This window comes from Bacteroidota bacterium, from assembly GCA_017303975.1.
In the GTDB taxonomy this organism is placed as follows: domain Bacteria; phylum Bacteroidota; class Bacteroidia; order JAFLBG01; family JAFLBG01; genus JAFLBG01.
Genome location: JAFLBG010000007.1, coordinates 57,672 through 106,216, shown reverse-complemented (window position 1 = coordinate 106,216; position 48,545 = coordinate 57,672). Strand labels below are relative to the sequence as shown.

Sequence of the window (48,545 nt, the reverse complement as noted above, 5' to 3'; positions counted from 1 at the left end):
TAAAATTGTTTTTTTAATGGTTGAACTTTGAATTTACAGTTTTTTGTTGGATTTAGCAAGAATCTTTATGTAGTATTTTTAGTAGAAACTTAGGACTTGGGGTGTGCTTTTTTATGAATCTCTTTTAGTTTTTCTATCGAGTTGTGCGTATAAATTTGTGTAGCTGCAAGGCTTGCGTGTCCAAGGATTTCTTTAATAGCATTAATGTCTGCTCCATTTCGTCTTTGTTGGTTTTATCACCAACAAAGAAAAGGGAGGTAGATATATTTACCTTCAATAAAAAATTGACTTAATTGTTTTAAACATCTGAGTGGAAGAGAGCAGCTGGCTGTTGTTGATAACATCAACACTGGCAAGAAATAAAAATTTCCTACAACTTTTCAATAATTACTCTTTCACAATTTTCTTTGACAGGAAGCCTTTATCAGTATTTAACAGAATAGAATAAATACCGGGAGTATACTTTTGCAGATTAACTTCACACTTTGAGTTTTCGATGACTTCCATTTGCTGCCCTATACTATTATATAAAACAATAGAATTGATTTTACTTTCATCGGGAGTTAAAATTTTTATTGTTTCTGTTGAAGGATTTGGGTATAGGGTTATATTTTCAAGTAGTTCATTATCTTCTATTCCCGAAGGGGTATATGGTAAACAAATATCAAACATCCCGTAATAATTCCCGCTATAATCATTAAAAACTCTTATGTAATAAATTTGTCCACTGTTAAGTCCAACTAAACTATACCCGGTTGATGATAAAGTAGAGTAGTTTATACATGAAGTAATGGCAGTTCCTGTACAACTAGAATATACCTGAGCATCTACCTGGAAATTATTTAATCCAGTAATATGTATTTTTTGTGCATTAGTATAGGTTACAAATGAAAACCACACATCATAAACTGTAGCAGTTCCTGTGCAATTAGGGTAGCTTTGGGTGCTGCCTGTATTGTCAAATGGTCCATTAAGGCAGGCGTTATTTATCGGTATTGGAATTGCACCCGAGCAATTGTCGTTTGTTGGTTGTGCAAATGCGCTTAAACAAAAGATTTGTAAAATATTTACAAGGATAAAGTTGTAATTTTTTTTCATTTTTTGTGCTTTTGTTTTTTTAGTATAAATTTTATCTAACTACCCCCAACATTTCTTAGGGCGCAAATATAGTGGGGGGGGCGGAAAATCAAGTTTTTGGGAAACTATTATTTACTAGTTGAATGCAGGGCTTGCCCAACAAGTGTTCTAAATACTTGCAAGGATTGAAATAGATGGGGAAAAGCATTAAATTTTCGCTTTACTTTCCTCCGTTAGGGTGAAATTTAATCTATACTATCGGTTACAGTTCCCACTCGGATTTAGAAGTCCAAGTGAACTGGGGTGGCTGCCTGTTGGTGATAACACCAACAGTGGCAGAACTTGCATAAAATTGTTTTTTTAATGGTTGAACTTTGAATTTACAGTTTTTTGTTGGATTTAGCAAGAATCTTTATGTAGTATTTTTAGTAGAAACTTAGGACTTGGGGTGTGCTTTTTTATGAATCTCTTTTAATTTTTCGATGGAGTTGTGCGTATAAATTTGTGTAGCTGCAAGGCTTGCGTGTCCTAAAATTTCTTTTATGGCATTAATATCTGCGCCATTGTTGAGCATGTGGGTGGCAAAAGTATGCCTTAGCACATGTGGGCTCTTTTTATCGACTGTTGTAACTAAGCTTAAATATTTTTTAACTAAATCGTACACGGCTTTTGCATATAAGGGCGTCCCCTTTTCTGTACAAAAAATTTGGGCATTGGTATTTTCAGGGAACGTTTTACGGAAAATTTGCATGTATGAAGTAATAGACTCAACGAGTTTTTCGCTTATAGGCACAATTCTTTCTTTATTTCTTTTTCCAAGTACTTTAATGGTTTGATTAGAGATGTCGATATCATTTTCTTTTATATTTAACAACTCCGACAAACGAATTCCCGTAGTATAGAAAAGCTCGATAATTAATCGATTTCGATATCCCACATAGTCATCGCCAAAAGGAACTTCGCTAAAGAGCATATCCATTTTGCTTTCCTCTACAAACGTTGGTAAGCGTTTAGGGTTTTTAGGCGAAACGATTTTGCGTGTTGGATTATTGGCAATTAATTGCATTTTAAGCAAATATTTGCAATAGGATTTAAGTGTAGATATTTTTCTATTAACGGTTCGAGTAGAGGTTTTAGCTTCTATTAAGGAAACCATCCACGAGCGAATGTGCAAATGAGAAACTTCGTCAAATTTCAAATTTTCGTATTGCTTAGATAGGTATACAAAAAATTGAGACAGGTCGTTTTTATAGGATGTAATAGTGTGTGCCGAGTACCTTTTCTCGTATTTTAAATAATCTATGAACTCTGTCAGATGCATTGTTGTATTAATAAGTACTGGATGGAAAATTAGCCTTTTTCTTCATCGTCATTAAGTTAAGCAAAAACAAAGGCTTCAGCATACCTATAGTTATCTTGAAAACACAACTCCACATGCAAGAGAAAATAAGACAATATTGAATTCTTTTTGAAAACGTTGCGGCCTTACTAATATTGCCTTTCTTAGTGAGTACTATACAAAAAAGGGAAGAAATTTTGCAAGTAGCAAAATCTCTTCCCTTTTTTATTGAGAATATTATTTTTTAAATCTCTTCTTGTTGTAAGAATTGACGGTATTTAGCTTTAATAACTACCTCTCTTCTTTTAACAGATGGTTTTGTGAATTTTTGACGTAATCTCAACTCTTTTACAACACCCGTTTTTTCGAATTTCTTTTTCAATTTTTTAAGAGCTTTATCTACCGGCTCGCCTTCTTTAACTTGTACAAGTATCATCGTTATATTAAATTTTAGGGTGCAAATATATGTTTTTTTTGTAAAACATTAAAATTTATTATTTAAAATAACAGATTTTTCTGCTTTTATGATTATTTTTTGTCTGTATTCTCGCTCTCTTTATCAAGAGCAACCACGCTACCGTTGCGCAACACCTTAGAAACTGCACTATATGGCCCTGCGATTACTTCATCTCCCTCTTTTAGTCCGGCCGTAATTTGTATATACTCGTTATCTTGAATGCCTGTTTTTACGGGAATTAATTTTGACTTCCCATTGTTCATTACAAAAACACACTCGAACGGAGTATCGCTCTTTTCCTGTTTCTTTTCTTTTGTGCTTGTTACTTCTAGCTCTTCTTGTTCTTTATCTGCCTCCTTTTCTTTTTCCTCTTTTTTGGCTTCCTTCTTTTTGCTTGAATAGCTAGTGGAATCGGTACGTGTAGTTACAGCTTGAATTGGAACAGATAAAACATTTCTTTCGATTTGGGTTTGAATATCCACTCCGGCAGACATTCCTGGACGAAAAGGAGATTCGTTAGGAAATTTAGGATTAATTAAATCTGCGTATGACTCGCTAAGAACACGAATTTTTACCACAAAATTAGTTACTTGATCGGCTGTGAGGCCCAAGGTGTTTGCAGAGTTTGCAATTTCTGTAACTATTCCTTTAAACTTTCTATCTACATACGCATCTACCTCAATACTTACCGTATCGTTAAGCGACACGCGTACAATATCATTTTCGTTTACATCTACGCTTACTTCCATTTCGTTTAAGTTTGCAAGACGCAGCAGCTCGGTTCCTGCCATCTGAGAGGTCCCAACAACCCGCTCGCCCAGCTCAACGCTAAGCTTAGAAACAGTGCCATTTACAGGAGAATAAATATTTGTTTTAGCTAAGTTGTCGCTTGCTTCTTTAAGGGCTGCTTCGGAGCTTTTTACAGAAAATTCTGCAGCATTTACAGTTTCTTCGGCTGCCACAATATCTGCTTTAGCTGCTTCGTAAGCCGATTTAGATGCGTCAAAATCTGCTTGAGAAATAGCACCTTGCTCGACTAATTTTTTATTTCGCACAAAAGTATTTTCAATGTTTACAAATTGTGATTTTACTTGTGCCAATCGGGCTTTGCTGTTTGCGGTATTCGCCTTTGATCCGTCTAATGCAGCTTTCATTCTATCTAAATTAGATACGTATATATCAGGTTTTATCCTAATAAGCAAATCTCCTTTTTTAACAAAATCGCCCTCTTTAACAAGCAACTCGACAATTTCTCCGGAAACATCAGAGCTTATTTTAACTTCTATTTCGGGCTGAATTTTCCCATTTGCAGTAACGGTTTCAATTATTGTTCGTTTGACAGCTTTTTCTGTTGTAACCTTTATGGCATCAGAACCTGAACAGCCTTTTAATCCTACAATAGAGGATATGATAGCAATTCCGACAAACAATATGACAACTAATTTTTTCAAGGTGTTTTATTTTTATCTCCCTATCTAAATCTCATACAAAGAAAATATATATGGAGTTTTTAACATTAAACTAGAGCACTAATGGTTTTCCCATATAAAAATCAAGCACTTTAAGTTTTAACACATAATCGTACTTGGCTTGTAATAAATCTGATTGCGCTTTGGTTAGCCTTGTTTTGGCATCGTTGTAATCATATGAACTGATGCTACCTAAATTAAATTTTTGCTCGGCATACCCAAACGACTCTTGAAAAGCTTGTACCGCTTGCTTGCTGGCATCGTGCTTCTTTAGTGCAGCTGCGGCATTGGTGTATGCTTGTTGAATTTCTTTTTGCAATTGATTTTCGGCTAACTCCAATGAATATTTTGCATTTAAATTCGTAAGCTTTGCTTTATCAATAGAGGTTTTAACTTGGAAGTTATTAAATATTGGCACTGTAAGTCGTAGGCCAATTGCTTCGTTTAGGTTATCCTTAATTTGTTTGTTGTATGGAACTTCTTGAAAGTTGAATGAATAAGATGGTTCGTACACAACATCTCCTAAGCCGGTTACAGCACCCGTAGGCACATAGCCTAAAAACTCAGGGTTTCCAGTGGGCAACTTTGTTGCATCAGAGAATATAGTACTTACAGAGGCAGACAGGCTTAGTCTTGGACTTAAGCCACCACGAGCTATTCCCACCATTTTCTCGGAGCTTTTTAACCGATACTGCGCACTTTTTATACTTGGTTGACTAGCCAATGCCGTTTGGTAAATTAACTCTTGCTTTGCAAATAGCTCAGCTTGATTAGGATCGTTGATAGTTGGCTTATTTATTTTGAGTGCTGCAACAGAATCGAAATTCATGAGTTGTGCCAAATTGAGATATGCTAAATCGAGGTTATTTTTTGCAGTGGTTACATTTAGCTCTTCGTTTGCCAACTGGGCTTTTGTATCAAGCAAACTACTTTTGGCAATTGCACCCACCTCCAACATTTTATCCAATCGGAGCACCTGCTTTTCGGTAAGTTGGTATTGGTTTTGAGAATTGTCTAACAATTCGAGTCCAAACAATACTTGCAGATATGCATTTACAACGCTTAAAGAAATATCATTTTTTAAATCATCTAAATCGTATTGACTTGCCTGCAGGTCAAATTTGGTTTGTTTAATGGAGTTTAAATTTTGTAATCCATTAAAAATGTTCCAGTTGCCGGAGAGTGCAAAATTTTGAGAAACCACACGATTTGTAGTAAAGCTATTTGTTACGGGATCGATGTTTCGTCCGTAGTTATAATTCTGACCTGCGCTGCCATTAATACTTGGCAACAATTGCGCTTGCGACTGCAAATGACTTGCTTGTGCAATTTTTGTGTTGACTTCCTGTTGCTTTATTTGAAGATTATTTTTCAACGCATAATCAATGCATTGTTGCAATGTCATGGTTTGTTGTGCAAACGCAGAAGTTGTGAGAAGCGCAAGGATAAAAAATCCCTGTAGATATTTTTTTATCATGTGAAGCACTAAAAATAAGCATTTTTTGCTATCACACTACTTAAGAAATGTTAAATCGTCAAACCTGTTGAATTGTTGTGAATGCGAGAGCCTACAAAAAAGTTTTATTTAAAAAAGAATCCCAACCTTGTGCTGTTAAAGGATGCTGCGTTCCACTACGTGTAATTAAATTGGAGCCGGAATCTTTGGTCGTAATATGCCCAATTACTGTTATGTCCGGGTTGCCTTTTATTTTTTCGAAATCATTTATATCAATTGTAAAAAGTAGTTCGTAGTCTTCGCCTCCACTTAGTGCACAAACTGTAGGGTCAAGATTTAGTTCACGAGCTTTATCAAAAGTAAGGGGGTCGATTGGAATTTTTTCTTCGTATAAATTGCATCCAACGTTTGATTGGTCGCAGATGTGCAGTATTTCTGAAGCTAACCCGTCCGAAACATCAATCATAGCAGTTGGTTTAACGTTAAGCGTTTGCAACAATGCACGAATATCTTTTCTAGCTTCGGGTTTTAATTGTCTCTCCAAAACATAATCGTTTCCTTCTAGCTCAGGCTGAATGGTAGGATTGTCTTGGAATAACTTTTTTTCTCTCTCCAACAATTGCAATCCTATATATGCTCCCCCTAAATCGCCTGTTACACAAAGCAAATCCTTCTCTTTGGCTCCGTTTCTATATACTAAATCTTCTGTGTTTGCTTCGCCAATAGCAGTAACGCTAATGCACAATCCACTTAGGCTAGATGTTGTGTCACCCCCAACAAGATCTACTCCATAATTTTTACATGCCAATAAAATTCCAGCATAAAATTCTTCTATTGCCTCTAACGAAAAGCGATTTGAGAGTGCTATCGAAACAGTAATTTGTTTGGGCACTGCATTCATTGCATATACATCCGACAAATTTACCACTACGCTTTTGTAGCCTAAATGTTTCAAGGGCACGTACATTAAATTAAAATGCACCCCTTCAATCAACATATCTGTTGATACAACAGTCTGTTTTCCTTTGTTATCAATAACCGCAGCATCATCTCCAATTCCCTTAATAGTAGATTCGTTTTTTACTTCTACAAACGAAGACAAATATTTTATTAAACCAAACTCTCCTACTTTACTTAATTCTGTTCTACTCTCTTTATTCTCTAACATAGACAATGTTTGGCAATTAATTTAAAATTAGTTTGATTGGCTGAGTTACAACTGTACCATCTTCTTTAACATTACAAATATAAACTCCTTTAGATAGTTTTTCATTAGAATTAGTGGTACCCTTCCAAGTAAGCTGATAAACGCCATCTTGCAGCAATCCAATAGCAGAATTAAATACTTCCTTACCTGCAATATCAGTTATAACAACTTCGTAGTTTTTATTTTCTTCTCCGGAAAACACAATAGTTGTGCTTTCGTTAAATGGATTTGGGAAACTGCGTAAGCTTGTATTTGCAGCAAAAGATGCATTCTCAATTAACAGAGGACTACCGTGCTGATCTCCGTTAGGCAATACACTAAAGCTGTACCCTAAGGAGCGAGCGTAATTTAGCGACTGATTCTCTACATCAATAGATATGCTATATATGGCAGGTGTTAAATATTTATTGATTATACATTCGTATTCATTTGGATTTCCTGTTGGAAAAAAAACTACGGGGATATCTTTATTTTTTAACGCTGCTATTTCATGCTGATTTGCAGTATAGTACTCTTCTGGCAATTCGCCCGACAACTTAAGGTTTGCAGATATTGAGTTTGCGCTAATTGAATTTGTTTTTAAAACCAACCGGATTAATTCGCCCGAGAAATACTCTACTTCAAAACCGGTATTTCCTTTGGTAGCAAGTTCTATAGCATTATCATTTTCAAAATGTACAAATGCCATAAAATCGCCATTGTGCTGTAATGAATACTTACCAATTGGCAAAGAAGATGTTTTTATTTCGGCAAAATAAAGACCATTTTCTTTCTTTTGATTTAACACCACAATATCAGACAATCCGGTATAAGCTTGGCCTTTGCTTGATACAACAATTGAATTCTGAACATCTTCGCTTTGAGAATAAATAACCAATTTTATAGATGTATTTTCCTTCTCTACATGAAAATAATTTTTAGACTTACCTGCGGATGCAAAGTCGTACATCAACCTATAATTTGATTTTATTGGCGTAGCGTTTTGAGAGTCGCCAGCAATTGCATTATCCGGAATGGCTGTAGAATCGGCATTTTCCGGAGCTGTTTTATAGAAAGACGGAGTATTGCACTGCAAATAATAATACCACCTAGTAAAATAATTTATTTTATCATTAGGCATATAAAAACCTTGGTAGGAGCCTGAATTATCGTCATATCCTTGATAAAAATTTGTTCCGTAATTAAAACACGTATACCCATCATCAGCACTACTAACATTGTTTGTTATGTAGGAGTCGATTGTATTCCATTGTCGTGGCACAACCATAAAGTGATTAAAGCGTGTACCTAAAGATAGCCGTGAATTAGGCATTTCGATTCCTCCCGGACGAAAAGATGATTGCAGAGGCACTACCCCATCGTTCAAAATAGGATATATTGCCCAAATGTGGGGCAGTAACGAGTTTGTACCATATCCATATTTAAAGGGAATATAATTAGTACCGGCATGGGCAGCGGTAAGTAAGGCTATGTCTCCAATGCCCGACTCTACAGTACCAGCGCACCATCCTCTTAATGAAACAAATTTACATTTAGTATATTTTTGTGCGGTATTCACATTTATATCAATCGCTTTTCGAAGCGCCAGCATGTAAGAATTTGTAAGATTATTTAATGCTCCGCCATTGGCAATAGCATTAGGATCTCCAGGGAAAAGTTGTAATAGCGGACCAAAGCTCAAACCTAAACTAGCTGTATTTGTTCCCCAAAAAGGAGAACTGATTGGAAATACACGCTTTATTAACTGTGGATAATTCGGATTGGCTTGGGCCATTTTGAAAAGCGTTAAATCGGTATCTAATCCGCCTTTGCTGTGGCACACCATAATTATTCTAGAATGGAAATAGGTAGATAAATCAGTGAAATTATGGTCCTGCGCAAGTTTTAAAATTGCTTGTTGCAAAATATTAGAGTTGTAAGAAGAAGGAGAATATGGATCAAGTTGAATAAAAGCGGTTCTGTATCCATCGTTATAGGCTTCTTTATAAAAGTTGCCAATCATAGTATTTGCTGATGAGGCAAAACCATGAACAAACACCATTAGCCAAGGCTTAGGATTAGCAGGCACTTTCCCATATAATATAGTGCCAACGTTTGCAATACTATCCGATGGGGTTGTTTTGTCTTTGCAACCATAATGCAAATAACTTGAGCCGGAATTAGGATTTGGTAAAAGAACAACCTTATAGTTGTTGGAAAAGGCGTTTAGAAAAGAGAAAAGTAATAGTGCCAATGAGCATATTACTTGACGAAAGTTGCGCATAGGCGCAACAGTAAAACAATTATTCATACTTTCATTCGGTTAGGTTGCCACAAATTTAATGTAATTTGATTGTAAAGTCAACTTTAAAAGCAAAATGGGTATTTACACGTTATAGCACACTGCAATTGACTCATTTTCAAGAAAATAAAAAAAAGAGGTTGAGTTAAAAAAGGAAATCTATTTTTGATGTGAGATAACTATCCAATTATTATGGAGTTTGATACATTTATTCGTTTAGATTTCGAGACTAAAATTATCTTTCTAAAAAAGATTGGGAAACTTACATCCACAAGTAAAACAAAAAATACCGAAACACACACGTATTACTTAACCAATTTTTTTTGCGAACTAACGATAGTTGATTCGTATCCGAAAGAAATTTATTGCTACAAACAAAAATAAAAACAATCTGTATTCGTTATCTATATTTGTAAATGGACGTGCGCAAGCTGCTTGTTTTTTTTCTTTTTATATCTACTATTACCTACTCTCAAACCAATTCAACAAAAAAGAGTAAGAATATATTTTTTTCTTCGGATACACTGCAACTAGATTCACTAAGTATTATTCCCGGCAGCTTTTATATAACGGGGAAGAATGGCAAACTAGATAGCGCTTTGTACAAAGTAAATTACGCAGAGGCAAAACTTATTCTACTAAAAAAAAAGAATATTCCTAGCGATACATTCAACGTATATTACAAAACATTTCCTATCAATTTTTCGAAACCATACTATCACAAAACGTTAGACAATTACGTAATCAAAAGAGCAGAAAGCAGAAATCCATTTAGCTTCGAAACAACTTCACCAGAAAATGGCAATGATATTTTTAAGAACGATGGGCTTTCTAAGAACGGCAGCATTGCAAGAGGGATATCGTTTGGAAATAATCAAGATGTGGTTGTCAATTCTTCTTTAAACTTACAGGTTTCAGGCAAACTTACCGAAAACATTGACATTGCTTTGGCAGCAACAGATAATAATATTCCAATTCAGCCAGATGGAAGTACACAGCAACTGCAAGACTTTGACAGAGTTTACATGCAATTATCCGACAAAACTTCTAAATTGATTGTGGGTGATTTTCCAATGAGCAGACCCAACAGTTATTTTTTAAATTTTAATAAAAAAGCGCAAGGGCTAAATTTTAGCAACAAAACAAACTTAGGCACTGAACAAAAAAAAATAAACAATACTATTACAGCTACCGGAGCGGTTTCCAGAGGTAAATTTTCGAGATTTAAATTGCAAGGAATAGAAAGCAATCAAGGCCCATACAGGCTACAAGGTGCAGAAAACGAGCCATTCATTATTGTGCTATCAGGCACAGAAAATGTTTATATAGATGGAGAGCTCTTAAAACGTGGGCAAGAAAACGATTACATTGTTGACTACAACACCGCAGAAATTACATTTACAGCAAAACGACAAATTACCAAAGACAAACGGATTGTTGTGGAGTTTCAATATGCGGATAAAAATTATGCACGCTCGTTATTCTATTTGGGTGATGAATTAGAGTTTAGTAAAACAAAAATTGGAATTCACTTTTTTTCTGAACAAGACAACAAGAATCAACCTTTGCAACAGGAGCTGAGCTCAAACGAAAAACTTTTGCTTTCACAAATTGGCGATACACTTAGCAAAGCAATAACCTCGGGCATAGACAGTGCAGCATTCAACAACAGCGAAGTATTCTATGAAAAAAAAGATTCTGTAATTGGCTCACAACTATTTAATGCGGTTTATGTTTATTCAACCAATTCCGAAAAAGCAAAATACCGTTTAACATTTTCCTTTGTTGGCGCAGGTAACGGGAATTACGAGCAAATACAATCTAGTGCAAATGGCAGGGTTTTTAGATGGATAATGCCAGATACAATTACTGGTTTGCGCAGAGGTTCTTTCGAGCCAATTATTCCGCTAATTACACCAAAACAAAAACAATTTTTGGTTTCTACCTTCGACCACAAATTAACAACAGGCGGCTCTATTGCTATAGAAGGCGCCCTCAGTAAAAATGACATCAATACATTTTCATCTATTAATTCGAATGATGATTGGGGGAAAGCGCTAAAAATTAGCTATAAAGGGACATTTCAAAAAGCATCAATTGACTCTGCAAATAGCTTTAAACATTGGCTATTTAAACCACTACTAAGTTATGAATACACTGAAAAAACATTTACTCCAATAGAAAGATACCGACCAGTTGAATTTGAAAGAGATTGGAATAGATTGTCTATAACAGCATCAAACTATGAACAACATTGGATCACCACAGGAATAGAAGCAACTAAAAAAAATGTATTAGCGAACTACACATTTAACTCTTTTTTCAATGGTCCGGATTACCGAGGCATAAAACAAGATTTTCTATTTAAAGAAAGTAATCACTTTGTACAAACGTCTGTTTCGGCAAACAAGCTAGATGTGTCTGCAAAAAATCCATCTGCATTTATCAGAACTATTGGCTATGCCACAGGGAAAAGCAAATACGCCAACATTGGAGTGCGCGGACTTTTTGAAAAAAGTGAAAGTTTTAAATCTACACTGAAAGACACGCTGCTTGCAAACAGCTTCTATTTCTACGAAGTAGAGCCTTACATACAATCGCCAGATACAAGCAAAAGAAGTTTTGAATTAGCCTACAAACAAAGGTGGGACTATTACGCACGCAATACAGCATTTACTAAATCTACATTTGCAGAAGTTTTTTCAGGAAAATTTGTCTTTATTAAATCCGTTAACCACAATCTATCCGGAATAAGCACCTTGCGGAAGCTTTCTATTCTTGACACCACAACAACAGCCATAAAACCCGACAACACGCTTACTACACGAATAGAACACAATGCAAGAATTAAAAAAGGCTTTTTTACAACAGCTACATTCTATGAAATTGGTTCGGGGTTAGAACTGCAAAGAGAATTTTCTTACCTGGAAGTTGCCCCGGGGCAAGGGAACTACAGTTGGATAGACTATAACAGCAATGGAATTAAAGAGCTGAATGAATTTGAGATAGCGGTATTTAACGATCAAGCAAAATATATAAAAGTATTTACACCTACTAACAAGTATGTACGCACTTATCAGCAACAATTTAGCCAATCTGTAAATATTATGCCTGCAGCAATTTGGAGTTCAAAAAAAGGAATGAAAAAATTTATTGCATTATTTTCTAATCAAACAATATATAGAATTGATAAAAAAACTGCTACAAAAAACACATTGTTGGCATACAATCCATTTGTTGATGCAGACAAAGACTCCTCATTACTTACAACAAACTCATTATTACGTAACACAACATTTTTCAATCAAACAAATCCTACATGGGGGATTGATATTACCTATCAAGACGTAAGAAATCAAACACTACTAACAAACGGAACAGAATGGAGATCAACATCCTCAACAGATACACGCATTCGATGGAATTTTACCAATAAATTTACATTAATCGTTGTAAACAAAACAGGAACAAAAACAACGAATTCGGAATTTTTCAGCAATAGAAACTACCATATAAATGTTGCAGAAACATCACCCCAATTAAGTTTTCAGCCTAATACAAATTTCAGAATAACTGCAAGTTATAAATACAGTGCTAAAAAAAATGCAAAAGATTTAGGAAATCAACAGGTATTATTGCAAGATATAGGGCTAGATGCACGTTATAATATACTTAGCAAAGCAAGCCTTTCCGGAAAGTTTAATTACATTTTTATTTCTTACAATGATTTAGAAAACACGCCTATTTCATTTGAAATGTTAGAAGGACTGCGCATTGGAGAAAACACCACATGGGGATTATCTTACCAACAAAACGTATCGAACAATGTTCAAGTAAACATTTTATACGATGGTCGTAAAACACAGGGGAATAAACCTATTCACACCGGAAACGTTCAAGTGAGAGCATTCTTTTAATTTTAAAAATAACTAGTAAAACAAAAAGTCTGAGGGAATAATTCCTACAGAAATTGTGTGTTGCAAGATGCCGGATGTATTGTATGTATATACTTTTCCGTTCTGTATGTAATCAATGGCATCAGCCACCCAAATAGTATTGTCATAAGGATTAATTTTCAACCCATAAAAACTCCCAATAGAATTAATAAAGGGAGTAGATGAAACAGAAGTAGAATTTATATCGAGCTTAAATACGTGTGTGTTCAAATAAAAGAGCGTGTCTTTAGACGCATTGATGGAAAGCCGAAAAGGACTATCTACTTGACTAGGAAAAACTAATGTAGTTACAGTTTGATGATTGGCTGAATTTATTTTATACAAGGCGGAAACTGTACTAGTGGTAGCTTCTCCGGAGCACATCACCCACAGATTAGAATTTTTGTCAAGCACCAAACTGTTGGCTCCTTTTGCAACAACAATGCTATCTTGCAACGCATCCGTTGTTGGATTAACAACATAAACTTTTCCTCTTGTATAATTTGTAACATACACTTCGTTATTAAAAAATAAAAGTTCTTCTGTCCAACCGGGGCAGCTGATGTAACCTGTTATTGTATTTGATAGTAAATTAACAATCGCAATTTTATTGGAATACAAGTCCGTTACATAGGCTTTAGAAGAAGAAACAACGCACATATAGCGTGGCGAAACAAATCCAGAAATAGTAGCAAGGGATTTAAAATCGCTAGCATTTACAACTTCTATCTTACCGGAATTGTTTACCACCACATATATTCTATCGTTGTGCTGGACCATGCTTTGGCAAACATCGCCAAGTGGAACACCATTCACAACTCTATATAAATCTTGCTGATACACACCAGTACTGTAATTATAATGTCCCACCTTAGAATTTCCAAACTGAAAATTCCCCTCGTTACAAATAAATACTCCATCGCCTTGCTTAATGGGAGTTGAGTCTAGTTGAATAGGCTCTATCTCTTTCCTACAAGACGTGAAAATGAGTAGAAATAAAAAAATTAGAACTGTCTTCAATTTAAATTAATTTTTTTTGTAACAATATCTTTGTCAGAAATAACAGTAATGCAATTAATACCGCTAACAAGCGTACTCAAAGGAATTTCAATAAACGAAGTATCATAGAATACAAACGAATAAATTTCTCTTGCCAATACATCGGTAAGTACAACCTGCACATAACTATTCTCATCTTTCAGATTAATTGCGATTTGAGAATTACGAATTTCAATAACTATAACCTCATTTGCATTACTATCAAACAAACCTGTTCCTTTCTGGTGTATAACTCCAACCGCATCTAAATCAAATCCTCCGGAAGGGAAGGGCGTTGGCCAAGGATCATTTACTTTATTTCCATAACTATCATAGGATGCATACATTGCATTGACACTGCCAACCACATCAACAATACGAACATGTGTGATCGAATTTTTATCGAGCAAGTTAGTGTCAGGCAGTTCTTCCAAATCAAAGGGTGTTCCATACATCGCACGATATTTTCCGGCTAGGTTATTAATTTTAGTAGGGTCCAGTGTTCCAAATGTACCAACCTGCGTTGTAGTATCAGTGAGCGAATGCGAAGGAAATCTAAAATAATTAGTACCATCAGAACTCACCTCTACAAACGCCAACTCTAAAAAAGAATCACTAAACGAGTTTTCAAATACTGCAAAATCAAATCCTTGTCCATTAAAAATTGGCTGCATAAATGTAACCGTAGCAGCGCCTCCATCTCCAAGACTAACCGTTGCATTTGCTCCCGCAACACCTACCGCAAAAGAGCTATCACCCGCAGCTGCATATCCAAGCGACACTGACGATATATCTTGAAATCCAGGCTGAATTGTGCAATTTGTTGCCCAGCCAACAAACAGGGAGCTATCCTTATGCATTGCTGTAGTTCCCGGTATTCCAACCGCGGGAGCATACTGCGCAGCGCAAGAAGCAACAACACTACAAAACACAACAGCTACAAATTTAAATTTACACATCGGCTTAGAATTTATACATTTTTTGTATTGTACTTTTACCCTCTGAAATTATTTCTACCAAATACACTCCTGCATCAAAAGCTGTTAAATCGATGGTTTCGGAGGAAACAGTAGAATCGCTAAAAATAATTTTACCAAAAACAGTTCGCACAAAAATTTGATCGATTTTCAACTTACCTTTCACTGTAAACAATCCATTGGTTGGATTAGGATACAAAGCAAAAACAGGTTGCTCTACTTTAGAATAAGATAAAGGACTATCAGTAGTGGTAAAATTATCTATACAAAAATATCCCGGAGTATTCATTCCAACAATATTATTATCGGATGATGAAAGTACAAAGGACAAACTATCACAATTCCCTAAGCTCTTTAAATCTACCCATGTCCAACTATCTACAATATAATCTTGACTATTAGTTGAAAAACGAAAATCCGCTAAATAGAACTCCACACTATCATTGGTTGACAAGCTTCCTTGGTAATATTTATAAACAACCAACTTAAACCAATCGGGGTCATTCCCGGAAACACCTCCAAATTTTTTTCCAAGAAAATCGCCTAATTTCATGCTATTGAAAGCATATGTAGAGTTAGTAATATAAAAACCATCCACAACTTTACCTATTGCATTACCTGTCAATTTTACTTTTGCATCGATAGTTCCGATGGCAAAAGTTTTAGAGATATACGCACTGTCCTCTTTGCAAGAATACAATTGCGTATAAAAATCAGACGGTGCTGTTGTAGTATCATATTTTGTTGAGAGTGCCCATCCGGTTGACCAGTAGCCCCCCCAAGCGGTATCCCAAAAATTAGGGAAATAGGCATTTCCGGATGCAAACCCTCCGCTTTGATTAGATCCATCCCAAAAAGTATCGGTTGCAAGACTAAGATTCTCGAATGTAGAAATTGTTTGCGCATTGAGTTGCAGTACATTAAACAGTCCTAAAGCAACAATCACCAGTAATTTTTTTTTCATTTTTATCTTCATTTTTATTTATTATTTAGATTAATAGTAAGTCCTACTTGATAGTTTCTGCCTGGCATTGGTCGCCAAGCAACAATTTGATATTGTTGATCAAAAACATTATTTGCCCGCAAAAAAAACGATGTGCTAATTTTTTTGGCTGTGAACAAATGTGATAAAACTATGTCGGTAGTTGAAAATCCATCTAACCAATCTGTATTATTAGCAGTTGTATAACTAATGCCGGAAAACTGATACAAAGCAGAACAAGAAGTATTCTTATAAATAATCTGCAAACTTTCTGTTGTTTTATGCACAGGAGTGTAAATAAGCTGCTTATCTAAGGATTCATCATTGGCAGTTTTAGCCTTTTGATTTGTTGATAACACATAGTTGTATAAGGCAGAAACCTTTAATTCAATTTTCTTTACATGTTGAGAACATTCCAATTTACCTTCAAAGCCTCGACTCCAGACGTTCATAATATTCTGTGGGGTCCACACATTTCCTTTAGGTAGCCAAATAATCCAGTTTATTGTATTTCTATTAAACAGCCCAAGCGTTGCGTTAACAGTGGTATTTACTCGGGTATAGCCAGAAAACAAACTGACACTTTGATTCATACTTTCCTCCGGCTTCAAATCCACATTACCGCCCGGAAACCAATACAAATCGTTAAATGTAGGCAGTCGGTAATTTTTAGAAATATTCAATTCAATTCCAATTTCTCTTGCAATGTGCCATACAAAACCTCCTGATATAGCAGGCTGTACTACAACACCATCCACAAACTCTTGCCGGGCTTGTATCGTTGAACTAATTTTTTCGTTTTTATTCTTATACGTTGCACCAAAAGCAATTGCCATTCTATTTTGTTCATGTTGCTTAAAATACCCATCCCCAACAGCTTTTAAATGAGTATAATTAATAAGTGAATTAAAAGAAATTGATTTTGTTGCTAAATAAGCATAGCCAACCTCATTAATAAAATTCAAAGAATTACTGTTTGAAAAAATGTGCGAAATAGAATCGGAATAAAAAATAGTTTCATCGAAAAACGCAGAGCGCACATATGATTTAACTCTATCTGACTTATACTCCCAGTCTACGCAAACTCTCAGAGCTTTGTCTTCTTGTTTGGCTTTACTAACCAACTGCAACATAGTAGGTGGTATATTATGCTCCGATTCTTGATACCACCACTTTACAGAAAATATATTTTTACTTCCAAATCGAAATGCGTTTTCATGCAACAATCCAAACTCCCGAAAAGCCGAGTTTGTTTGCACTTCTAGTGGTTTGTTTACGCGTGCTAAATTCTGAAAAGGAAAATTATTTTCAGATTTATTATAAAGCAACCGTGTTGTAGAGGATATATTTTTGTTAGAATAATGAACTCTTAATCCATTAAAGAAAGATTGAAAACTCCCAACAACACTTGAATAACCAAGAGAAATTCCCTTATTAAAACTTGTTTGATTATTCAATTGAACAATCCCACTAATTGCGCCACTACCCCAGCGGGCTGAATTTGCTACTGGCTGCACAGTTGCTTCGTCTACAAAATAAATTGGAACAAGAGACATATCAATCTGTCCCAACATTGGATTCTGCAAATTAAATCCATTCCACACAATCGCTGTTTGACTTGCACTACCACCTCGCAATGATATGCTAGACAAGCTTCCCGGCCCATACGATTTAATAAAAATCGGAGTTTGATTTTGCAAGACATCACTCAATCGCTGACTAGCAGAATATCCTCTCCATGCAGAATCAATCATTAGCTTTCCCGCCTTTTCTCCTAGCAGATGTCTCCTCTCCAACACCTCAATCTGCTTAAGCTGTTGAATAGAGTCCAGCTGTGTATGCTGCGCCATAACATACACACTCAAAAAAAATAAAATTATTCCGAAAAGTGTTTTCACCTTACATACTCCAAGTGCAAATGCTTATTCAGGATGATTTTAAGTTACTACAGAAGACAAATGTGTCTAATTAGGTACTCAAACATTCATCTTGCTCTTCTCCCGAAGCATCAATGCGCTATTTAATGCATTTGGCAGGTCTTCTGACTTACTCTATCTTAAGGCCTTCCCGTCCGTAGACAGTGGCAAAGATTCTTAAGAAATTCCGTACATACGGAGAGCTTACAGCTGCGGGTACAGTTCCTGAATTAAACAGGATTCCCATTTTAATCTTAATTGCTGCCTGCAATTAAAGAACCTAAATGCAGAGCAAATATAGTGAATAATTATTTTTTTATCCTATTCGCATTTAATTCATTTCTAATTTTCGCAATAATTCTAAATACCTTTACCTTGGCATTATTCTCTGTAGTGCCTATTATTTCAGCTATTTTAAAAAAACTTAGCTCCTCAAAAAAACGCAATTGAATCAATTTTTGATCTTCCTCCGATTGCTTATTTATACTAGCTAACAAGCATTTTATTTTCTCTTCTTTTTCAAAATCAACCACCTCATTTCCTAAAAAAGTTAAATCATTTGCATTGGCATCTATAAGATACTTCTTATCTGACTTTCGAAAATACATAACCACCTCATTAAATGCTATACGGTAAAGCCAGGCGGCAAAAGGAACTCCCTTAAACGCATAGGAGTTCAAATTTCTCATTGCTTTTTCAAATACGAGCGATGTAATATCTGCAGCGACATCCTTGTTCTTTATTTTCTTATATACGTAGGAAAATATGCTATAATGAAACTTGTTATACAATTCACTAAAGCAATGTATATTTTCTTGAGCACGCTTAACAAGCTCGTACTCTTTTAAAATTTGAGGATTGGATACTGTCATGATGGGGGATTTATACTAAGCAACGGCAAACGATACTGGATATTGTGTACTCCATACGAAACCGTATTTTAGTACTGATTATCTAACAAAATCACATTAGTTTTGAAAATCTAGCATCATCAAAAAATTAGTACAATGGGAAACGAACTTACTAAAATACAAACCGCAGTCAATTTCTTAAAAGAAAAAATTGCACACACCCCTTCTATCGCAATAATATTGGGCACCGGGCTCGGCAAACTAATTGATGAAATAAAAATAGCATTAACTATAGATTACAAAGACATTCCACACTTCCCTGTATCAACTGTTGAGTCGCATGCCGGAAAGCTTATCATTGGCACCATTGGCGAAAAAAGAGTGATTGCGATGCAGGGAAGGTTTCATTTTTACGAAGGATACTCCATGCAAGAAGTAGTTTTTCCGGTACGTGTCTTAAAATTACTGGGTGTACAAAAGCTACTGATATCAAATGCTTCCGGTTGTTTAAATCCCGAATGGAAAAAGGGTACGCTACTATTAATCAACGACCATATTAATTTACAAACCGACAATCCATTGCGAGGAAAAAATATAGATGAACTAGGGCCACGATTTCCCGACATGAGTTGTCCCTACAACACCGACCTAAACACGTTGTTTAGAAAAAAAGCGCAATTGCTAAACATTGACTTGCACGAAGGCGTATATGTTTCTGTTCCGGGGCCAAATTTAGAAACCAGAGCTGAATATAAATTTCTGCGTTTAATTGGAGCGGATGCAGTGGGAATGTCTACTGTACCGGAAGTAATAGCAGCCAATCACATGAACCTTCCTTGTGCAGCAATTTCGGTACTAACAGACGAGTGCAACCCATTAAGCCTAACTGCAACATCATTAGAAGAAATAATTAAAGTAGCAAATGAAACAGAGCCACAGCTTGCTAGATTATTTGTAGAAGTAATAAAGGAATTGGCGTAAAAAATTATTTAAAACTCCAATCGTATGTATCTAAATCCTGTATAGAGTGTTTTAACAAATCTATACTTGCTCGAATATCGCTCTTGTCAGCCATTTCAATAACCTGGTGTATATGTCGAGTTGGAATACTTACTGCTCCGCAAATAGCGCCTCCGGCTGTCATGCGCTGAATACCTGCTGTATCAGTTCCTCCGGCAGGCAACAATTCGTATTGCCATTTTATTTTGTGTTTATCGGCAGTCTTCTTCATGTATTTTACCATGCGGTAATCACATATGGTAGATGAATCCATTACCTTAATTGCTGTGCCTTTCCCCAAATATGTACAACGCTCTTGTGGCTTAGAATCAGGCACATCATAAGCAATGGTGGTATCTAATCCAAATCCAAAATCAGGCTGTATTTTCAGTGCAGACACCTGGGCGCCTCTAATACCAACCTCTTCCTGAACAGTAAATACAGCATAAAAATCATATGGTGATTTTTTCAACTCACGTAACGTTTCTATTAAAATAAAAACAGAAACCCGATTATCTATAGATTTACAGTTTACACAATCTCCCATTTCAATTAATTCTCTTTGGCGTGTAACCACATCACCCACACTCACAATTTTATCTACCTCCTTTTTCTTCATACCCAAATCAATAAAATAATCGCTAATAGGCACAACCCTGCTACGTTCTTCCGCAGACATTACATGTATTGGCTTAGAACCCATTACTCCAATTATATCTTTTTTGCCATGCACAATTACACGCTGAGCAGTAAGTGTTTTGGGGTCGAATCCGCCCAATGGAATAAAGCGTAAAAAACCATTATCATCAATATGATTTACAATAAAAGCTATCTCGTCCATGTGAGCGGCCACCATAACTTTTTTATCGTTTTTGCCTTTTCTTAAAGCCACTACATTGCCCATGTTATCTATCGAGACAGATACATCTAATTTCTTCAATTCGCGTAATACAACTTCTCTAATTGGTTGTTCGTGACCAGGAGCTCCGGGCACTTCGCAAATTTCTTTTAATAATTGAATATTGATTCCCATACTATTTTTTCTATATAAAATGAAATTAAGAAAAAGGATGTTATTAGACAAAGAATATATTTGCCCGAGCTAGTTATCCCAAATAGCTGAATTCACTATGGTTTCAAAGCATCTTTATATACAGCCAATACTCGGTCTCTAGCAAACTTATGATCTACAATAGGCTTAGGGTAAGAAAAATCTTCTAGCTCCGGAATCCACTTTCTAATGTATTTCAGATCGGGGTCGAATCTTTTTGTTTGTTCGTATGGATTAAATATTCTAAAATACGGAGCTGCATCGCAGCCGGAACTTGCAGCCCATTGCCAACCTCCATTATTTGAAGCCAATTCGAAATCAAGTAGTTTTTTGGCAAAATAAGCTTCTCCCCATTGCCAATTTATTAGTAGATGTTTAGTTAAAAAACTAGCAGTAATCATTCGCACTCTATTGTGCATAAATCCGGTTTCATTTAGCTCTCGCATACCGGCATCTACAATTGGATAGCCTGTTTTACCAGCACACCATTTATCAAATTCATTTTCATCGTTTCTCCATAAAATACGATTGTATGCAGGTTTAAATGCACCATTTTGCACATGCGGAAAATGAAATAAAATCATCATGTAAAAATCTCTCCAGATTAATTCGTTCAACCACGCTTCATTGTGCTGTAATGCAATGGCAGCCAAATGTCTTATACTTACTGTCCCAAAACGCAAGTGAACACTTAATTTTGTGGTGCCCGCAACAGAAGGAATATCTCGCATTTCTTTATATTGCTTTATTACAGCTATATCCACTTGGGGAGGAACAAAAACACTATCCGTTTTTTGAAATCCCATTTGTTGTAAGCTAGGAAAACTAGATGCTTCAATGGTTTTGGAAAAATTTGAAAAATAATTTTGAGTGGGATATGCCTTCAAATAAAAAGAAGAGAGTTTCGATTTCCATTTTTTAGAATATGGCGTGAATATAGTATAAGGCAAGCCATCTTCTTTTACTACTTCGCTTTTCTCAAATATACATTGGTCTTTATAGGTTTTGAAAGCGATATTCTTTGCCCTAAAAAATTCCCGAATATAGGTGTCCCGCTCTATAGCTGCAGGCTCATAATCATGATTGGCATAAACAGCATCAATAGTATATATTTCTGCCAATTTTTTAAACGCATTTAATGGGCTATCGTACAAAACGACAAGACTCGACCCAAGTTGGTGCAAATCAGTATTTAATTGTTCGAGTACTTGATAAATAAAATCTACCCTCCTATCGCATTTATCTTCTAACTTATTTAAAATAGTTGGATCAAAAATAAAAACAGGAACTACATTCTTATTTTCTTTTAGTGCATAATACAATGCCGCATTATCTTGTAAGCGCAAGTCTCGTCTAAACCAAAAAATAGTTGCTTTGTGTTGCATATTCTGATATACAAACAGAAGTGATTTTTGTTTAAAAAAAGGGACATGCAAATTGAATTTGCATGTCCCTAGAAAATTCTAAAATATACTAGCGTTATTATTCCTTCACAACCCTCTTAATGGCTTGTAATTTATCACTATAAACTTTCAAAATATAAACACCCTTGTCAATTGTACTCATGTCGATTATTGAATTTGGAGAGAGCGCCTGTCTGTTTTTAATTACAGCACCTCTTACATCAAGCAGCTCAATGTACATTTCACTGTTTAATACTCCAACAGTTTCTATTGTTAGCGCATCTTTTACAGGATTAGGAAAAATGGTTATAGGAAGCGTAGTAAAATCTTCCGCTACACCAACATTTGATTTATATCCATATACACAGATATTAAATGTACCCACACTATCAGTTCCGGTTGTAAATGTTCGTAAATAATACATCCCTCCTATCGTTAATCCTCCAAACCTTACAGAATCACCATCAGCTTGGCCGGAACAACCAGTAACCTCCGTTCCACTGCAAGAATCTTGGTATAATGACACCCCAAAGCCAGAAAAACCTCCAACAAAATTCGAACCTTTAATTGTCATTGCTGTATCTACAGCAACAAACTTAAACCATACATCATCATCTATAGAAATACCTGTACAACTAGCATCCGGCTGTGATTTGGTTGAATTGATTGTGTTTACTGTAGTTGCAGTACATGACAATTCATTTTGACTCGCTGTAATAGCAATAGCGCCCGAGCATTCATCATTGGCAGGAGGGGCAGGTATTGAATACACACAAATATCGAATGTAGTAGTAGCCGGAACCAAAACATCCCAATCATATACTCTAACATAATATACTCCGCCTACGGTCAATCCTGTTGACTTCAAAATTTCTGTGAGTCCGCCTCCATTATTATCTACACAAGCAAATGCAGTTGAAGAACCACACGATGAAAAAATTTCAACAACTGCATCTAATGATGCAGATGGCGTAACCTCTACTGCAACATTCGCACTTGTAGCTGTAAACTCGAACCAAACATCATCCTCAGCATTTGCACTATTTGTAACACATTCTGGATTACCGGATGCAGTAGCTGCATTCAAATCGGCCGTAATTGTTGCGCAAACAGAGCCCTGAACAAGAGAAATAGCGTTTACACATTCGTCATTTGCTGGAGGTAGAGTATAGTTAAAAATACAAATATCAAAATTGTCGTCACCCGAAGATCCTGTGCCTGCATGAAAAACACGCACATAGTAGGAATTTCCAATTACTAAATTTGTTAATACAAGTGTTTCGGAATTTCCGTTTTGATTATCTCCGCAATCTCTAGGGAACGATGCATCACAAGAATCTCTCACTTCAATTACAGGATCAAAACCTCCTTTACCATTTACGGTAATTGTATGAATGCTATCTAGTGCCGTAAAAATATACCAAACATCATCATCGTCATCTCCTGAGCATCCCGTATTTGGATATGATGCTGTAGCATTTGCAACCGTTCCTGGCGTATTAACACAAATAGTGTCGGGTACTAAAACTGTTGCATTTGCACAGTCATCATTTATAGGGGCAGTTGAAATAAGAGCGTATATACATATTTCAAACTCAGTGGTATGACTGTTGATTGCAGCATGGTCATATACCCTTAAATAATATGTCTGCCCTACAGTTAATGTATCTTCTAAAATTTCATCGGTTCCCGTATCTACGCACTGCAAGCTGTTACCTCCACAACCATCAAACAATTCTACAACAGCGTCAAAATCTCCCAATGCAAGCGATTTTACTTCTATTCTAATAATAGTATCTGCGCCAACCGTAAACTTATACCAAATATCATCATCTGCATTTGCACCGCTTTTGCAAGACGGCAATGATTGCGTTGCTCCTGCTACATCTCCCGTATCGGGATTGCAGGTTGTACCGACTACAATTGTTTTAGCATTTGTGCAATCATCGTTTGTTGGAGTAGAAAGAGATCCCCCAAAAGCAAAAGTTGCAAATAAAAAATTAGTGAGAATTGTGTAAAATAGTTTCATGATATAGTATGTTTTTCTAAATATAGTAATTTGAATATAAATCGAATAAAGAAAGATTGGTGTAATTTTTAAATTGCCCAAGGCAAATAAGAACGGTTAGTTTTTCATAGAAAAAACAACAATGTCAAATAGTAAATACAAAAAATAGGATACTAAAAAGCAAATTGAAAACCCAAGTGCTGTTGTCTTAAAGAAAACTAAATACAATATTATTACTGCCAAAGATGCAAACATCCTTACCACAGAAACAGCCATAAATACACGCACAAATGAGGATGCGGAATTGCTTGTCAACGATTTTAGTAGAAAAAAACCGGAAACAACTCCCAACAGAAGAAAAAAAACGGGTATTATGTATATGTGATTTGTATTTAATTGTGAAGTCAATTGTTTTGAAAAATAAAACAACAACTCTACAACACCTGTGAATAGAACAATTAAGAACAAATGTTTTTGATGTGTCATTCAAAAATAAGATTGGGAAAAATTATTTTTTGTTGTTCTTAAGAAAGTCCTTTAACACAACGTATAATGCCAAAGCAACAGAAGAAAGAGATAGTATAATCGTAAATAAGGGAAATTTTTTGAACTCTAATTTTTCGTCTATCCAAATACCTGCATACGTGCCTAAGCCCATAATAACAAGCATTTGTATACCCATAGAAGAGTATTTAGCATAATCAGAAAGCTGCTGCTTTTTCTTGTTTTTTTCCGTCTCGTTCACCTTGTTTTATATCCTTGATTACCGCACCCATACTGCACGATCCGGAGAAATTAGCTCCCGGCTCGATAGCCAATTTATTGGTAACAATATCGCCAGTTAGTTTTGTAGTAGCCTTTAAAGAAAGTAATTCATTTACAGTAATTTTTCCTTTAATTGTTCCCGAAATATCTGCGTTTTGGCATATAATCTCGCCTTCAATAGTTCCGGTTGCACCAATCACCAACTTGCCTTTTGTAGTAAGCGAACCAATTAATGTACCATCAATTCTTATATCTCCTGAAGATTTGATATCTCCCTCTATAGTAGTGCCTGATCCTAAAAGATTTACAGAAGATGAGTCGGATACATTATTTTTCGTCATGGTATCGTTATTTTTTGAATTGCCAAACATGATATTTCTGATTTACAAATTGTTACAAAGTTAAGGAATTGTAAATACAATTCAAAAAAATATTCGCTTTCACCAAAAGCGGCTAACCAATGTAAAACGCAACCCGAAAATTTAATTTACAATAAGTTTTGAGGGAATAGGGCCCGATTCGGTTTCGAGCAATAAAATATAAACGCCTTTAGCTAGTGCAACATCTTTTAAATTAACAGAAATAAGGTTCTCTCCTATTCTAAAATTATACACAGTAGTAAACACGCAATTTCTTCCTGTTACTTCATAAATTTTCAGTGTAATGGATTGTTCTTTTGTATTAAAAAAAGACACTTCAAAATTATCTCCTGAAACAGGATTCGGAAACACCTTCAAGCTTGAAGCCTCTGTATCATTCACAGAAGTTGCTATGCAAGTACCGGAACCTACCGACACTTGCAATACATTCATATTAGAAAAATAATTGTCAGCAGAATAATAAAGACCGTAATCACAAGTAGAAACATTTTTCACTTTTACCATTAAGGTGTATGTACCAACGGCCAATTGCAAATTAGATGTTGCATAGCTAAACAACATATTTTGTCCGCCTGTAAGTGTTACCAAACTATCTTTCTTTAAAAACTGTGCATTGCCATTGGCGGTAATCGCAACCAGCGCTACAACACCTGTCCAGCTCACAGAGCCTCCATTTCTTAAGCTGTAGGTAATGCTTGCCGAACAATTGTTTTTAAGTGGAGACGCTTTTATTCCTGCATATGTACTTAAATAAATAGATTGAATATCATTGAATCTTCTGGATGTGTAGCCCACCAAATCGCTAGGCGAATAGGTTTTTTGAAATACTTTTGAGGCAGTTCCATTTGCGGCTTCAATAAATAATCCGGCACCACTAGGCGTATCGTCTATAGCCATTCGCACATGAGAACCGGCATCATTCACAATATCTCCCTTTCGTAACGACCCAAAACCGGTTGTTGTAGATGCCGCACCTAAAGATGCTGCAATAGAGGGCAACCCCGATGTACTCTGCTTGTAGCTCAATTCCCAACATCGGCTTACGAAACCACTGCAATCCAATCCAATAATTAATCCGTCAGAAGAGCTTGCATCGGGGCTTCCGGAGCAAATACCGTTTATTCCGGTAAAATGATTGCCCGCTTTTCGGCCTAAAGCAATATAATTTTTCCAATTTAGCCAATGCGTGAAACCGCCCCACTTATAAGGAATAGAGGTAAGTGTAGTATTAGCCACCACCCAATTTGGTGTTCTGTAATACTCTCCGGAGCCATTGTACGTGCACGAATTTTTAACATTCGTAGATGATGGAATCCATTTCATATTTAAATAATTCAGTGCATTTGATTCTGTTTGGGTTCGCGTAACACACGAAGCTCCTTGCATTTTCGATGCGCCCACTTCTTCTACCTCAATAGTTGTAGGCACTAGGTTATTAAAATGTAAATAACTATACTCAAATTGCGGCAATTGTAACTCATTCAGCACATTCACCTTGCTTATATAAACCGCATCCTGCGCAGATAACGCATAATACACATTCGCATTAAAAACAGAAACCGGATTCTTTAAATACGTATTTTTTATAAGTGGAATGGACGAAAGTACTGTTGTATGATTAACTAAATCAACGACCAACAAATATTTTTTCACATCAAACTCCGAAACATCGCTGGTTGTTTCTATTTCAATAAAAGCTTTATGAGCTTTGATATCCAGATGTCTTAAAAAAGCAACGGCTAAATCGCCTTGTATATACTCATTTGCAACATCAATAAATTGGTCGTACGTAAATTCGGGCGACTGTATTTTCAAATAAAACCTCTTTGTATCAACTACCTCTAAACGCTCTTTTGTATTTTCCGGTAAAACCCAATTATTAGTATCTAAAACAGCTATTGTACCATTATCCGACAAAAAGGTTGAACCATTAGCGGACAAAACAACTACTTGATTATTCTCTACATAAATTGCATCTGCCAATAAACGTAGTGAACTTGGCAGTTCTACTCTTGAAAGTAAATTGCCCGACAAATCAAAACTCAATAAGTTATTTTCTCCAAAAACAAAAAAACGATTATTGTAAAAACAAAATGCTTCCCAAGTGTGGTAGTCAATTAAATCAATGGATTCGCGACTAAGAATAGTATCATTTGTTTGGTTAAAGTTAAAAACCAATATCTCGTTAGATGCTTCTGACAAAAAAGCAATTTTATGTGCCGAAATAAACTGATACGATGAAAAAGAATAATGCCCTGAAGCATCCAACAATAGCTTTAATCCGATGCTATCATTAAAAGGAATTTTATATTCGGGATTTTTTGAATGAGATTTTAATTGACTAAACGTGCATATAAATAGAATACACGTAAGTATAGTAAGTAGTTGTTGCTTCATGGTTTGGGTATGCAAATATACCCCTCAATAGCTCTTTAGGCAAGATGTATTTTAAGAAATCTACAAAATAATCTTAACAGCAAATTGTGCATAAACCAAAGGAGCCTTGGAATAAATTATTCCAAGGCTCCTTTGGTTTGAATTTTATTTCAGTTACTATGCTGTAACAATAGAAACGTATGATTTTTCGTTTTTCTTTACAGTAAACTTTACAACTCCGTCAGCTAATGCAAACAAGGTATGGTCTTTACCAATTCCAACATTTGCAGCAGGATAGTGTTTTGTTCCTCTTTGTCTAACAATGATGTTTCCTGCAATTGCCGGCTGACCACCATATATCTTAATACCTAAACGCTTACTGTGCGACTCACGACCGTTTTTTACCTTACCTTCACCTTTTTTATGTGCCATGATCTAAAAAATTTTAATGGTTGAAACTTAAATTATTCTGCTTTTTTGGTTGTTTTTCTTGTCTTTTTTGGTTTTTCCTCAACTTCAACATCAGCTACTTTTGCTTTAGGCTCTGCTTTTTTTGTAGCTTTTTTCACTTTTTTCTCAGCAGTTGGCTCTTCTACAAAAGTTTCGCCTTTCCCTAATATACCTTGAATAAGAACTTCTGTCAAATACTGACGGTGTCCGTTTAACTTAGCATATCCTTTTCTTCTTTTCTTTTTGAAAACAATTACTTTATCACCTTTAGGATGAGAAAGAATTTTGCCGGCTACTCTAGCACCTTCAACAGTAGGAGCACCAACAGATATTTTTCCGTCTTTTTCTAACAAAAAAACTTTATCAAACTCAACAGTAGTACCTTCAGCGCCTTCTAAACGATGTACGTAAACTCGTTTATTTTTTTCTACTTTAAATTGCTGTCCTGCAATATCTACAATAGCGTACATTTTTAACAATATTTGGTTAATAACTAATAAGGGGGCGAATTTATAAAATTTTATTCACACAGACAAATGTTATTGGGCATTAAAAAGAATTTGAATGTACTTAAACATACAAAATACTGATTATCTGTGTATTATATTAAATCAAAAGCTGCTATTCAACAATTAAAACATAGCCTATTAAGTAACACAAAAGTTTTTATTAATTTAGCTTACCAAATTTTCAAACATTTAAAAACAAAATAAAATGAAAGTAACTGTAGTTGGAGCAGGAAATGTAGGCGCAACTTGTGCTGATGTTATTGCTCATAAAGAATTAGCCAATGAGATTGTTTTAGTTGATATAAAAGAAAACTTTGCCGAAGGTAAAGCACTAGATATTTGGCAAACAGCGCCTATCAACATGTATGATTCACGTGTAAAAGGAAGCACAAACGATTATACAAAAACAGCAAACTCTGATGTTGTTGTAATTACATCAGGTCTTCCAAGAAAACCGGGGATGAGCCGTGATGACTTAATTTCTACTAACGCTAATATTGTAAAGACAGTTACTGAAAATGTTATTAAACATTCTCCTAAGGCAATTATCATAATTGTTTCAAACCCTTTGGATGTAATGACTTATTGTGCGTATTTGACAGCTAAAATTGATCCTAAAAGAGTATTTGGAATGGCTGGTATTTTAGACACCGCTCGTTACAAAGCATTTTTAGCTGAAGCGTTGAACTGCTCACCTAAAGATATTCAAGCTGTATTAATGGGTGGGCATGGCGACACCATGGTTCCACTTCCTAGATATACTACTGTAGGTGGAATTCCGGTTACCGAACTAATTGAAAAAGATAAATTAGATGCGATAATTGAACGTACAAAAAAAGGAGGAGGGGAAATTGTAAATCTACTAGGTACTTCTGCATGGTATGCTCCTGGAGCTGCTGCTGCGCAAATGGTAGAAGCAATTGTTCGCGACCAAAAAAGAATTTTTCCGGTATGCGCATGGCTGCAAGGCGAATATGGAATGAAAAACGTTTACCTTGGAGTACCTGTTAAACTTGGGAAAAACGGCATCGAAGAAATTATTGAATTAAAATTAAACGCGGATGAGTCTAAACTATTGGCTGATTCAGCTAAAGCAGTAAAAGAAGTAATGGATGTACTAGACAACATGAATGTTGCTGTAAAATAATTTTCTTTCTAAACATAAAGAGCGCTTCTTTAAAACAGAAGCGCTCTTTTTTTATACCAAAGACAATGATTTCAAAAATTCCTTTTAAGCTTATAAAAATTAAAAATGGTGGTTACCACCTACACCAATTTATAAAAATAAATGGCAAACAAGCTCGACTTATTATAGATACAGGAGCCTCTGCCACTATACTTGACAAAGGAAGCATACAAAAATTCACACAAAATAAATTAAATAAACACACCGATCAAGCTACAGGAATAAGTGGCAAAAAAATGGACTCATTTATTGTATCGGTTGATTCGGTTAGCTTTGGAAGCATCTCCTTAAAAAAGCAAAAATTGGGCGCACTCGACTTAAGCAATGTTAACGCTACATACAAACAGCTTAACATACCACATGTAGATGGTGTTTTGGGAAGTGATTTATTAAAAAAACTAAACGCAGTTGTAGATTATTCCAAAAAGGAGGTTGTGTTTAATTCATCTATAAAAAAAACCAGTACCTCGAAAAAATAATTTTACTAATTCCTAATTGCAGCAGAATAAGGATCTACAGACACCTCTATTTTTTTTCCTACAATCTCCTCCAATGTATTTAAGTCTATAAAAGTAATAAACCCGTTTCTACCTCCGCAAGTATTAGAATGATGGGGAGCGGGGCCCTTGCTATTCGCATTTCTATTGGCCACATACACCAAATTATTTGCGTCATCTACTACTATTCCATGCGGTTGAAACCCGAGATAAATTTTCTTTACAAACGCATTTGTTTTGTAATTAATAATTGTAACGGAACCACGCTTTCCCGCAACAGCTGTATCTTCTGTACAAGTAACAAATAAATAATCTGTTGAAGTACTAATAGCCATTTCTTGCGGATAAATACCGGTATTGATGCTCGTTAGCACTTGATTAGTTGCGGTTTTTAGCACACGTACCTCATTCGATTTTTGACACGTAATAAAACATTTTGTTCCATCGGGAGTAAAAATAATTTCATGCGGATCGTAACTAATTGCAGGATTTGTACTTGCCGCTGCAAATGGATTTAAACTAACCATTTCCGCAGATATAGGGTCATTTACGGGAATGCGATAAATAAAATTTCCGGTTTGCGCTGTTACAAAAAGTGTGTCGTTTGTTTTGTTTATAGCAGAACCATGCGGATAGCTGAACAAGCCCGTCCATGTGTTTAGCAACGAATTTGTTTGTAAATCAACATATGCAATTTTGCCATTGGCACTCCAGTCCACACAAAAAGCATATTTCGAATCACTAGAAATAGTTAGTGTATTCCAATAGCCACTACCAATTGAAATATCAGCTACATGCGAATCATCAGATGCTCTAAATTTTTGAATAACACTTGACGCCAAAAAAACAACATACCAATATTGTCCATCCGGGGAAACCCTTACCATGTGTGGTGATTCAACAGCCGCACTTATACCCACATCTACATACCGCATTGGCAAAGAGGTTTCGGCATCAAAAACAGTTACCACATCGCATCCTTGATTCACAACATATATCTTTTTTCGAGATGCATTATCTGCAAATTTTACATTTCCGTCAATATCCGGAGCGCCCTGCAAAATCCAATCTCTCAATAAAACAACTTCCTCTTTTGTGAGCGGATCAGCACCCACTGGCATGGTGGGCGTTAGTGTAAGCCCTAAATCAGAATAGGTATTAATGTAATAGCAAAAAGTACTATAATCTGGTCTGTAAGGAATTATAACTGCTCCATTTCTATTTCCATCAAATGCATCGTACCACGACTCTAACGACAACCCGGAAGCAGCTTCTTTGCTTGAAAAAGTATGACAACCCGGTGTGGCACATTTAGTAATCACAATCTCTCCTACTTCCGATGGATATCCATTGTAATCGGGTGTTGCACCCTCTCTCTTACAGGCACAAAGAATTGTTAGGAGAACTCCAAAAAACAAAATCTTAATATATACATGACTCTTCATTAATGGTAAGTTAATGTTTAAAATGGAATTTTGAAAAAAAGAAAACTATGCAATTAAGTTTAATTTTATTGGCGTGTTTGGTTGTTGTAATGTCTTTATTGGCAGTAGTTCCAAGTATAGATATTACTTTTGATGAGGGCAAAGACGAATAGTTTTAAACACTCTTGAGCTTAAAACTAATATCGTTATTCCCTTTCACACATTTGGTTTTTTAATTTATTTTTCAATCTTTGCAACTATCGATGTTTAAAAAACTAAAAATAGTTGCCCTTTTACTCATTCAAATAATTGCGCCACAATTATTTGCGGGAATTCTTTTTACCGGGGAAAAGACCTCGGAAGCGCCAGACACAAGCAATGTAGTTATCTCGGAAGAAATGACTTTATCCACCGAAGATTCGCTATTACTATTCCCTGCGTACGATATTTACTCGCAATGGGACACCACAACCATTCATCCTTATAAATTTTCTGCCGTAAACTTTAACGATACTGTAGAGGTTTTATTACAAGACGAGTTCAACTGTGGCTACGCACATCCATTTCCAGGACCTGTAACCTCTAGCTATGGAAGCCGCAGAGGAAGACCACATTATGGTATTGATATTAATTTAGAAACAGGAGATACCGTAGTTAGTGCCTTTGAAGGAATGGTACGTATTGCAAAATTAAATAAAACCTATGGCAACGTAGTTATCATACGCCACAAAAATGGATTGGAAACTATTTATGCGCATCTGTCAAAAATTTGTGTTGAAGCAGGGCAAATAGTAGAACCAGGACAGATTATTGGATTAGGAGGGAATACCGGCAGATCTTACGGTAGTCATCTACATTTTGAAGTAAGATACAAGGGCATGCCGATTAACCCAAGTACACTAATTTCGTTTGAAGATTATAAATTAGTGAGTGAAAAAGCCACCATCAGCAAAAGCAGTTTCCAGTTTTTTGCACAACAAAAATCACTTAAATACCATACTGTAAGAAAGGGCGACACCCTTTACAAAATCGCAAAAAGATATGGCACCACACCACAAAAAATTTGCAAATTAAACAGAATTAAAAGTTCAACTAAACTGAGAATAGGGAGTAAAATAAGGTACTCATAGTTTGTTCATAAAACAGACTTTTCTTTCTTATTATTTTAGTTTAACTTTACATTAACTTAACCACCCTTTATGAAAGCAAAATATATTTCCATTATTGGAATTATTTTTTCTGTTTTTCTAATTTCTTGTAAAAAAGATTTAGAAAAAGAAACCCCAAAAGATTTTCTTTTAGTAGAAGCCGAAAGCGCACCCACAATTAAGCGATTTGAAGAAGGTTTTGAAGGCAACTACAAAGTAGGCTATCCAGCCGACACTACCTACTTTTGGACAGGTGCATGGTATTTAGACAATGCCATGAGTGGCACTCAACAAGACGATAAGAAAAAAGGATTACGCTCGCTAAGGCTAATAAACAATGGCAGCGCACGAATGATGTTTAATGTTATTGACGGAATTTCTGTTGTAACTATATTGCATGCCGCACATGGCACTGACGGGCCAAGCACCTGGGAGCTGTGGTTTTCTACTAGCAATGGACTGTCCTGGCAAAAGGCAGGACCACCAGTAACTTCGCATCCGGGCTCTTTAAAAACAGCCACATTTACTTTAAACACTACCTATAGAACAAGGCTTGAATTGCGAAAAATTTCCGGTGGTCCCAATCGCTTAAATATTGATAACATTTCAGTTACCGGAACAATCCCTGCACCAACAAGAGACAACAATTTAGCATTGGGTAACCCAAGCAATGCCAATAATAACATTGCAAATTTCAATAATTATTTAATGGTAAAGCCACAATACACCTTATCATACAACAGAACTAAGGGTATTCCCAATTGGGTAAGTTGGCACTTAAGTTTAGGATGGAGGGGAACCGCTGTAAGAAAAGATGATTTTGTAGCCGACCCTACCATGCCATTTGGATGGTATGCAGTAAAACCTGCCGATTACAAACTTACCGGATTTGACAAAGGACACATGTGCCCATCGGACGATAGAGATGGTGGACCATCAGACAACTCTGCTACTTTTAACATGACCAACATGGTGCCACAAGCTCCGGATCACAATAGAAAAGTGTGGCGTTTGTTCGAAAATTTTTGCAGAACACTAGCAGGACAAGGCTATGAGCTATATATTGTTGCAGGCTCAGCAGGAGTTGGAGGGACAGGCTCTGTGTATCCTTTTCCTGTTACAAGTATTGCATCCGGTAAAATAACCGTGCCGGCATCTTGTTGGAAAGTTGCATTAATATTACCGGTTGGGAGCAATGATAAAAACCGAGTTAGTGCAAGCACAAAAGTTATCGCAATAAATGTGCCGAATAACCAAGATGCAGACAACCTAAAATGGTTTAACTACATTACAACTGTAGATAAAGTAGAACAATTAACAGGGCTTAATTTGTTCTCTGCACTACCCGATAATATTGAAAATATAATTGAATCAAAAAAGTATGTTGGAGAGGTACAGTAAATAACACCTAAGTTATTTACCACCCATTAAAATTAGGCCTCCTACCTAATTGGAAAGCACTTCCCGCTTTTGTAAGAAAAGCATTAAATTGAATATCAAACCGCTTCAAAGCGAGCAAATAGAATTCTTGAGGCGTGTCTTTTTATATCCTGTAAGTGCATACAGTAACAATTCTTTTACGACAAAAAACGAGGGAAGGTGCAAATTAATTTGCACCTTCCCTCGTTTTTTGTATTTCTTTACTTATGCTTTATTTTCCTAAGCCAACTGGGCTTCCAACTCTTGTCATTGCACATCTAAATCCTAAATAGGATGTAGCTTGTCTTTGATCTAAGAATCTGCGAGTACCAGGACTCATGTAATATGCTCTATCTCTCCAAGATCCACCTTTAAACACCTTGGCTTTATCGTTTATCATAGAATAAACGCTATACTCGTACATTAATTTATTCCCTAATGAATTAGCGTCTTCTCCTTGAGTAAAATAAACACTCGATTCAATATCACCATCTAAATAGCTGATATTATCGGATTTTTTATAGTTTCTTCTTTCGTCCAAGTTATCCACGTTATAAGCAATAGAAACATCACGCATTTTAACCATACCCGGGATGCTTACAATGTTGCTATCTTTATCGTACAAAACAGAGTCGGTATTTACTACAATACCATCCACATCTTTAACTTGTGTTTTAAACACATTACCTCTAAATGCTCTAAAATCATCTTTATCTTCAGAAGACATTGGTCTGTAAGTATCCATAACCCACTCACTTACGTTACCGGCCATGTTATACAAACCATAATCATTAGGCCAATACGAATACACAGGTGCTGTAACATCGGCATTATCATTCAAATAACCTGCGGCACCCATCATATCTCCAGCACCACGCTTAAAGTTAGCCATCATTTGTCCAATTGCCTTTTCGTCTGGGTTACGAACTCCGTGTCCGTTCCAAGGATAAATTCTTCTGTCTGTAATTCTCTCTCCGATAGTATTTCCAATTAATCCATAACAAGCGTATTCCCACTCAGCTTCTGTTGGCAGGCGGTAGCGTGGTAAAAATATACCATCTTCCATTTTAACATTTCTATCAGGTGAGTTAGGGTCAAATGAAGGAAGTTTTTGTTTTTGAGTTCCCGTCCACTTACCTGCCATATATTGGTCGGTATTGAAATAATCTGCGTCAGAAGGTGTAGGAACATGCTCCAACAAGCCTTCGCGAATCATAATAAATTCGTTTACTCTATCTGTTCTCCAAGCACAAAAATCGTTTGCTTGTAGCCAGTTTACGCCTACTACAGGATAATCTCTATAAGCAGGATGTCTAAAATAATACTCTACATAAGGCTCATTGAATGCCATTTTCTCTCTCCAAACCAACGTATCAGGCAAAGCTCTTTGGTAAATATCCGGGAAGTTTGCATTAAATACACGTCCTGTCCAATGTAAATATTCGCCATAATCAAGGTTTCTTACCTCAGTTTCGTCCATGTAAAATGAAGAAACAGTAACCCTTCTTGGAATATTGCTCCAATCATAATTAACATCTTGTTCCACTCTACCCATGGTAAATGTACCACCTTCAATAAGAACTAGTCCAGGACCGGTTTCTTGCTCATCGTAAGGCACAACTTCAAAACCTCCGTTTTTCGGATCGTTGTATGCCCAACCTGTAACCGGGGATCTTTCCTTTGAGCATGAAGACACCAAAACCACTGCAATAGCAGCGGTTGATAGGCGAATGAGGGATTTTTTGTTAATCATATCAAACTATATAAATTACACTATATAACAACACAAGCATTTGGTTTATTGCACAAATGCCTATGAATATTAGAAAGAAGGACAGCTAATGGTTCTAAACTTCTTTTTCTTTGGCTTACATTCAAACTGCAGAGCAAAAGAAATTTCGTGAGAACCAGCTGTAGCATTACTTAATTTAGATATAGTAACATCGTAACTATATCCAAACTTAAACAATCCTTGCTGGAAACCAATTAATGCAATAAATGCATCTCTGTTTCTGTACCACAAACCACCTACAATAGGCCCCTTAATTACGTAAACACCTAAGTTAAGCTGTTGAAAATCTTGTTGCTTTTGGTATAAAACGTTAGGCGATAAATAAGTATCTCCACCTCTACCATCTAGTGGAATCAAGGCTCCGGCATGTCCGGTAAGTTTCATTGGTAGTGGACTATTACCTGTTCCTAATAAAGATTCGTCAGGTTGTGTTAAGTGATGTGCTGCAAAACCGAAGAAATAACGTTTGCTATAACCCAATATACCCGCAGAAATATCTACATTGCTTTTTGCATTGGCAGGAGTTTCTGCTGTATTAAACACAAACCCTCTTCTTGCATCTATCATATCACCAAAAGTAAGTTTGCTCCAATCTACCTTTTTTTGCATGTAAGTAGCTTGAAATCCAGCCTTTATGGAGAAAGTTCTAGAAACGTTTAATTGGTAGGAATACATACCACTTACATTTGTGGTTGTAAGTGTTCCTTGTCCGGCTTGGTCATTAGTTACTAACAATCCAACACCTCCAGCCAACACATCTATATGCTGGTCGTAAGAAGCACTATATGTAATAAACTGACCCGTAAGAGCCGGCCATTGGTTACGGTAGTTTAAGCAAACTCGAGGACAACGAGCTGTACCTGCAAATGCAGGATTCAAATACAATGGGTTTGCATAAAACTGAGTAAATTGAGGGTCTTGTGCATATGCATTTTCTGAGAAAACACAGGCAATTGCAACCGCTGAAAAGAGTACTAATTTTTTCATCATAGGTTTATACATTTACAATTATACTAAAAAAAATTAAAAAAGTTTCAACATATGTTAAAAACTTTTAACACACCTTAAAATATTGCTAAAAATACTTCGTTATCATTAGGAAGTCAATACATTTTGTACTATTATCCATTAAAACGATTTTATTATATAGACGAACAACTACTTTAATGGTTGCCTTTAAACCAAAACTAATTTTGTATTTAAACAACTAAAGTGGCTATGATTTGTAAAAAAACCAATATTTTTGGGTCAATTGATAAATTGATGACTCATAGATTAGCATATCTTTTTTTAAGTGCATTCCTTTTTTTTACGCTATTTGGATTTTCGCAAGAAAATAGAACATACTCTATAAAATGGAAATCTCCGGTAGCCGAAAAACTTACCGATGACAATATAAATGAAAATTTAGCTTTTGAAGATGTCATTTATTTAGAAGATGGCTTACCCTATTATTTTATAAAAAAGCAACTTCCTTCATCTGTTTCGGGAATAAGCTGTTCATTAGAATCAATAAAACTAGAAAGTGTTTATGACGAAAAAGAAAAGAGCGTACTTAAAACTCGAGCTTTTTCAAATCTTTCGGAAGAATTTACCATAAAATGGAAAATTGCGTATGATAGAGGACAGCCATTTGCACTTATATATATTCTGCCAATTCGAAAAACTTCGGCAGGATACGAAAAAATTAGTTCCTTCTCCCTATCCATTAACGAAACAAGCGCTTTTAAAAAAACAAACTTTTACAAAACCTACGCATCCAACTCTGTTCTTGCCAATGGAATGTGGTATAAAATTGCTGTGGAAAAATCGGGGGTATTTAAGTTAAGTTACTCTTTTTTGAAAAATATTGGAGTTGATCTAAAAAACACCAACCCGAAAAATATAAAAATATACGGCAATGGAGGCGGCATGCTTCCTATGGCAAATAGCAAATTTAGATTTGACGACTTAACCGAAAATGCAATATACGTGCAGGGCGAAACTGACAAAAAATTTGATTCGTTGGATTATATTTTATTTTATGCAAAAGGACCGAACGAATGGAAGTTCGATACAAACACACAAAAATTTAATCACGAAAATAATTTATACTCAGATAGCGCTTACTATTTTATTACGATAGATAACAGTTCTTTAGGCAAACGAATACTTACACAACCCTCATCTACAAATACACCTACTCACTACAGCACTACATTTGATGATTACGCTTATCACGAAAGTGAGTTGTACAATCTTGTTAAGTCGGGAAGAGAATGGTATGGAGAGAAATTAGATGCTACAGGATCGAAAGACTTTAGTTTTACATTTCCCAATTTAGTTACAAGTGAATTGGTGTATATAAAAGCAGATATTGCCTCGAGATACGACATTCCTTTCTCTGCAAATGCCTTTTCTGTTATTACCCCTAGTAACTCGTTTAATCTTTCTCCCGGATCATGTGATTTTGGCTGCTACTTTTGTGATTATGCAACAACCGCACAAAACACTACAAGCTTTACAAGCAATGCAAACACCATTACTATTTCTGTTGTAAAAAATTTAGGCAGAGCAGTTGGATGGGTTAATTTTATTGAACTAAACGCCCGCAGACAACTTGCTATGGTTGGCAGTCAACAATTATTATTTAGAGATAAAACTTCTATTGGTACTGGAAACATTACTCAATTTACAATAACTAACACGACACCAACTACTTTAATTTGGGATGTAACGGATGCAACAAACTGTAAATTACAAAGCAGTAGCTACAACTCAAACACACATACCTTTTCAGTAGCGACAGACACCATTAAGGAATTTTTGGCAATGGATGAAAATGGATTGTTTGAAAATCCACGTTTTGTAGAGACTGTAGTCAATCAAAATTTACACGCGCTTTATCAACCTGATTTTATAATTGTGTCTCATCCGCTTTTTTTGACAGAAGCAAACCGACTAGCCGATTTTCATAGAACACACGATAATTTAAAAACAATAGTTGTTACTCCTCAAGAAATTTACAATGAATTTTCGTCCGGAGCGCAAGACATTACTGCCATACGAGACTTTGTAAAAATGTTTTACGACAAAGCAAATACAATTCAAGATTCAATGCCAAAGTATTTGTTGTTATTTGGCGATGGATCGTACGACCCTAAAAAACGCTTTGCGTCTAACACAAATTTTATTCCTGTTTTTGAATCGAGAAATTCGGTTTCCTATACCAATTCGTATGTATCGGACGATTTTTTCGGATTAATGGATGCTAACGAGGGCGATTTAGATAATGGAGGTCTTGTAGATATTGGCATTGGACGATTTCCGGTAAAATCTGTAGCGGAAGCAAAAAGTGTGGTAGATAAAATTTTCACATATACTAAAACCGGAGAATCAATTGGTGCAAAAAACAACAGTGTGGTAAGCAATGTAAACTCGAACTTTGGCAATTGGAGAAGTGAAATTTGTTTTATTGCAGATGACGAAGATGGAAACTTACATATGGATCAAGCCAATAAATATGCTGATTCTGTGGCAAAAAGACACCCCTACATTAACAACGAAAAAATATTTTTAGATGCGTATGCACAACAAGCCACTCCTGGTGGAGACAGGTATCCTGATGCTGTAGATGCGATAAACAAACGTGTAAATAAAGGGGGATTAATAATAAACTATACAGGCCACGGAGGAGAGGTAGGATTAGCACATGAGCGTATTATTGAAATTCCGCAAATAAATAGTTGGTCGAACGAGAAAAAAATGCCATTGTTTTTTACTGCAACATGTGAATTTAGCCGATTTGACGACCCTGCCAGAACATCTGCTGGAGAGCTTGTTTTGCTTAACCCTAAAGGCGGAGGAATTGGCCTAATGACAACTGTGAGGTTGGTTTATTCTTTCGGTAACGATATTTTAAGTAAGTTCTTTTACAAGTATGCGTTTGACACCTTATCAAATGGAGAAATGCCTAGAATTGGAGATGTGTTTCGCAAAACAAAGGTTTCTGAAGGAGGCTCTTTAAATGGAAGAAACTTTACTTTATTAGGAGATCCTGCATTAAAACTTGCCTATCCAATACACAGCGTTAAAACGACAACAGTTTCTACAGACACCCTAAAATCGCTAAGTACCGTAACCGTTACAGGATATGTAAGCGATAAAAATGGCAATAAACTAACCAACTACAACGGAATACTATTTCCAACCGTGTACGACAAAGCAATAACCATTACCAACTTAGCTAATGATGGCGGAACACCGATGCAGTTTAAACAACAAAAAAATATTATCTACAAAGGCAAGGCTAGTGTTACGAATGGCGACTTTTCGTTCTCATTTATTGTACCGAAAGATGTGGCAGGAAATACAGTTGGGCTGGGCAAAATAAGTTATTATGCAGAAAATGGATACGAAGATGCCGCAGGCTATTACCATATAGAAATTGGGGGTGTAAACCCGAACGCTGCTATTGACAACAATGGTCCAGGAGCTGAATTATTTATGAATGATGATAAATTTGTTTTCGGAGGCACAACGAATCAAAATCCAAATTTATTTGCAAAAGTAACAGATGATTATGGAATAAATACTTCCGGATTAAGCATAGGACATGATATTAGCGCGGTATTAGACAACAACAGCTCTAATGCAATAGTATTAAACGATTACTACGAAGGCGATTTAGATAATTATAAAAGCGGAACTATTTATTATCCATTTGAAAATTTGCAAGAAGGTAAACATACGCTTAAACTTAAAGTGTGGGATGTTTCCAACAACTCTACAGATGCTTACACAGAGTTTGTGGTGGCCAAATCTGGGAATCTTGCTTTAAAGCATTTGCTTAACTATCCAAATCCTTTTACCACCAACACCGCATTCTATTTTGAACACAATCAACCTAACATAAGCATGGATGTGCAAATTCAAGTATTTACTATTTCCGGTAAATTGGTAAAGAACATAAACAAGCGCATCCGCACCGAAGGATTTAGATCAGAACCTATTTATTGGGATGGTAAAGATGATTTTGGAGACAAAATTGCACGTGGGGTGTATGTTTATAGCCTAAAAATTAAAACCCCTACACAAACTTCAGAACTTTTCGAAAAACTGGTCATTCTGAACTAAATAGTGTTTTGTACAATAAAAGTCAGAGTATTTCGTTCTAGGACACTAGTTTGTTATTTTTAAATAAAACCCGTAGGTTTGTAACCCTTTAAAATACTACTGAAAACAATGGGAAAGCAAAAAATATTTTTCACGCTAAGTTTAGCAACTTTAGGTGCATCTTTTACTAACACACATGCTCAAATAACCACCAATCAACTTACAGGTGGTGTAAATACTATAACTACAGCTGTTCCATTTTTACTTATCTCTCCCGATTCAAGAGGTGGTGGGATGGCGGATATTGGCGCGGCATCTAGTCCGGACGCAAACAGTATTCATTGGAACGCATCTAAATTGGCTTTTTCGGAAAAGAAATTTGGTTTGGGAATGTCTTACACTCCTTGGCTCAGAAACTTAGTACCGGATATTAACTTAGCCTATTTATCAGGTTATTATAAAGTAAAAGAAGACCAAGCTATTGGAGCATCGTTACGTTATTTTTCGCTTGGAGATATTACATTTACCGATGTAGTAGGAAATACCATTGGGCAATTCAAACCAAATGAATTTGCATTTGACGTAGCATACGCAAGAAGATTTAGCCCCAATTGGTCGGGAGGTATGGCCATGCGCTATATCTACTCTAACTTAACAGGAGGGATAAACGTTCAAGGGTCTGCAACAAAAGCAGGAAAATCGGTAGCGGCAGATGTAAACGCATATTATACCAACAGCGACATTAAAGTTGGAGGTAAAAAAAGTACAGTAGCTGCAGGCTTAAACATTTCAAACATAGGAGCAAAAATATCTTATACTACAAAAACAGACAGAGATTTTATTCCAATCAATATGCGCTTGGGAGGTAGATTGACTATCAACTTAGACGATTACAACTCATTTTCTGTTTTGGCCGACTTGAATAAATTATTAGTTCCCACTCCACCCGTTTATGACGTTGATAGCGCAGGACAAATAATTAACAATCCAGATGGTTCAGCAAAAATTTTGAAAGGAGAAGATCCAAACAGAGGTATTGCAGAAGGCATATTTGGCTCGTTTAACGATGCACCGGGCGGATTTAAAGAAGAGATGAAAGAAGTGAACTATTCTATCGGTTTAGAATATTGGTACGATAATCAATTTGCCGTTAGAGCAGGTTATTTTAACGAAGACGAAACCAAAGGAAATAGAAAATACTTTACGTTTGGATTAGGAGTTAAGTACAACGTATTCGGACTTGATTTTGCGTATTTAGTTCCTACTAAACAACGTAACAATCCACTATCAAACACGCTTCGCTTTACATTGCTGTTTGATTTTGATGCTTTTAAAGGCGAGAAAGAAGAAGCTCCTGCAGAATAATTTTTTAATCAATACTTTTTTGTTTGAAACCTAGAGTTGGTTTTGGTTTTGATGTTCATCAACTAGAAGATGGAAGAGCCTTTTGGATTGGCGGAGTACAAATTCCTCATCACAAAGGAGCTACAGGTCATTCAGATGCCGATGTTTTAATTCACGCTATTTGCGATGCCTTATTAGGTGCTGCTAATTTAGGAGATATTGGCAAACACTTTCCGAATACATCTGCAGAGTTTAAAAATATTGACAGTAAACTTCTACTCAAAAAGGTAATTGAGTTGCTAAAAGAAAAGAAATACACCATTGGAAATATCGATGCTACGCTTTGTTTAGAAGCTCCCAAAATTTTACCTCACATAAACACCATGCAACAAACCCTATCTGTTGTTATGGAAATTCCCGTTGAAGACATTTCGATTAAAGCCACCACCAACGAAACAATGGGCTACGTAGGTCGCCAAGAAGGCGTTTGTGCGTATGCAGTTGCACTGATTTATTAGAAACAACACTCACTCACTACAACACACTTAATTTTTCCTTGAAAATTCGTCCAAATATTTGCGCAACCAATTAATTGCACGTATATTTGCAACCAATCAGTTTCATAAATAAAAAAATGAGAAAACTAAAACTACAAACACAAATAAGCATAGATGGCTTTATTTCAGGGTTAAACGGAGAGATGGATTGGATTACTTTTAATTGGTCGGAAGATTTGATTAGCTATGTAACCCAGCTTACGGAGCCTGTTGGCACCATTGTACTTGGAAAAAATTTAGCACAAGGATTTATTCCACACTGGACAGCAGCCTTAAACAGCGAGACTCCGGAACCGGGGGCTGAAAAATTTGTTAAAACTCCGAAAGTTGTTTTCTCATCTTCTCTAGCAAAATCGGAATGGGAAAATACGGTTTTAGCAAAAGGTAATCTTGTAGAAGAAATCAATGCACTTAAAAAACAACCTGGAGGCGATATAATAGCTTATGGAGGAGCAAAATTTGTTTCTTCTCTTATTAAAGAAAATTTAATTGATGAGCTGCATTTATTTGTAAATCCTGTTGTGCTTGGAAATGGGCTCTCCATTTTTAAAGAAGTTACCAAAAATCAAAAGTACAGAATTATACACTCGCAACAATTCGAATGCGGCATCATTGTATTAACCTATAAGCCGGAATAACATGCGCAGAGATGTTTTTCAGGCTATTGCTGATCCAACACGCAGAGCCATTATTACGCTTATTGCATTTCAAGCAATGACCCCAAGCGCACTGGCCGAGCACTTTGCGAGTAGCAGGCAAGCCGTATCTAAGCATATAAAAATATTAACCGAATGCGAACTATTGAAACAAAAACAAGATGGACGAGAAATATATTACCACCTAAACGCCAACAAAATAAAGGAAATAGATAAGTGGCTTAGTCAGTTCCGAAAAATATGGGAAAGCCGATTTAATCAACTAGACAATGTATTAGCAACAATTAAAAACAAAAAAAAATGAACAGTATTCTTGCATTCGATTTTTCTGTAGATAAGAAAAACAGCACCATCCATGTAAAAAGAGAGTTTGCCACTAGCTTAGATTTAGTATGGGCTGCATGGACAACGCCCGAAATTCTTGACCAATGGTGGGCTCCAAAACCCTATCAAACAAAAACGAAATCGATGGATTTTAGAGAGGGTGGATTCTGGTTGTATGCAATGATTTCACCGGAAGGAGAAAAACACTGGTGTCGGGCAGATTATACAAAAATTAATCTATTAAAAAACTATTCGGCAATAGATGCGTTTTGCAATGAAGCTGGAGATTTAAACAAAGATTTTCCGCGGTCGAATTGGACAAATGCGTTTAGCCAAAAAAATGACATTACAACTGTAACTATTCAAATTGCATACAACCAATTGGCTGACTTAGAAAAAATCATTGAACTAGGCTTTAAAGAAGGATTTACAATGGCAATGAATAACCTAGACAACTACATTGCAGAAATATTAAAGCCGAAGTCGAAATAGTGGAATAGCATTGTATTGGGGAGGGGTATAACTACTAAGAGTCTCTGAACAATTAAATATAGTTGATTCGCACATTCTCGAACAATAAACCTCTTTCATAATTCAAAAGAAAAAGACGTTAAACAGGCTATAAATATTAGCATCTAGAGGAGTCGATGTATTTGGGATGGATAAACACGCACACCCTTCGGATCCGCTCAGGGGGACTAGAATGTAAATTGCTATATCCAAACATCCTATGAATTACTAAATAAATCTACGATTGTAATGCGGTGCTAATTTTGTAAACTTGCGTTACTATGCAGTACAACAATTCATCTAAAAAAAACATACCTGAAGAAAAAATTTTAGATAAAATTGTTAAGTACTGTACCTATAGAGAGCGCTGCACTTATGAGGTAGAAGAAAAATTAAAATCGTGGACCTCCACTTCAACAGCCATAAAAAGCGCTATTGACTTTCTTATAAAAGAACGTTTTCTTAATGAAGAACGTTATGTAAAATTATTTGTAAAAAGCAAGTTGAATCAAAACTGGGGGGTGAGAAAAATAACATCTCATCTAAAACAAAAAAGAGTCGACTCTGCTCTAATAGAATCAGCATTTGCAGATTACACAACCGATTTTCATGCAGAGAAACTACAAACGCTTGCACAAAAAAAATGGAGCTCGCTTAAAGAAGTTGACATAAAAAAGAAAACAGAAAAAACAATTCGATATTTGATATCGAGAGGATTTGAGCTAGATAGCGTTTTTAAAGAAGTTAAAAAGCTTCCGCAAAAGCCTCTTTAAATGCAGCTGCCGTTGCATCCAAATCGCTGTATGTATGTGCCTCCGAAACAAACCCTACTTCGTATCCTGATGGTCCCAAGTAGATACCTCGTTGCAATAGAGCATGATAAAATGATTTAAAATGACTCATGCTATTCCCATCAATTTCTTCGGCTGTTTTAATAGAAGGCTTATCGGTGAAGGCAATCCAGTATATAGACCCTATAGAGAAAATTTTAAATTTAGACGCATACGCAGCGCACAACTCATTTACTTTTACAATAAAGTAATTTGTTTTTTCTTGTAACTCTTTATAAAAGTTGGGCTTTAAGCATTCTGTTAATTGAGCTATTCCTGCTGCCATTGCAACCGGATTCCCGGACAATGTGCCTGCTTGATAGACATCTCCATCCGGAGAAATTTTACTCATAATTCTTTCGCTCGCACCATACATCCCTACAGGCAAGCCCCCTCCAATAATTTTTCCGTAGGTAATTATATCTGGGTGTACATCGTAATAACCGGCAGCTCCTTCAAATCCAACCCTAAAGCCGGAAATAACTTCGTCAAAAATCAGCAGGGAGTTGTTCTGCGTGCATATCTCTCGCAAAAACTGCAAATACTCTTTACCTTGCAAGAGCAATCCATTGTTTGCTGGAATGGGTTCAATTATTACACACGCAATTTCATTTTTAAATTTTGAGAATGCTTCTTCGATTGCTTGTTTATTATTTAAGGAAACAACAATTGTTTCATCAACAAAACTTTGTGGAACACCCGCTGATGAAGTGTTGCCAAATGTTACTAATCCGGAACCTGCTTTAACCAATAAAGAATCTGAATGTCCGTGGTAACAACCTTCAAATTTTAAAATTTTTGTTCTGCCAGTATATCCTCTTGCCAAACGAATTGCGCTCATTACAGCCTCTGTACCCGAACTTACAAAGCGCAGCTTTTCTATAAATTTATTATTATTTAAAATTAATTCAGCTAATTTATTTTCCAATGCTGTTGGTGCACCAAATGAACTTCCTCTCTCTACGGCTGTTTTAACAGCATCTACAATTTTTGGATGCGCATGCCCTAAAATTAAAGGCCCCCAAGAGCAGCAGTAGTCAATATATTTATTGCCATCTGCATCCCAAATGTAAGCTCCGCTGCCACGCTCAATAAACAAAGGTGTTCCGCCTACAGAACGAAAAGCGCGCACAGGAGAATTCACCCCTCCCGGAAAATATTTTTTCGCATTTAAAAATAACTGCTCGGAACTATCTGTTTTTTTCTGTGTTATAGTAGCCATAAATTGAGATATATCATAAACATTATAAGTAACAAAGATATATATTTGATTGTTTTAATTTAGTACTGTATGAAATTTGAAAACACACTTGAATTTGCGCAACAACAAGATAAAGCAGATTCATTAAAACAATACCGAGAAAAATTCTACTTTCCACAATTTGGAGGACATAATGTTCTTTACTTTACAGGAAACTCATTAGGCTTGCAGCCAAAAACAACTCAAGATTATGTGTTGAATGAACTGGAAGATTGGGCTACATTTGGTGTAGAAGGTCATTTCCATTCCCGAAAACCATGGCTTTCCTATCACGAGCAATTTGCAGAACCCCTAGCAAAACTAGTTGGGGCAAAGCCTACAGAGGTGGTTGCAATGAACCAGCTTACTGTAAACTTACATTTATTGCTCATTTCCTTTTATCAACCAACAAAGCAACGTTATAAAATTTTATGCGAAGCAAAGGCTTTTCCTTCTGATCAGTACGCATTAGAGTCTCAAGTGCGCCTACACGGGTTTAACCCTGAAGATGCCATTATCGAAGTTGCACCTAGAGAAGGAGAATATACTATTCGAACAGAAGATATTTTATTTCAAATTGAGCAACATTCCGAAAGCCTTGCACTGATTACGATTGGCGGTGTCAATTACTTTACCGGGCAGGTGTTTGACATGGAAACTATAACCAAAGCCAGTCATGGAGTTGGCGCACATGTTGGATTTGACTTGGCGCATGCAGCGGGAAACATCGCATTAAAACTGCATGACTGGAATGTTGATTTTGCTTGTTGGTGCTCGTATAAATATTTAAACTCCGGGCCGGGCTCTGTTGCAGGTGCTTTTGTGCATGAAAAACATCATAAAAATAAAAATATACATAGACTTGCCGGCTGGTGGGGACACAACAAAGAAAATCGTTTTAAAATGGAGAAAGGGTTTGTGCCAATAGAAACAGCAGAAGCCTGGCAAATGAGCAATGCGCCTATACTTTCAATGGCTGCGCACAAAGCGGCTCTAGACATTTTTACAGAAGTAGGAATGAATGCACTGATTAGCAAGAGTCGTAGGTTGAGTGATTATTTATGGTTTGTTATTGAAGACATAAATTCTGATTTACAAAAGACTCATTCTAAATTTAGTTTAGAAATAATCACACCTAAATCACACCAAGAAAAAGGGTGTCAAGTATCTGTTGTTGCACATGGCAAAGGGAAAAAATTATATGAACAATTATTGAGCCATGGTGTAGTGCCCGATTGGCGCGAACCAAATGTAATACGATTAGCACCTGTTCCATTGTACAATAATTTTGAAGACGTTTTTTTATTTGGAAAAGTGTTGAAGCATTTATTAATAAATGAATAGAATAAAACCTACCTCTAACCCCTCCTTGGAGGGGAATAATGCAATAAAGTCCTTTCCAAGGAGAGGAATAATGAAATGACTTTCCCTTCTAAAGATGGGCAGTTGCAAACAACATAGATTACAAAATATATTCAAACAGAACAAAAATATGAGCAAAAAAATTACACTTGTAGGAGCCGGTTTAGTTGGTTCATTATTATCCATCTATTTAAAAAAACGAGGTTATACGGTTTCTGTTTTCGAGCGCAGATCTG

At 36.0% G+C, this 48,545-nt stretch carries 40 protein-coding genes, 1 pseudogene and 1 riboswitch (1 of these 42 only partly in view); of the genes and pseudogenes, 15 read left to right on the top strand and 26 right to left on the bottom strand.

Annotated features, from left to right (window positions below):
• Nucleotides 1-89 precede the first annotated feature (89 nt).
• From J0M08_04475 to J0M08_04440, 8 genes and pseudogenes are all read right to left on the bottom strand, one after another.
• Nucleotides 90-218, bottom strand: a pseudogene (locus J0M08_04475) (integrase).
• Between the two features lie 169 nt (nt 219-387).
• A complete protein-coding gene (locus J0M08_04470; GenBank protein MBN8702295.1) occupies nt 388-1,098 on the bottom strand; it encodes a T9SS type A sorting domain-containing protein in 711 nt (236 codons plus the stop codon).
• 415 nt (nt 1,099-1,513) lie between these two features.
• Nucleotides 1,514-2,398 (bottom strand): tyrosine-type recombinase/integrase, encoded by an 885-nt coding sequence (locus tag J0M08_04465; GenBank protein MBN8702294.1) that lies wholly within the window; start codon nt 2,396-2,398, stop codon nt 1,514-1,516.
• Between the two features lie 262 nt (nt 2,399-2,660).
• Complete coding sequence (locus tag J0M08_04460; GenBank protein ID MBN8702293.1) at nt 2,661-2,852, bottom strand: 30S ribosomal protein S21; 192 nt, start codon at nt 2,850-2,852, stop codon at nt 2,661-2,663.
• A 92-nt stretch (nt 2,853-2,944) separates the two neighbouring features.
• Complete coding sequence (locus J0M08_04455; protein MBN8702292.1) at nt 2,945-4,324, bottom strand: efflux RND transporter periplasmic adaptor subunit; 1,380 nt, start codon at nt 4,322-4,324, stop codon at nt 2,945-2,947.
• A gap of 70 nt (nt 4,325-4,394) precedes the next feature.
• A complete protein-coding gene (locus J0M08_04450) occupies nt 4,395-5,819 on the bottom strand; it encodes a TolC family protein (protein ID MBN8702291.1) in 1,425 nt (474 codons plus the stop codon).
• Between the two features lie 91 nt (nt 5,820-5,910).
• Nucleotides 5,911-6,966, bottom strand: a complete 1,056-nt coding sequence (gene thiL / locus J0M08_04445; protein ID MBN8702290.1) for a thiamine-phosphate kinase — start codon at nt 6,964-6,966, stop codon at nt 5,911-5,913.
• Between the two features lie 16 nt (nt 6,967-6,982).
• The gene (locus tag J0M08_04440) at nt 6,983-9,295 is read right to left on the bottom strand and encodes a T9SS type A sorting domain-containing protein (GenBank protein ID MBN8702289.1); all 2,313 of its coding nucleotides are present in this window, start codon (nt 9,293-9,295) and stop codon (nt 6,983-6,985) included.
• Between the two features lie 407 nt (nt 9,296-9,702).
• Here J0M08_04440 and J0M08_04435 point away from each other — a divergent pair, with 407 nt between their 5' ends.
• Entirely contained in the window at nt 9,703-13,203 is a 3,501-nt protein-coding gene (locus tag J0M08_04435; protein ID MBN8702288.1) for a hypothetical protein, read from the top strand.
• Nucleotides 13,204-13,215: 12 nt separating this feature from the next.
• On the opposite strand, the gene J0M08_04430 is transcribed toward J0M08_04435, so the two are convergent.
• From J0M08_04430 to J0M08_04410, 5 genes are all read right to left on the bottom strand, one after another.
• Nucleotides 13,216-14,241, bottom strand: coding sequence for a YncE family protein (locus J0M08_04430; GenBank protein MBN8702287.1), 1,026 nt, complete (start codon nt 14,239-14,241; stop codon nt 13,216-13,218).
• The gene (locus J0M08_04425) at nt 14,238-15,218 is read right to left on the bottom strand and encodes a T9SS C-terminal target domain-containing protein (GenBank protein ID MBN8702286.1); all 981 of its coding nucleotides are present in this window, start codon (nt 15,216-15,218) and stop codon (nt 14,238-14,240) included. Before J0M08_04425 ends, J0M08_04430 begins: the two co-directional genes overlap by 4 nt.
• A gap of 4 nt (nt 15,219-15,222) precedes the next feature.
• Nucleotides 15,223-16,200 (bottom strand): DUF4465 domain-containing protein, encoded by a 978-nt coding sequence (locus J0M08_04420; GenBank protein ID MBN8702285.1) that lies wholly within the window; start codon nt 16,198-16,200, stop codon nt 15,223-15,225.
• A gap of 14 nt (nt 16,201-16,214) precedes the next feature.
• On the bottom strand, nt 16,215-18,116 hold the full coding sequence (locus J0M08_04415) for a TonB-dependent receptor (GenBank protein ID MBN8702284.1): 1,902 nt from the start codon (nt 18,114-18,116) through the stop codon (nt 16,215-16,217).
• A 115-nt stretch (nt 18,117-18,231) separates the two neighbouring features.
• A riboswitch (cobalamin riboswitch) is annotated at nt 18,232-18,433 on the bottom strand.
• Between the two features lie 9 nt (nt 18,434-18,442).
• Nucleotides 18,443-19,006 (bottom strand): sigma-70 family RNA polymerase sigma factor, encoded by a 564-nt coding sequence (locus J0M08_04410; GenBank protein ID MBN8702283.1) that lies wholly within the window; start codon nt 19,004-19,006, stop codon nt 18,443-18,445.
• A gap of 135 nt (nt 19,007-19,141) precedes the next feature.
• On the opposite strand from J0M08_04410, the gene J0M08_04405 reads away from it, so the two are divergent.
• On the top strand, nt 19,142-19,966 hold the full coding sequence (locus J0M08_04405; GenBank protein ID MBN8702282.1) for a purine-nucleoside phosphorylase: 825 nt from the start codon (nt 19,142-19,144) through the stop codon (nt 19,964-19,966).
• A 4-nt stretch (nt 19,967-19,970) separates the two neighbouring features.
• Here J0M08_04405 and J0M08_04400 read toward each other — a convergent pair whose 3' ends face one another.
• The 9 genes from J0M08_04400 to rplU all read right to left on the bottom strand — a co-directional run bounded on the left by J0M08_04400 (nt 19,971) and on the right by rplU (nt 28,887).
• Complete coding sequence (locus J0M08_04400) at nt 19,971-21,017, bottom strand: M42 family metallopeptidase (GenBank protein ID MBN8702281.1); 1,047 nt, start codon at nt 21,015-21,017, stop codon at nt 19,971-19,973.
• Between the two features lie 95 nt (nt 21,018-21,112).
• Nucleotides 21,113-22,420 (bottom strand): deoxyribodipyrimidine photo-lyase, encoded by a 1,308-nt coding sequence (locus J0M08_04395; protein MBN8702280.1) that lies wholly within the window; start codon nt 22,418-22,420, stop codon nt 21,113-21,115.
• A gap of 97 nt (nt 22,421-22,517) precedes the next feature.
• The gene (locus tag J0M08_04390; GenBank protein ID MBN8702279.1) at nt 22,518-24,467 is read right to left on the bottom strand and encodes a T9SS type A sorting domain-containing protein; all 1,950 of its coding nucleotides are present in this window, start codon (nt 24,465-24,467) and stop codon (nt 22,518-22,520) included.
• 96 nt (nt 24,468-24,563) lie between these two features.
• Nucleotides 24,564-24,932, bottom strand: coding sequence for a hypothetical protein (locus tag J0M08_04385; GenBank protein ID MBN8702278.1), 369 nt, complete (start codon nt 24,930-24,932; stop codon nt 24,564-24,566).
• Between the two features lie 22 nt (nt 24,933-24,954).
• Complete coding sequence (locus J0M08_04380; GenBank protein MBN8702277.1) at nt 24,955-25,128, bottom strand: AtpZ/AtpI family protein; 174 nt, start codon at nt 25,126-25,128, stop codon at nt 24,955-24,957.
• Between the two features lie 19 nt (nt 25,129-25,147).
• Nucleotides 25,148-25,552 carry a polymer-forming cytoskeletal protein gene (locus tag J0M08_04375; GenBank protein ID MBN8702276.1) on the bottom strand — a complete coding sequence of 135 codons (405 nt, stop codon included), beginning with the start codon at nt 25,550-25,552 and terminating at the stop codon, nt 25,148-25,150.
• A gap of 141 nt (nt 25,553-25,693) precedes the next feature.
• Nucleotides 25,694-27,988: a T9SS type A sorting domain-containing protein gene (locus J0M08_04370; GenBank protein ID MBN8702275.1), complete on the bottom strand. Its 2,295-nt coding sequence runs from the start codon at nt 27,986-27,988 to the stop codon at nt 25,694-25,696.
• A 156-nt stretch (nt 27,989-28,144) separates the two neighbouring features.
• Nucleotides 28,145-28,399 (bottom strand): 50S ribosomal protein L27, encoded by a 255-nt coding sequence (gene rpmA / locus J0M08_04365; GenBank protein ID MBN8702274.1) that lies wholly within the window; start codon nt 28,397-28,399, stop codon nt 28,145-28,147.
• A gap of 32 nt (nt 28,400-28,431) precedes the next feature.
• On the bottom strand, nt 28,432-28,887 hold the full coding sequence (rplU, locus tag J0M08_04360) for a 50S ribosomal protein L21 (protein MBN8702273.1): 456 nt from the start codon (nt 28,885-28,887) through the stop codon (nt 28,432-28,434).
• A 244-nt stretch (nt 28,888-29,131) separates the two neighbouring features.
• Between rplU and mdh the strand changes: the two genes are divergently transcribed.
• Together mdh and J0M08_04350 are read left to right on the top strand one after the other, a co-directional pair.
• Nucleotides 29,132-30,073: a malate dehydrogenase gene (gene mdh, locus J0M08_04355; protein MBN8702272.1), complete on the top strand. Its 942-nt coding sequence runs from the start codon at nt 29,132-29,134 to the stop codon at nt 30,071-30,073.
• A gap of 65 nt (nt 30,074-30,138) precedes the next feature.
• Nucleotides 30,139-30,591, top strand: coding sequence for a clan AA aspartic protease (locus J0M08_04350; GenBank protein ID MBN8702271.1), 453 nt, complete (start codon nt 30,139-30,141; stop codon nt 30,589-30,591).
• Nucleotides 30,592-30,596: 5 nt separating this feature from the next.
• Here J0M08_04350 and J0M08_04345 read toward each other — a convergent pair whose 3' ends face one another.
• A complete protein-coding gene (locus J0M08_04345; GenBank protein ID MBN8702270.1) occupies nt 30,597-32,054 on the bottom strand; it encodes a beta-propeller fold lactonase family protein in 1,458 nt (485 codons plus the stop codon).
• A 242-nt stretch (nt 32,055-32,296) separates the two neighbouring features.
• On the opposite strand from J0M08_04345, the gene J0M08_04340 reads away from it, so the two are divergent.
• Nucleotides 32,297-33,163 (top strand): peptidoglycan DD-metalloendopeptidase family protein, encoded by an 867-nt coding sequence (locus tag J0M08_04340; protein MBN8702269.1) that lies wholly within the window; start codon nt 32,297-32,299, stop codon nt 33,161-33,163.
• A gap of 69 nt (nt 33,164-33,232) precedes the next feature.
• A complete protein-coding gene (locus J0M08_04335; GenBank protein ID MBN8702268.1) occupies nt 33,233-34,582 on the top strand; it encodes a DNA/RNA non-specific endonuclease in 1,350 nt (449 codons plus the stop codon).
• A 250-nt stretch (nt 34,583-34,832) separates the two neighbouring features.
• On the opposite strand, the gene gldJ is transcribed toward J0M08_04335, so the two are convergent.
• Together gldJ and J0M08_04325 are read right to left on the bottom strand one after the other, a co-directional pair.
• Nucleotides 34,833-36,353 (bottom strand): gliding motility lipoprotein GldJ, encoded by a 1,521-nt coding sequence (gene gldJ, locus J0M08_04330; GenBank protein MBN8702267.1) that lies wholly within the window; start codon nt 36,351-36,353, stop codon nt 34,833-34,835.
• A gap of 69 nt (nt 36,354-36,422) precedes the next feature.
• On the bottom strand, nt 36,423-37,382 hold the full coding sequence (locus tag J0M08_04325; protein ID MBN8702266.1) for a type IX secretion system membrane protein PorP/SprF: 960 nt from the start codon (nt 37,380-37,382) through the stop codon (nt 36,423-36,425).
• Between the two features lie 228 nt (nt 37,383-37,610).
• Here J0M08_04325 and porU point away from each other — a divergent pair, with 228 nt between their 5' ends.
• From porU to J0M08_04290, 7 genes are all read left to right on the top strand, one after another.
• Nucleotides 37,611-41,507, top strand: a complete 3,897-nt coding sequence (gene porU / locus J0M08_04320) for a type IX secretion system sortase PorU (GenBank protein ID MBN8702265.1) — start codon at nt 37,611-37,613, stop codon at nt 41,505-41,507.
• A gap of 108 nt (nt 41,508-41,615) precedes the next feature.
• Nucleotides 41,616-42,851: a type IX secretion system outer membrane channel protein PorV gene (gene porV, locus J0M08_04315; protein MBN8702264.1), complete on the top strand. Its 1,236-nt coding sequence runs from the start codon at nt 41,616-41,618 to the stop codon at nt 42,849-42,851.
• A 23-nt stretch (nt 42,852-42,874) separates the two neighbouring features.
• Complete coding sequence (locus J0M08_04310) at nt 42,875-43,348, top strand: 2-C-methyl-D-erythritol 2,4-cyclodiphosphate synthase (GenBank protein ID MBN8702263.1); 474 nt, start codon at nt 42,875-42,877, stop codon at nt 43,346-43,348.
• A gap of 116 nt (nt 43,349-43,464) precedes the next feature.
• The gene (locus J0M08_04305) at nt 43,465-44,025 is read left to right on the top strand and encodes a dihydrofolate reductase family protein (GenBank protein ID MBN8702262.1); all 561 of its coding nucleotides are present in this window, start codon (nt 43,465-43,467) and stop codon (nt 44,023-44,025) included.
• A gap of 1 nt (nt 44,026) precedes the next feature.
• Nucleotides 44,027-44,347, top strand: a complete 321-nt coding sequence (locus tag J0M08_04300; protein ID MBN8702261.1) for a winged helix-turn-helix transcriptional regulator — start codon at nt 44,027-44,029, stop codon at nt 44,345-44,347.
• Nucleotides 44,344-44,859, top strand: a complete 516-nt coding sequence (locus tag J0M08_04295) for an SRPBCC domain-containing protein (GenBank protein MBN8702260.1) — start codon at nt 44,344-44,346, stop codon at nt 44,857-44,859. Before J0M08_04300 ends, J0M08_04295 begins: the two co-directional genes overlap by 4 nt.
• A 299-nt stretch (nt 44,860-45,158) precedes the next feature.
• Nucleotides 45,159-45,650 (top strand): RecX family transcriptional regulator, encoded by a 492-nt coding sequence (locus J0M08_04290; GenBank protein ID MBN8702259.1) that lies wholly within the window; start codon nt 45,159-45,161, stop codon nt 45,648-45,650.
• On the opposite strand, the gene hemL is transcribed toward J0M08_04290, so the two are convergent.
• On the bottom strand, nt 45,622-46,929 hold the full coding sequence (gene hemL / locus J0M08_04285; GenBank protein MBN8702258.1) for a glutamate-1-semialdehyde 2,1-aminomutase: 1,308 nt from the start codon (nt 46,927-46,929) through the stop codon (nt 45,622-45,624). The genes J0M08_04290 and hemL overlap by 29 nt on opposite strands.
• Nucleotides 46,930-46,998: 69 nt before the next feature.
• Between hemL and kynU the strand changes: the two genes are divergently transcribed.
• Nucleotides 46,999-48,291 carry a kynureninase gene (gene kynU / locus J0M08_04280; GenBank protein ID MBN8702257.1) on the top strand — a complete coding sequence of 431 codons (1,293 nt, stop codon included), beginning with the start codon at nt 46,999-47,001 and terminating at the stop codon, nt 48,289-48,291.
• Nucleotides 48,292-48,439: 148 nt separating this feature from the next.
• A protein-coding gene (locus J0M08_04275; protein MBN8702256.1) for an FAD-dependent monooxygenase crosses the window boundary here: on the top strand, nt 48,440-48,545 show its beginning. Its footprint extends 1,235 nt past the window's final position; only the first 106 of its 1,341 coding nucleotides appear in the window; its start codon is at nt 48,440-48,442; the stop codon falls past the right edge of the window.

Bases quoted from the DNA above. Each gene is read 5' to 3' on its own strand.
- J0M08_04400 (MBN8702281.1), bottom strand. From the start codon at position 21,017: ATGGGAATCAATATTCAATTATTAAAAGAAATTTGCGAAGTGCCCGGA.
- porU (MBN8702265.1), top strand. From the start codon at position 37,611: ATGATTTGTAAAAAAACCAATATTTTTGGGTCAATTGATAAATTGATG.
- porV (MBN8702264.1), top strand. From the start codon at position 41,616: ATGGGAAAGCAAAAAATATTTTTCACGCTAAGTTTAGCAACTTTAGGT.
- thiL (MBN8702290.1), bottom strand. From the start codon at position 6,966: ATGTTAGAGAATAAAGAGAGTAGAACAGAATTAAGTAAAGTAGGAGAG.
- J0M08_04380 (MBN8702277.1), bottom strand. From the start codon at position 25,128: ATGGGTATACAAATGCTTGTTATTATGGGCTTAGGCACGTATGCAGGT.
- gldJ (MBN8702267.1), bottom strand. From the start codon at position 36,353: ATGATTAACAAAAAATCCCTCATTCGCCTATCAACCGCTGCTATTGCA.
- J0M08_04420 (MBN8702285.1), bottom strand. From the start codon at position 16,200: ATGAAAAAAAAATTACTGGTGATTGTTGCTTTAGGACTGTTTAATGTA.
- J0M08_04370 (MBN8702275.1), bottom strand. From the start codon at position 27,988: ATGAAGCAACAACTACTTACTATACTTACGTGTATTCTATTTATATGC.
- J0M08_04470 (MBN8702295.1), bottom strand. From the start codon at position 1,098: ATGAAAAAAAATTACAACTTTATCCTTGTAAATATTTTACAAATCTTT.
- J0M08_04345 (MBN8702270.1), bottom strand. From the start codon at position 32,054: ATGAAGAGTCATGTATATATTAAGATTTTGTTTTTTGGAGTTCTCCTA.
- rplU (MBN8702273.1), bottom strand. From the start codon at position 28,887: ATGTACGCTATTGTAGATATTGCAGGACAGCAATTTAAAGTAGAAAAA.
- rpmA (MBN8702274.1), bottom strand. From the start codon at position 28,399: ATGGCACATAAAAAAGGTGAAGGTAAGGTAAAAAACGGTCGTGAGTCG.
- J0M08_04460 (MBN8702293.1), bottom strand. From the start codon at position 2,852: ATGATACTTGTACAAGTTAAAGAAGGCGAGCCGGTAGATAAAGCTCTT.
- J0M08_04340 (MBN8702269.1), top strand. From the start codon at position 32,297: ATGTTTAAAAAACTAAAAATAGTTGCCCTTTTACTCATTCAAATAATT.
- kynU (MBN8702257.1), top strand. From the start codon at position 46,999: ATGAAATTTGAAAACACACTTGAATTTGCGCAACAACAAGATAAAGCA.
- J0M08_04295 (MBN8702260.1), top strand. From the start codon at position 44,344: ATGAACAGTATTCTTGCATTCGATTTTTCTGTAGATAAGAAAAACAGC.
- J0M08_04450 (MBN8702291.1), bottom strand. From the start codon at position 5,819: ATGATAAAAAAATATCTACAGGGATTTTTTATCCTTGCGCTTCTCACA.
- hemL (MBN8702258.1), bottom strand. From the start codon at position 46,929: ATGGCTACTATAACACAGAAAAAAACAGATAGTTCCGAGCAGTTATTT.
- J0M08_04300 (MBN8702261.1), top strand. From the start codon at position 44,027: ATGCGCAGAGATGTTTTTCAGGCTATTGCTGATCCAACACGCAGAGCC.
- J0M08_04410 (MBN8702283.1), bottom strand. From the start codon at position 19,006: ATGACAGTATCCAATCCTCAAATTTTAAAAGAGTACGAGCTTGTTAAG.
- J0M08_04405 (MBN8702282.1), top strand. From the start codon at position 19,142: ATGGGAAACGAACTTACTAAAATACAAACCGCAGTCAATTTCTTAAAA.
- J0M08_04375 (MBN8702276.1), bottom strand. From the start codon at position 25,552: ATGACGAAAAATAATGTATCCGACTCATCTTCTGTAAATCTTTTAGGA.
- J0M08_04305 (MBN8702262.1), top strand. From the start codon at position 43,465: ATGAGAAAACTAAAACTACAAACACAAATAAGCATAGATGGCTTTATT.
- J0M08_04425 (MBN8702286.1), bottom strand. From the start codon at position 15,218: ATGTGTAAATTTAAATTTGTAGCTGTTGTGTTTTGTAGTGTTGTTGCT.
- J0M08_04335 (MBN8702268.1), top strand. From the start codon at position 33,233: ATGAAAGCAAAATATATTTCCATTATTGGAATTATTTTTTCTGTTTTT.
- J0M08_04390 (MBN8702279.1), bottom strand. From the start codon at position 24,467: ATGAAACTATTTTACACAATTCTCACTAATTTTTTATTTGCAACTTTT.
- J0M08_04290 (MBN8702259.1), top strand. From the start codon at position 45,159: ATGCAGTACAACAATTCATCTAAAAAAAACATACCTGAAGAAAAAATT.
- J0M08_04465 (MBN8702294.1), bottom strand. From the start codon at position 2,398: ATGCATCTGACAGAGTTCATAGATTATTTAAAATACGAGAAAAGGTAC.
- J0M08_04440 (MBN8702289.1), bottom strand. From the start codon at position 9,295: ATGAATAATTGTTTTACTGTTGCGCCTATGCGCAACTTTCGTCAAGTA.
- J0M08_04385 (MBN8702278.1), bottom strand. From the start codon at position 24,932: ATGACACATCAAAAACATTTGTTCTTAATTGTTCTATTCACAGGTGTT.
- mdh (MBN8702272.1), top strand. From the start codon at position 29,132: ATGAAAGTAACTGTAGTTGGAGCAGGAAATGTAGGCGCAACTTGTGCT.
- J0M08_04395 (MBN8702280.1), bottom strand. From the start codon at position 22,420: ATGCAACACAAAGCAACTATTTTTTGGTTTAGACGAGACTTGCGCTTA.
- J0M08_04435 (MBN8702288.1), top strand. From the start codon at position 9,703: ATGGACGTGCGCAAGCTGCTTGTTTTTTTTCTTTTTATATCTACTATT.
- J0M08_04325 (MBN8702266.1), bottom strand. From the start codon at position 37,382: ATGATGAAAAAATTAGTACTCTTTTCAGCGGTTGCAATTGCCTGTGTT.
- J0M08_04350 (MBN8702271.1), top strand. From the start codon at position 30,139: ATGATTTCAAAAATTCCTTTTAAGCTTATAAAAATTAAAAATGGTGGT.